This window comes from Desulfocurvibacter africanus subsp. africanus DSM 2603, from assembly GCF_000422545.1.
Lineage (GTDB): Bacteria > Desulfobacterota > Desulfovibrionia > Desulfovibrionales > Desulfovibrionaceae > Desulfocurvibacter > Desulfocurvibacter africanus.
This window is the reverse complement of sequence record NZ_AULZ01000022.1, coordinates 1-57,042: the sequence shown is the minus strand read 5'-3', so window position 1 is coordinate 57,042 and position 57,042 is coordinate 1. Positions and strand designations below refer to the sequence as shown.

General features: G+C 59.3%; 52 protein-coding genes and 3 pseudogenes (1 of these 55 only partly in view). 38 read left to right on the top strand and 17 right to left on the bottom strand.

The window, feature by feature from the left end; translation table 11 throughout:
* From wecB to H585_RS0114840, 4 genes are all read left to right on the top strand, one after another.
* Nucleotides 1–1,034: the 3' portion of a non-hydrolyzing UDP-N-acetylglucosamine 2-epimerase gene (gene wecB, locus H585_RS0114855; RefSeq protein ID WP_027368385.1), read on the top strand. 91 nt of this gene lie to the left of the window's left edge; the window shows 1,034 of its 1,125 coding nt (coding positions 92–1,125); its start codon lies beyond the left edge, outside the window; it ends in the stop codon at nt 1,032–1,034.
* A gap of 199 nt (nt 1,035–1,233) precedes the next feature.
* A complete protein-coding gene (locus tag H585_RS21615) occupies nt 1,234–2,526 on the top strand; it encodes a glycosyltransferase family 4 protein (protein WP_051183175.1) in 1,293 nt (430 codons plus the stop codon).
* 14 nt (nt 2,527–2,540) lie between these two features.
* On the top strand, nt 2,541–3,383 hold the full coding sequence (locus H585_RS0114845) for a glycosyltransferase family A protein (protein WP_027368384.1): 843 nt from the start codon (nt 2,541–2,543) through the stop codon (nt 3,381–3,383).
* Nucleotides 3,384–3,420: 37 nt separating this feature from the next.
* On the top strand, nt 3,421–4,443 hold the full coding sequence (locus H585_RS0114840; protein ID WP_027368383.1) for a glycosyltransferase family 2 protein: 1,023 nt from the start codon (nt 3,421–3,423) through the stop codon (nt 4,441–4,443).
* Here the strand turns inward: H585_RS0114840 and H585_RS21610 are convergent.
* The 3 genes and pseudogenes from H585_RS21610 to H585_RS23290 all read right to left on the bottom strand — a co-directional run.
* Nucleotides 4,412–5,503, bottom strand: a complete 1,092-nt coding sequence (locus H585_RS21610; protein WP_034628186.1) for a glycosyltransferase family 4 protein — start codon at nt 5,501–5,503, stop codon at nt 4,412–4,414. The genes H585_RS0114840 and H585_RS21610 overlap by 32 nt on opposite strands.
* 350 nt (nt 5,504–5,853) lie before the next feature.
* Nucleotides 5,854–6,196, bottom strand: a pseudogene (locus H585_RS23730) (transposase); the annotation flags it as partial.
* 38 nt (nt 6,197–6,234) lie between these two features.
* Nucleotides 6,235–6,365 (bottom strand): annotated as a pseudogene (locus H585_RS23290) (integrase core domain-containing protein); the annotation flags it as partial.
* Between the two features lie 160 nt (nt 6,366–6,525).
* Between H585_RS23290 and H585_RS0114825 the strand changes: the two are divergent.
* The 3 genes from H585_RS0114825 to H585_RS0114815 all read left to right on the top strand — a co-directional run bounded on the left by H585_RS0114825 (nt 6,526) and on the right by H585_RS0114815 (nt 9,713).
* Nucleotides 6,526–7,833, top strand: a complete 1,308-nt coding sequence (locus tag H585_RS0114825) for a nucleotide sugar dehydrogenase (protein ID WP_027368382.1) — start codon at nt 6,526–6,528, stop codon at nt 7,831–7,833.
* Nucleotides 7,834–8,325: 492 nt separating this feature from the next.
* On the top strand, nt 8,326–8,937 hold the full coding sequence (locus H585_RS0114820) for an ABC transporter ATP-binding protein (RefSeq protein WP_244432564.1): 612 nt from the start codon (nt 8,326–8,328) through the stop codon (nt 8,935–8,937).
* Nucleotides 8,934–9,713 carry an ABC transporter permease gene (locus tag H585_RS0114815; RefSeq protein WP_027368380.1) on the top strand — a complete coding sequence of 260 codons (780 nt, stop codon included), beginning with the start codon at nt 8,934–8,936 and terminating at the stop codon, nt 9,711–9,713. Before H585_RS0114820 ends, H585_RS0114815 begins: the two co-directional genes overlap by 4 nt.
* Before the next feature lie 44 nt (nt 9,714–9,757).
* Here the strand turns inward: H585_RS0114815 and H585_RS0114810 are convergent, their stop codons facing one another.
* Nucleotides 9,758–9,970, bottom strand: a complete 213-nt coding sequence (locus H585_RS0114810) for a hypothetical protein (RefSeq protein WP_027368379.1) — start codon at nt 9,968–9,970, stop codon at nt 9,758–9,760.
* Between the two features lie 904 nt (nt 9,971–10,874).
* Here H585_RS0114810 and H585_RS0114805 point away from each other — a divergent pair.
* From H585_RS0114805 to H585_RS0114770, 8 genes and pseudogenes are all read left to right on the top strand, one after another.
* The gene (locus tag H585_RS0114805) at nt 10,875–11,759 is read left to right on the top strand and encodes an FkbM family methyltransferase (protein ID WP_027368378.1); all 885 of its coding nucleotides are present in this window, start codon (nt 10,875–10,877) and stop codon (nt 11,757–11,759) included.
* A gap of 180 nt (nt 11,760–11,939) precedes the next feature.
* A pseudogene (locus H585_RS23725) lies at nt 11,940–12,434 on the top strand (helix-turn-helix domain-containing protein); the annotation flags it as partial.
* 67 nt (nt 12,435–12,501) lie between these two features.
* Nucleotides 12,502–13,011 carry a transposase gene (locus H585_RS22645; protein ID WP_081678686.1) on the top strand — a complete coding sequence of 170 codons (510 nt, stop codon included), beginning with the start codon at nt 12,502–12,504 and terminating at the stop codon, nt 13,009–13,011.
* 797 nt (nt 13,012–13,808) lie between these two features.
* The gene (locus H585_RS0114790; RefSeq protein WP_027368375.1) at nt 13,809–14,888 is read left to right on the top strand and encodes a glycosyltransferase family protein; all 1,080 of its coding nucleotides are present in this window, start codon (nt 13,809–13,811) and stop codon (nt 14,886–14,888) included.
* A gap of 47 nt (nt 14,889–14,935) precedes the next feature.
* Nucleotides 14,936–15,877: a class I SAM-dependent methyltransferase gene (locus tag H585_RS0114785; RefSeq protein ID WP_027368374.1), complete on the top strand. Its 942-nt coding sequence runs from the start codon at nt 14,936–14,938 to the stop codon at nt 15,875–15,877.
* A 62-nt stretch (nt 15,878–15,939) separates the two neighbouring features.
* Nucleotides 15,940–16,965, top strand: coding sequence for a TylF/MycF/NovP-related O-methyltransferase (locus tag H585_RS0114780; RefSeq protein WP_005984186.1), 1,026 nt, complete (start codon nt 15,940–15,942; stop codon nt 16,963–16,965).
* Entirely contained in the window at nt 16,947–19,061 is a 2,115-nt protein-coding gene (locus H585_RS0114775) for a glycosyltransferase (protein ID WP_027368373.1), read from the top strand. The genes H585_RS0114780 and H585_RS0114775 overlap by 19 nt, the downstream gene beginning before the upstream one ends.
* 809 nt (nt 19,062–19,870) lie before the next feature.
* Complete coding sequence (locus tag H585_RS0114770; RefSeq protein ID WP_014259195.1) at nt 19,871–20,083, top strand: DUF6538 domain-containing protein; 213 nt, start codon at nt 19,871–19,873, stop codon at nt 20,081–20,083.
* A gap of 291 nt (nt 20,084–20,374) precedes the next feature.
* Here the strand turns inward: H585_RS0114770 and lepB are convergent, their stop codons facing one another.
* The 3 genes from lepB to H585_RS0114750 all read right to left on the bottom strand — a co-directional run bounded on the left by lepB (nt 20,375) and on the right by H585_RS0114750 (nt 23,370).
* On the bottom strand, nt 20,375–20,974 hold the full coding sequence (gene lepB / locus H585_RS0114760) for a signal peptidase I (protein WP_027368372.1): 600 nt from the start codon (nt 20,972–20,974) through the stop codon (nt 20,375–20,377).
* Nucleotides 20,975–21,038: 64 nt separating this feature from the next.
* Entirely contained in the window at nt 21,039–22,835 is a 1,797-nt protein-coding gene (lepA, locus tag H585_RS0114755; RefSeq protein ID WP_027368371.1) for a translation elongation factor 4, read from the bottom strand.
* Between the two features lie 31 nt (nt 22,836–22,866).
* Nucleotides 22,867–23,370 (bottom strand): hydrogenase maturation protease, encoded by a 504-nt coding sequence (locus H585_RS0114750; RefSeq protein WP_005984191.1) that lies wholly within the window; start codon nt 23,368–23,370, stop codon nt 22,867–22,869.
* 293 nt (nt 23,371–23,663) lie between these two features.
* Between H585_RS0114750 and H585_RS0114745 the strand changes: the two genes are divergently transcribed.
* The gene (locus tag H585_RS0114745) at nt 23,664–26,546 is read left to right on the top strand and encodes a PAS domain S-box protein (RefSeq protein WP_027368370.1); all 2,883 of its coding nucleotides are present in this window, start codon (nt 23,664–23,666) and stop codon (nt 26,544–26,546) included.
* Between the two features lie 270 nt (nt 26,547–26,816).
* Here the strand turns inward: H585_RS0114745 and H585_RS0114740 are convergent, their stop codons facing one another.
* Both H585_RS0114740 and H585_RS0114735 read right to left on the bottom strand, forming a co-directional pair.
* Nucleotides 26,817–27,113 (bottom strand): hypothetical protein, encoded by a 297-nt coding sequence (locus tag H585_RS0114740; protein WP_027368369.1) that lies wholly within the window; start codon nt 27,111–27,113, stop codon nt 26,817–26,819.
* Nucleotides 27,114–27,253: 140 nt separating this feature from the next.
* Nucleotides 27,254–27,970: a superoxide dismutase gene (locus tag H585_RS0114735; RefSeq protein ID WP_027368368.1), complete on the bottom strand. Its 717-nt coding sequence runs from the start codon at nt 27,968–27,970 to the stop codon at nt 27,254–27,256.
* A 230-nt stretch (nt 27,971–28,200) separates the two neighbouring features.
* Between H585_RS0114735 and H585_RS0114730 the strand changes: the two genes are divergently transcribed.
* The 4 genes from H585_RS0114730 to H585_RS0114710 all read left to right on the top strand — a co-directional run bounded on the left by H585_RS0114730 (nt 28,201) and on the right by H585_RS0114710 (nt 32,425).
* The gene (locus H585_RS0114730; protein WP_027368367.1) at nt 28,201–29,700 is read left to right on the top strand and encodes an alkaline phosphatase; all 1,500 of its coding nucleotides are present in this window, start codon (nt 28,201–28,203) and stop codon (nt 29,698–29,700) included.
* Between the two features lie 189 nt (nt 29,701–29,889).
* Complete coding sequence (locus H585_RS0114720) at nt 29,890–31,059, top strand: YibE/F family protein (protein WP_027368365.1); 1,170 nt, start codon at nt 29,890–29,892, stop codon at nt 31,057–31,059.
* 114 nt (nt 31,060–31,173) lie between these two features.
* Nucleotides 31,174–31,479: a hypothetical protein gene (locus H585_RS0114715; RefSeq protein WP_027368364.1), complete on the top strand. Its 306-nt coding sequence runs from the start codon at nt 31,174–31,176 to the stop codon at nt 31,477–31,479.
* A 289-nt stretch (nt 31,480–31,768) separates the two neighbouring features.
* Nucleotides 31,769–32,425 carry a phosphoribosyltransferase gene (locus H585_RS0114710; protein WP_027368363.1) on the top strand — a complete coding sequence of 219 codons (657 nt, stop codon included), beginning with the start codon at nt 31,769–31,771 and terminating at the stop codon, nt 32,423–32,425.
* A 97-nt stretch (nt 32,426–32,522) separates the two neighbouring features.
* Here the strand turns inward: H585_RS0114710 and H585_RS0114705 are convergent, their stop codons facing one another.
* From H585_RS0114705 to H585_RS0114685, 5 genes are all read right to left on the bottom strand, one after another.
* Nucleotides 32,523–33,992, bottom strand: coding sequence for an ammonia-forming cytochrome c nitrite reductase subunit c552 (locus tag H585_RS0114705; RefSeq protein ID WP_027368362.1), 1,470 nt, complete (start codon nt 33,990–33,992; stop codon nt 32,523–32,525).
* Between the two features lie 44 nt (nt 33,993–34,036).
* Nucleotides 34,037–34,501: a cytochrome c nitrite reductase small subunit gene (nrfH, locus tag H585_RS0114700; RefSeq protein WP_027368361.1), complete on the bottom strand. Its 465-nt coding sequence runs from the start codon at nt 34,499–34,501 to the stop codon at nt 34,037–34,039.
* A gap of 219 nt (nt 34,502–34,720) precedes the next feature.
* The gene (locus H585_RS0114695; RefSeq protein WP_027368360.1) at nt 34,721–35,599 is read right to left on the bottom strand and encodes a transposase; all 879 of its coding nucleotides are present in this window, start codon (nt 35,597–35,599) and stop codon (nt 34,721–34,723) included.
* Nucleotides 35,600–35,891: 292 nt separating this feature from the next.
* Nucleotides 35,892–36,089, bottom strand: a complete 198-nt coding sequence (locus H585_RS0114690) for a ferredoxin (protein WP_014259208.1) — start codon at nt 36,087–36,089, stop codon at nt 35,892–35,894.
* A gap of 68 nt (nt 36,090–36,157) precedes the next feature.
* Nucleotides 36,158–37,105, bottom strand: a complete 948-nt coding sequence (locus tag H585_RS0114685; protein ID WP_027368359.1) for an ATP-binding protein — start codon at nt 37,103–37,105, stop codon at nt 36,158–36,160.
* Between the two features lie 718 nt (nt 37,106–37,823).
* On the opposite strand from H585_RS0114685, the gene H585_RS0114680 reads away from it, so the two are divergent.
* Both H585_RS0114680 and H585_RS0114675 read left to right on the top strand, forming a co-directional pair.
* Entirely contained in the window at nt 37,824–38,033 is a 210-nt protein-coding gene (locus H585_RS0114680; protein ID WP_027368358.1) for a hypothetical protein, read from the top strand.
* A 308-nt stretch (nt 38,034–38,341) separates the two neighbouring features.
* Nucleotides 38,342–38,653 (top strand): TRL-like family protein, encoded by a 312-nt coding sequence (locus H585_RS0114675; protein ID WP_034628174.1) that lies wholly within the window; start codon nt 38,342–38,344, stop codon nt 38,651–38,653.
* Nucleotides 38,654–39,013: 360 nt separating this feature from the next.
* Here H585_RS0114675 and H585_RS0114670 read toward each other — a convergent pair whose 3' ends face one another.
* Nucleotides 39,014–39,691 (bottom strand): DUF47 domain-containing protein, encoded by a 678-nt coding sequence (locus tag H585_RS0114670; RefSeq protein ID WP_014259211.1) that lies wholly within the window; start codon nt 39,689–39,691, stop codon nt 39,014–39,016.
* 53 nt (nt 39,692–39,744) lie between these two features.
* The gene (locus tag H585_RS0114665; RefSeq protein WP_027368356.1) at nt 39,745–40,980 is read right to left on the bottom strand and encodes an inorganic phosphate transporter; all 1,236 of its coding nucleotides are present in this window, start codon (nt 40,978–40,980) and stop codon (nt 39,745–39,747) included.
* A gap of 545 nt (nt 40,981–41,525) precedes the next feature.
* Here H585_RS0114665 and H585_RS0114660 point away from each other — a divergent pair.
* From H585_RS0114660 to panC, 15 genes are all read left to right on the top strand, one after another.
* The gene (locus tag H585_RS0114660; protein ID WP_027368355.1) at nt 41,526–42,698 is read left to right on the top strand and encodes a hypothetical protein; all 1,173 of its coding nucleotides are present in this window, start codon (nt 41,526–41,528) and stop codon (nt 42,696–42,698) included.
* Nucleotides 42,699–42,762: 64 nt separating this feature from the next.
* Complete coding sequence (locus H585_RS0114655; protein ID WP_027368354.1) at nt 42,763–43,050, top strand: amphi-Trp domain-containing protein; 288 nt, start codon at nt 42,763–42,765, stop codon at nt 43,048–43,050.
* Entirely contained in the window at nt 43,047–44,684 is a 1,638-nt protein-coding gene (locus tag H585_RS0114650) for a PhoU domain-containing protein (RefSeq protein WP_027368353.1), read from the top strand. Before H585_RS0114655 ends, H585_RS0114650 begins: the two co-directional genes overlap by 4 nt.
* A gap of 16 nt (nt 44,685–44,700) precedes the next feature.
* Nucleotides 44,701–45,576: a GAK system ATP-grasp enzyme gene (locus H585_RS0114645; RefSeq protein WP_027368352.1), complete on the top strand. Its 876-nt coding sequence runs from the start codon at nt 44,701–44,703 to the stop codon at nt 45,574–45,576.
* The gene (locus H585_RS0114640; RefSeq protein ID WP_027368351.1) at nt 45,573–46,679 is read left to right on the top strand and encodes an HprK-related kinase B; all 1,107 of its coding nucleotides are present in this window, start codon (nt 45,573–45,575) and stop codon (nt 46,677–46,679) included. Before H585_RS0114645 ends, H585_RS0114640 begins: the two co-directional genes overlap by 4 nt.
* A gap of 13 nt (nt 46,680–46,692) precedes the next feature.
* Nucleotides 46,693–47,889: a GAK system CofD-like protein gene (locus tag H585_RS0114635; RefSeq protein WP_027368350.1), complete on the top strand. Its 1,197-nt coding sequence runs from the start codon at nt 46,693–46,695 to the stop codon at nt 47,887–47,889.
* An 84-nt stretch (nt 47,890–47,973) separates the two neighbouring features.
* Nucleotides 47,974–48,780 carry a metal ABC transporter ATP-binding protein gene (locus H585_RS0114630; RefSeq protein ID WP_027368349.1) on the top strand — a complete coding sequence of 269 codons (807 nt, stop codon included), beginning with the start codon at nt 47,974–47,976 and terminating at the stop codon, nt 48,778–48,780.
* Entirely contained in the window at nt 48,773–49,585 is an 813-nt protein-coding gene (locus H585_RS0114625) for a metal ABC transporter permease (RefSeq protein ID WP_027368348.1), read from the top strand. The genes H585_RS0114630 and H585_RS0114625 overlap by 8 nt, the downstream gene beginning before the upstream one ends.
* A gap of 104 nt (nt 49,586–49,689) precedes the next feature.
* Nucleotides 49,690–50,544, top strand: a complete 855-nt coding sequence (locus H585_RS0114620; protein ID WP_027368347.1) for a hypothetical protein — start codon at nt 49,690–49,692, stop codon at nt 50,542–50,544.
* A 23-nt stretch (nt 50,545–50,567) separates the two neighbouring features.
* Entirely contained in the window at nt 50,568–51,416 is an 849-nt protein-coding gene (locus H585_RS0114615) for an SAM hydrolase/SAM-dependent halogenase family protein (RefSeq protein WP_027368346.1), read from the top strand.
* Between the two features lies 1 nt (nt 51,417).
* Nucleotides 51,418–52,146: an adenosylcobinamide-GDP ribazoletransferase gene (locus tag H585_RS0114610; RefSeq protein WP_027368345.1), complete on the top strand. Its 729-nt coding sequence runs from the start codon at nt 51,418–51,420 to the stop codon at nt 52,144–52,146.
* Between the two features lie 365 nt (nt 52,147–52,511).
* Nucleotides 52,512–53,027: a flagellar export protein FliJ gene (fliJ, locus tag H585_RS0114605; protein ID WP_244432563.1), complete on the top strand. Its 516-nt coding sequence runs from the start codon at nt 52,512–52,514 to the stop codon at nt 53,025–53,027.
* A complete protein-coding gene (locus H585_RS21595) occupies nt 52,948–53,697 on the top strand; it encodes a MotE family protein (RefSeq protein WP_244432562.1) in 750 nt (249 codons plus the stop codon). The genes fliJ and H585_RS21595 overlap by 80 nt, the downstream gene beginning before the upstream one ends.
* Before the next feature lie 257 nt (nt 53,698–53,954).
* Nucleotides 53,955–54,755, top strand: coding sequence for a tRNA pseudouridine(38-40) synthase TruA (truA, locus tag H585_RS0114595; RefSeq protein WP_027368342.1), 801 nt, complete (start codon nt 53,955–53,957; stop codon nt 54,753–54,755).
* A gap of 268 nt (nt 54,756–55,023) precedes the next feature.
* Complete coding sequence (gene panC / locus H585_RS0114590) at nt 55,024–55,881, top strand: pantoate--beta-alanine ligase (protein WP_027368341.1); 858 nt, start codon at nt 55,024–55,026, stop codon at nt 55,879–55,881.
* Nucleotides 55,882–56,011: 130 nt separating this feature from the next.
* Here the strand turns inward: panC and H585_RS0114585 are convergent, their stop codons facing one another.
* Complete coding sequence (locus H585_RS0114585; protein ID WP_005984225.1) at nt 56,012–56,314, bottom strand: RNA recognition motif domain-containing protein; 303 nt, start codon at nt 56,312–56,314, stop codon at nt 56,012–56,014.
* 424 nt (nt 56,315–56,738) lie between these two features.
* Between H585_RS0114585 and H585_RS22640 the strand changes: the two genes are divergently transcribed.
* On the top strand, nt 56,739–57,042 hold a 304-nt coding region (locus H585_RS22640), incomplete at its 3' end, for a transposase (RefSeq protein ID WP_081678692.1).

Here is a 57,042-nt window from a genome sequence, read left to right as displayed (position 1 = left end):
TCCGAGTACGACTATGCGTATCTGGACAGCATCGCGAGATGCTCGCTCAGATACTTGCGGACTTCTCTCTGGTGCCCGATGTCAATCTGGATGTTATGACTCAAGGTCAAAGCTTGGCAGGCCTGTCATCTCGACTGTTCGAGCGCATTGATTGCCTGCTAGGTGTCGAACAGCCAGATATACTCCTCATTCAAGGCGATACTACAACTGTGATGGTAGCCGCACTCTGCGCATTTTATCGCGGCATTTTGTGCGGCCATGTAGAAGCTGGACTGCGTAGCGGCGACATTCATGCCCCCTTTCCCGAGGAGGTCAATCGCCGCATTGCGGGTATGACAGCCGGCCTTCACTTTGCGCCAACCGCACGTGCTGCCGATACGCTTCAAGCTGAAGGCGTATCCGTGGAGCGCATCCACGTAACAGGTAACACTGTCATTGACGCCTTGCTTTGGACAGCAGATAAGGTTCGCGAGAATCCTCCGAGTTTGCCAGACAGTGTGGCCATCGCTCTCACAACAAGACGTCCGATAGTGCTCATTACCGGACACCGGCGCGAGAATTTCGGCTTAGGATTCCAAAACATCTGCCAAGCCCTAAGTCAGTTGGCTTACGATTTCCCTAATGTAATCTTCCTCTATCCGGTTCACCTCAATCCAAATGTACGGGGGCCGATCTTCTCCATACTGGGCGATCGAGAGAACCTGATCCTTACCGAACCACTTTCCTATCGTCAGTTTGTGCTTCTTATGCAGACAGCTCATTTTATCCTCACGGATTCAGGTGGAATCCAAGAAGAGGCACCATCCCTGAAGAAGCCGGTTCTTGTCATGCGTGGAGTAACGGAACGACCCGAAGGTGTCGAGGCCGGAGTCAGTAGACTGGTTGGTACCAAAGTTAATGACATTGTTGCTGGAGTGTCGCTTCTCCTTACTGACACAGTCGCTTATCGTGACATGTCATCGGGTACCAACCCCTATGGCGACGGCCAGGCGGCAAAACGAATTGCCCAAGTCTTGTTGACTTACTTCTATTGATAGTTCGTTAATAGCTTGCTGACTTCACTTTATTGAGGGCTTCGTTCACCATCAGGGCAGTCAAAGGGGATTCTTTGTCAGAAATTTGAAAACATGCGTCCTCATCATTTTGAATCAAAATTTTGACCACTTACGCTGATAGTCTCGCATCTTGGAATACACTGATCCACCGACTAATGACCACGCAGGGAGCGCTTCGATGCGTATAGGCATTGTAACCACCTGGTTTGAGCGCGGCGCAGCCTATGTGTCGCGACAGTATCGTGATGTGCTGCGGCATACCGGGCATGAGGTTTTCATCTACGCCCGCTCCGGTGAACGCTACGCCAAGGGCGACCCTACTTGGGACACGCCGGAGGTCACGTGGGGACTCCATTCCCCCTTGCCTTGGATAACATCCATGGTTCGGGAGGACTTTGACTCCTGGCTACTGCGAGAAGGAATAGAACTCGTCATCTTCAATGAACAGCAGTGGTTCCCGCCTGTGCTCTGGGCGCGTGAAGCTAACGTGCCTGCCGTAGCGTACGTTGACTACTACACCGAAGACTCGATGCCTTTATTTGCCCTATACGATGCCTTGATTTGCAACACAAAACGTCACGCCACCGCCTTTGACTGGCATCCTCATTGCTTATATATCCCATGGGGAACGAATACACGCCTCTTTCAGCCCAGCATGGAGGGCTGCACTGGAAAGGACGCTCCGGTTTTTTTTCACTCCGCCGGAGTCGACCCTCTCCGTAAGGGCACAGATTTGGTATTAGAAGCCTTCGCTAACATACAAGGAATGTCTAGGCTTGTAATCCATTCCCAATGGCCTCTCCATAAGACTCTGCCAAGCGCGTTACCTCGCATCCAAGAATTATCTCTTGCCGGCCGACTTATGCTTCATGAGGGCGAGGTGAGTGCACCTGGCCTCTATCATTTAGGTGATGTATATGTTTACCCATCACGGCTAGAAGGAATCGGCCTTACTCAAGTTGAGGCACTTGCCTGCGGCTTGCCCCTTATTGTACCGGATTGGCCGCCAATGAATGAGTTCGTCACCCCTGACAGCGGCCGTACCGTCCCCGTGGATCGGATATGGGCTCGCACCGATGGGTATTATTGGCCTCAATGCCGAGTTTCGGTTGATAATTTGACCGCAGCCATGCAGTTCTATGTGGATAACTTCGACAGCCTCCCCGAGGCTCGGTTTCGGGCCCGAGCCTTTGCCGAAGCGCATCACGACTGGTACTCCAATGCTGCACGTCTCGGAGATCTCTTAGCCCATGTCCGAGCCAGGCCAGTAACTGGGGCTCATTGGGCAGCCATATGGGCCTTCCACCGCAAGAACGAGACTTGCGCCTATAAGCTTGCGCGCGTGGCCCCAAGAACCTGGTGCTTCCTAGCCACGATTCGAAGGCTTCTGCGTCACATGAAAGGTACGTCACAAGAAGCAACTGGCACCAGCCAAGCTACTATGAAAGATGATTACCTGCTGCGCCTGTAAGTCAAGAGTTACATATGAGCCGTGTTTCCATTGTCACTCCTTGCCATAATGATGGGGTATACCTACGTGAAGCCGTAGAGAGCGCCCTCGCCCAGACCCATCAAGATAAAGAACTCATTATTGTCGATGATCATTCAACCGATACTAAGACATTGCTAACCCTTGAGGATCTACGCACTCAGGGAATAACAGTTCTGTCCACTCCCAATGGGAAGTATGGGCCTGCGGCAGCACGCAACATAGGCATCATCCATGCAACTGGTGATTACATACTACCACTTGATGCTGACGATATAATAGATCCAAGCTACTTAGCCAAGGCAGTCTCTGTCTTGGATATGCATCCAGAAGTAGCTGTGTGCTACTGTCGGGCGGACATGTTCGGTCTTAAAAGTGGCAGTTGGAATCTTCCTCCCTTCAGCTTCGAGGAACTGCTGCTGGATAATATGATCTTTGCTACGGCTCTTTTTCGTAAGCAGGAGTGGGTGTCCGTAGGCGGCTACGATGAATCGCTTGCACTGGGACTTGAAGATCATGCTTTCTGGCTGGCCCTGCTAAGCAATGGGGCGCAGGCACATAGAATCAATGAAGTGCTTTTTCATTACCGCGTGAAAGGAGCGTCGCGTACAGCGCGCATGGAAATTGATCAAACTAGAGATCAAGCCGCTCTGGCTGTATTCCGATCACATCGGCGATTATACGAGAAACATACTGAAGCGCTCTTCATAGATTGTCGTCGTCTGCGTGAAGATAGAGCCCAACGCGAATGCCTTTTATCCTGGAAGCTTCTCGCGCCGGTCCTCCGCCTTGAGTGGCGGTTGCGCCAGCGGATAAAGTATCATTTGGGGAGAGGCTGATTTGCATGAGCTAAATGCGAGTAGCAGTGCTGTCATCGTGCTCAACTACAAGGGCGCTGCCGATACCCTGATCTGCGTGGAGGCCCTTCAGCGGCTTGAGACCGCTCCTCGGCGCATCATTATTGTGGATAATGGCTCGGGCGAAGAAGAAGTCGCACGTCTAAAGGATGGCTGGACGACTCTTGCGCAGAAGCATGGGGGGTCTGCCCCCGTGCTATATTGCGAGGGAGATCCGTTGCCCGAAGCCAGCAAAATCCTACTGCCCCTGGGAGAGAACGGAGGTTTCTCCAGTGGCAACAACGTGGGCTTGCGCTTAGCCATGCAGGATGAGTGTTGCCGAGCGTTCTGGCTGCTCAACAATGACACCGAGCCTGCGCCCGATGCCCTGGACGCCCTGTGCGCACGGCTCAACCAGCGGCAGGATGCCGGTTTCTGCGGCTCCACCCTGTGCTATGCGCACGAGCCGGACATGGTCCAATGCGCGGGAGGCTGTACCCTTTCGCCTCTGACGGGCGTCACGGCCTTCCTGCTCGGCGGGAAGCCGCTCTCCGCCGTGATCTCCAGGGATCCCGAGCCCATCGAGAACGGCATGGCCTACGTATGCGGGGCCTCGCTTCTCGCAAGGCGCGGGACACTGGAAGGAATCGGCCTGCTGGCCGAAGAGTATTTCCTCTATTACGAGGACGCCGAATGGGGCATGCGCGCTCTCAGGGCCGGGTACGGACTCGCCTGGGCTCCAGCAAGCCGCGTGCTCCACAAGGAAGGCGGAAGCAGTGGGGCCGCCGGGGCGCGGGATGGCCGTACCCCCAGGCGCAGCCGGCTTGTGGATTATCTGTCGCTCCGCAACAGGGTTTGGCTCATGCGCAATTACTACCCCGCCGCGCTGCCCCTCACGCTGCTCAGCTACCTGGGCGTGATCCTGAACCGGATCAAGCGGGGGCAGATCGACAGGATCGGCCTCGTGCTGGTCGCAGCCTGGGATGGCTTGAAGGGAAACATTGGCAAGCCCCGCGCCCGACTGGCGGCCATCACGCTTTCAGAACCTCCTGGTAAACCTTGACGGTCTCTCGCGCCATCCGCTCCAGGCTAAAGCGCTCCCGGGCCATCTGATGCGCCGCCTTACTCATCGTCTGCCGTAAAGCCCCATCGCATTTCAGGACCATGATCTGCCGCGCTGCGGCCGAATGATCATCCAGCGGGAAAAGGAATCCCGTCATCCCGTGCTCCACGGCATCACGATTGCCCACCACGTCAGAGGCCACGACCGGAACCCCCTCGGCCATCGCCTCCAGCACTGCCAAGGGCATTCCCTCCCAGCGTGAGGTGGACAGGTAGCAGCCCGCCCCTTGCAGATAGCTCCTCGGGTTGGGCTGAAAGCCTTCGAAACGAAAATGTCTCTCCAGATTGGCGGCCCGTACCGCCTCCTTCAGCTTTGCAAGACGCTCGCCCTCGCCAATGAGGATGAACTCCACATCGTCGATGCCCGACAGCCTCCTGAGCGCCAAGGCGATCCCGGCCAAAGCCTCGCTGTTCTTTTGCACCGGATCAAAACGCGAAATATGGACCACGCGGAAAGCTCCCCGTGAGGCGTAAGGCTGGATGTCATCCGGAACCTTGACCCCGTTGGGCACCACATGGAGACGCCACAGTGGGCTAAACCTCAATTCACCCACCTGCTCGCCTTCACCCCTGGATACAGCGATCGCCCCGGACGTAACCCGTCCCAGCAGCTTTTCCAGAAGAATGTACATTTGCCTCAACGGTGCTTTATATTGGATATGAATCCCATGATATGTATGCACGCACGGAATTCCAGTCATGAGGGAAGCCAGTCTACCATACAAGCCCGCGCCCTTTCCGTGGGAATGTAAGATATCCACCCCTTTGCTGCGAGCATAGTCGACTAAGCGGAACAGAGCCATGCCTGACAACTTACGCTCCGGCATGCGCAGCATGTGCTGCTCTTTAACAGTATCCACAAAGCGAGCCCAGTATGGCCCCCCATGCGGAGCAGCAACCATAGGACACACACCAAACGTGATCAGTTGGCGAACCAACTGCCACACATGTTCAGGGCCTCCCCCTGGAGCTGACGATAGAGTAATATGAAGTACCTTCATAAATGCTAGTTCACTGCCGATTTGCCAGCATTGCCTTGGAAATTAATTAGCAGGTAAGAAATATACAGCCTAAAAAACTATCGAACTGCTCAATTCTCTATTCACAGTTATAGCTAATCTGCTGCATTTGCAAGAGTTGATCCACAGCAGGCGACCTGGACATGTCAAGCCGAGGTTAAGAAAGATGCCTTCGATAGAAAGGCATAGATACCTTATTCGTCACTTATAAGCTTGCCCCTTCTTCAGCCCTCCTCCACCTTGCCTCAGAGGTGGTCCCGATTGTTTGGACAGGTCGGCGGCGGAAATAGGGTGTAGCCGAGTTACAGTTTACGCCGCCAGGCGGGACGATGCTATGCCAGAGCATTTCCAGGTCCAGGCATCTTGGCTTCCACACATACTTCGTCGGGGGTCCTGCCGTCCAGACTGGGGTGGGGACGGCTTGCGTTGTAGTAGCCAAGCCATTTTTTTAGCCCTGGCGGACCTCGCTCCCTGTTTCAAAGGCGTGCAGGTAGACGCACTCGTACTTGAGCGAACGCCACAACCGCTCGACCATAACATTGTCCACCCACCGGCCCTTACTGTCCATGGAGATCCTGACTCCGGAAGCCCTGAGCGCCCTTGTGAACTCAAGGCTCGTAAACTGGCTCCCTGGTCGGTGTTGAAGATCTCAGGAGCGCCGTAATGCAAAAGCGCCTGCTCAAGGACCGCCACGCATGGAGTTGCCCACGCCAAACCGGACACCCCACGTTTGCCAGTGAACGGATGAACTGCCTGGGCGACTTCAACCGCAATCCCTGTGAGGATGGTTTTCGTTGTAGTCCTCAAACCAGGCCGAGAGCTGAGCCAGAACGGTTCTGGCGTCCAGCCGATTGTAGATATCCTCCCACTTTGAGCCAAACTTCAGAAGATAATTGGGTCTCTGTGAGATCGAAGGTAATAGTCAGAAGCTGTAATTTGTGCTATTATCCTCTATCTCTACCTTGATGTTAATTTTTATCTCATTCGCAATAAACCGAGACAGAATGAAAATTCAACTCCTCCGCAAGCTCCAAGCCAAATCCGCTTGCATCGGCATCGTCGGACTCGGCTACGTTGGCCTGCCGTTAGCCAAGCTTTACCTGCAGAAGGGCTTTACGGTATACGGCTTCGACATCGACGAGAAGAAGGTCACCGCCCTCATGGAGGGTCGCTCATACATTGAGCATGTCGATGCCAGGCAGTTCCAGGCAGCCGGTGCCCAGGGGGTATTCGTGCCCACCACCGACTACTCCCGCGCCTCTGAAGTTGACGCCCTCATCTTGTGCGTGCCCACTCCGCTCAATGAGCACCGGGAGCCTGACCTCTCTTTCGTGATCAACTCGCTCCTGTCCGTGCTCCCTCACCTGAAGACCGGCCAGGTTCTGTCGCTGGAGAGCACGACCTATCCGGGCACCACGCACGAGGAGCTGCGCCCGAGGATCGAAGAGCGCGGGTTTACCATTGGCCAAGACTTTTTCCTCGTATTCTCACCAGAGCGAGAAGATCCGAACAATCCAAAGTACAACACGAATACAATCCCAAAAGTTTGCGGCGGCGAGACCGACGCCTGCCTTGAGGTTGGGCTGGCGCTTTACCAGAGCGTCATTGAGACTATCGTGCCCGTTAGTTCGACCCAGGCTGCGGAAATGACCAAAATCCTTGAGAACACCTTCCGGGCCGTGAATATCGCGCTGGTCAATGAACTGAAGATCGTGGCCGAGCGCATGGGCTTGGATATCTTCGAAGTCATACGCGCCGCAGCCACCAAGCCGTTCGGTTTCATGCCTTTTTATCCTGGTCCAGGGCTTGGCGGGCACTGCATCCCTATCGACCCGTTCTACCTGACCTGGAAGGCCCGCGAGTATGGCGTGACCACCAGGTTCATTGAACTAGCCGGCGAAGTGAATACGGCCATGCCCGACTACGTGGTCGGCAAGATCATGGCTGCTCTCAACGAGCACAGAAAGGCCGTCAATGGCTCGCGCATCCTCGTGCTTGGGGCTGCCTACAAGAAGAACGTGGATGACACCCGCGAATCGCCAGGCTTGGCGCTTATTGCCAAGCTACAGGGACTTGGAGCCCAGGTCGATTACTCGGACCCACATGTGCCTGTCTTGCCCCAGGTGCGCAAGTACAGCTTCGACATGCGCAGCGTGACGCTCACCCCTGAAATTCTCGCAGGATACGACCTCGTGCTCGTGGCCACGGATCACGACAGGTTCGACTGGAAGCTCATCGAGGAGAATGCGCGGGTGATCGTCGACACCAGGGGAAGATATCCCCAGGCGGCAGGCAAGATATACAGGGCATGATGCCGTACGCTTCGCAGACCGAAGTCACCAAATTGCGAAGAGCACCTCGCATTACGCGTTTAAGCGCGACTACCCTCCAGCCTTATCTGCCTTCACATTAGGGCAAAGTGCTAGGACAAAGTGGTAGCAACTAGGGACTGCAGTGATGATGGCCAGTGTGCATAAATACACTTCTACAGGCTAGTTTGCTCTTATCGCCCTAGAAATGGGTTCTGAATCTCCCTCTAGGGATGGCATGAAGGAGATCGAGACCCGCTCCTCTCACCTCTTCCAACGCGGTAGCGTCTACTACTTCCGACTTGCGACTTCCCGGCCATTGCGCTTATTGGCGAGCTTTGCGGAAATCCGCTCTAGCTTGCGGACCGGCCATTGATGCGGCGAACCTCTTCGCGCATAAGGTACTGTTTTGGACCAGCTGAATACTAAGCTTTTTAAGGAATCCAAATGCCGGCGATGTTCACTTTGAGGCAGTTACATTTTGGACGTTCTAACATGGCTCCAATCTTCAGGGATCTGTCCCTTGAGATCGCCTCGGGCTCGTTCGTTCTCGTGCGCGGTCCATCCGGAGCTGGCAAATCGACGCTTCTGCGCCTGCTCTGTCGCCTGGAGGAGCCGACCTCCGGCGAGGTACTCTTCGACGGCAGGCCCATAACCGATCTTCCCCCGGAGCTTTTGCGGCGTCAGATCCCCTATACGCAGCAGCAGCCGGTGCTCCTGCCGGGCAGTGTGCGCGAGAACCTGCTCCTGCCCTTCACTTTCAAGGCCAACTGGGACCTGCCAAGGCCTGACGACGCCACCCTGGAGGCACACATCAGAAGCTTCCACCTGCGGGGAGTGAGCCTTGAACAGCAGGCTTTGGCCTTATCCGTGGGCCAGCGCCAGCGGCTCTGCCTCATCCGGGCCATGCTCCTCTCACCGCGAGCGCTGCTTTTGGACGAACCCACGGCGGCGCTGGACCCGGAAAGCGCGACCGCCGTGCATGAAGACCTTGTGCGGCTCCATTCCCAAGGGCTGACCGTTGTCATTGTCAGCCACGGCGAGTGGCGGCCAGCCATAAAGCATACGATCCTGGCCGTGTACGACGGCCGCGTGGAGGCAGTATGAATCCGGCGATTCCCGACATCGGCCCCTGGGAGCTGGCCCTGGGCCTTATCTTCATCCTCTTGGCCGGGCTGGCGTCGCTCGCCTTTGGGCTGCGTCTAGGTCGCGACCTGGCCATCGGCACGGCGCGCACCTTCATCCAACTGTTCATCATGGGTTACGTGCTGAGCATCGTCTTCGGTCTTGGCTCTCCCTGGCCCACGCTGGCCATTTTCCTCGTCATGATTGTTTCCGCTGCGCACATCGTGCGCGGCCGGGTGGGCAAGGTCTCGGCGGCCTACGGCATGCCGGTATTACTGTCCATGCTCGCGAGCTACTCGCTTGTCTCGGTGCTTGTGGTCGGGGTCATCGTTGGGGCCAAACCCTGGTGGGAGCCGCGCTACTTCCTGCCCATCGCGGGCATGGTCATCGGCAACTCAATGACCGCCCTGGCGGTATCCCTGGAGCGGCTCTTCTCGGAACTTCGCTCGGGCCGGGACGCCGTGGAGATGCGTCTGACGCTCGGGGCCGACGTAAACGAGGCCAGCCGCGACGTTGTGGCCGCCGCCGTGCGCGCAGGCATGATGCCGTCCATCGCCTCGCTCATGGGCGTGGGGCTTGTGTTCCTGCCCGGCATGATGACAGGCCAAATCCTAGCCGGAGCCGACCCCATGACGGCCATCCGTTATCAGATCGTGGTCATGCTCATGCTCGTCGGCTCCACGGCCCTGTGCTCGGTGGCTGCAGTACTTTGGGTCCGCCGCCGCTGCTTCGGCTCGGGTCATAGATTAATTATCTGACAGATAAGACAATCCAGTCCAGATTGCCGCAGTTCCAGCTACAATCAGAGCAGGATCGGGTATTGGCGCGAATTCATTGACGGACGCCATGCCCTCAGGAAGCGTATGCTTTGATACCCCCCTTTGAATTTGGCTTTCATCATGTCGATAGTGACCATACCTCGCTTGGTATCCCACGGATAAACTGGTGACTGCTTCTTCCACTGCGCCATCTGGTTCGAATGCACGCTAAAGCTCGCTGCCAGATGGGCGAGCATATCATCCCCCTTGATGGCCTCTTTAGCTACCTTGGCCTTGAACTCAGCCGAACACCATGTCCGCTTGCTCTCCTAAAGTAGGAGCATCCGCACGACTATCGTCATCGTCATGACGATCCGAACTGCGGCTACCACGCCGCACTCGAAGGAGGTCTATCGTAACCAAAAGCTCTTACGACGTAATGCCCTTGCGAGACTCCGTCGTCTTGACCCCTAAGGACTCCCACGCTCGCGGATGTCACCAGGCACTCCAATCCAAAACGAGTGACGGACTAATCGCCCTGTTGCTCTGTTCGGATAGACCTGCACATGTCAAAAGATTAGCGGATGCAAACAGGGCGCTCGACATTGCGAAGCAGGTTCCTATCGAAAACGTACAGCCACGCAGGAGGATGCGCCACTGGGTTGCAAATCTCAAATGCACGTATATGGCCCGCCCCGGAGTCATGTGCAGATATTCCGGGTTATTACTAGCGCTGGAATCCGTATCTCAGTCTTGGCCGCGGCGGATTCATGTGAGCAGTCATGTCTGACATCGTAAATGCTGCATCCTGCCTTACGAGCAAATTAAATAATCATTGGACTCGGTGGTATAAAAATTGAAAGCGCTTTAAACGCTGGCCTCAAATTTAAAATTAAATAAACCAACAGCCATCTCGAATAAGATGTTTGCTCGCTGAATGTGTGTGACACCTCTTGATTCTTTTATACAAAGATTTCGATGTGGATCTGAGTAGAAATATTATAAGCAGTAGTTTGCACTGCCTCTAGGCTTGCATTCATGATTTAACCGCAAAGATACACAAGTTTTGATTATTAAGATGAGCACCAAATAAATCTGACAAGAATGCTCTAATTTATTTCTTTTTCGAAGAAACCACCGTAATACGTTAGCGAGTGAAGCATGGGAAACAGCACTACTGAGGGATTTCGGGCCATAAATGGTGACCCTGAACAGCTCTGCAAGGACTTTTTGGAATTCTACGGGAACAATCTGAGCAAGTTGCTAAGCGTCGATAACTATGCCTTTCATCGGCACCTGTTTAATCTCTCCGTGCACGGTCTGGGCATCCTGAACTATCAAAACGAGTATATTTCTGGCGAGCGCCATTTTCTCCAGGCAGTCCTCGGATTGTCCGAATCCCCTGTGGTCCTCGATGTCGGTGCAAATGTGGGCAAGTATTCTAGGCTGGTCAAGAAGTGTAAGCCGAACGCAGCGGTATACGCCTTCGAGCCGCACCCGGAGTCCTACGCGACCTTGAGCGCCAGCGCGGCCGAAATGGACTTCGAAGCCTTCAACCTCGGCATGTCCGACGCTGAGGGTGCTTTGCCTATATTCGACTATGCCGACGCGCACGGCTCCTCGCACGCCACGCTATACAAGGACGTCATCGAGAAGAACTTCGGCAAGCCCTCGGCTTCCAGGCAGGTTCGACTGACAACCCTAGATTCTTTCCTTGCTGAGAAGCGTCTGGAATGCGCAACTCTGCTGAAGATCGACACGGAAGGCCATGAGTTGCAGGTGCTCAGGGGCGCAAGGGAATCGATCCTCGCAGGGCGCTTCGGAGTTGTTCAGATAGAGTTCAATGAGATGAACGTCTACTCAAGCACATTCTTCAAAGACATCATTGACATTTTTCCTGGGCACTACTTCTTCCGGCTTCTCCCTGATGGCTTGGCTCATTTGGGCGATTACCGGCCTCTGACCCATGAGCTGTTCGCCTTCCAGAACATCGCCATTTTGCCTAAGGGAAGTCCTCTGCTCGGGAAGATCAAAATTGCGAGTTGAGTGCGGGACCTCAAACTCGCCGGAGGTTTCAACCTTCTACTGGCACTAAGCGAGGGAGGTTTACAGACAAGCTCGGCATTTCAGCCGACACCCCCCCTCGTGAATGTTGGGTTCCAGATATGCAGTTATAATGACACCCGCTTGAAAGCTGGCGGATGAGGGTTAGCTGGATGCTATCCCATGCGAGGAGGCGTCCGGATTATCCGGTTAGACCCAAGGTGGGGAGAGACCCCGGAATCGCTACTGAAAAGAGCCATTGCGGCTCCTGACAGGCATCTTCGAGAATGGCTCATGGCGCTGTCGCTTGTGGCCGGTGGACAGTCCAGGACGAGCGTGGCCAGGAAACTCGGCAGGAATAGAAACGCCGTCACCACTTGGATACGGCGTTTCAACGACAGCGGCGTGGAGGGGCTTGTCTCGGGCTGGAAGGGCAATCCAGGCAGAATCCTAAGCCAGCAGGAGCTTGAAATCCTGGACAAAGCCGTGTCACCACATCCTCGGGAGGCGAGGTTTAAGACCGGACGCTGGACCGCGCCCTTGGTCCTGGCCTTCGCTCTGCAGGTTTTTGGAAAGAAAACCGCCGGGGAAACGGCTCGGCAGTACCTGCATCTTTTGGACTATCGGCACAAGGTTCCGGCAAAACGGTTCATCAAGGCCGACCCGCAAAAGCAAAGAGAGTTCGCGCAAGACCTTGAAGCCGTGGAGCGGCAGCGCTCTGCCAACTCGGTGACGGCCTACGTGGATCAGGGGCAGATCTGGCAGGAGGCGCTGCCGAGGAAAGGCTGGTTCAGAAAAGGAGTGCCTGCCGAGGTCGACTCTTCATCGCCAGGGAAAAAAGACACTGTTCTATACAGCGGTAATCAGGCCCAGAGGCAAGGTGGTGACCATGCAGGTCAAGCGTTTCGACCAGAATACCACGGCCAGGTTCCTGAAGAAACTCAGGCGCAGTCTGCCGAGCTACCGGATTGATATGGTTTGGGACAATGCGCCTTGGCATCGGAGTCAAGCTGTCAGGGATGAACTCCAGGCAAGCAGGATTCGAGAGCACCGCTTGCCGGCCTACTCCCCACAGATGAACGCCTGCGAGTACTTCATCAGGTGGGCCAAGGAGACCTTGTCCTACAACTACTGCTGGCAGAGCGTCGAGGCACTCAAGATCGCCCTTAGAGGCTTTGCCGTCTCCATCGCGAGCAAGCCAGACGAGGTCCTCAGCAGGTGCAGGCCTCAAATGCGCGGCTTCTGCGTCGCCTGACTAAGCATGTCCTTTACTAAGATGAACCTCTATTGCTGTTTATCCCGTGGTGGCTCACTGGGTGCTGTAAGGGGCTGCGGACTGGCATCGAACTATCCTGCGTCAATTGGTGTGGCATTGGGCGAAACGCTCTACCACATGCTTAATAAATGGGATGCGCCTGGAAAAAGTAAGCTCTTGTGCAGTTCAGCCAGTCCGTGCTTGCCACTACGGAAATTATGAAGGCTGTCCTCGGCAAGATTATTGCAAAAACGTACCATGACGAAATCGGTCCCATAGGCCTTGAGCAGGCAGCGGGCTGGCCAATTTCTAAAACTTGTTAGGTGGCTAGAGCTTGGATAATGGTCGTCAAGGGAAGACCAAAGGCTGCACCTCCTGAACTTGTGACATAAAGTCCAACGTCATGCTTTGAAGAGCGACAGTTGAGGCGGCAGTAGGTGGACTAAATTAACGCCTTTGATGTAGCCCGCCATTGCGAGCAGCGTTTACGAGCCCAAATTTTTGATTCTTGCCGGAAATACCGACGGACACAAGCGGATTGTGGCCACCGGGAGCCACATGATGTTCATCTGGCAACTCATCAAACTGGAGTTGGGGCTGCGTTGACTGTGGGAATGAACTCCTGCCTAGCCGGAGGACTCTTTGCTAACGAGCAGCATGGTTTCAAAGGGAGTGCCGATAATGCTCGACAGGAACGCTGATACTGGCAGGAGATCTGATCCCAGGATTGGCGCACTCAACTTAAGCATGGGCGAGTCGGCCAGGTCTTACCGCAACGGATTCCGGAGCGTAGGTCGATGAAGTTCCTACAAGTACTGACGTTCTATCCGGCATATTCCGAGGCCCTCTACGCGCGCCACCCCGCGTTGGCCCACCTGCCTTATGAAAAGCAGCTGAACGTAATCCTCAGAGACGGTTTCGGGGCCCTACATTATTTCGGGTTGCCCATGCGGGACCTGGGCTGGGATTCGCGCATTGTGCTGGCCAACGTCCCTCAACTGCAAGCCGCGTGGATGGCTCAGAATAACCCAGCGAGACTCGCCGCGGGCGCAAGCATAATTGATGTGCTGCGCCTGCAGATCGAGTCCTTTGCACCCGATGTGCTTTTTGTTTCGGATAGTGTCGCATTTCAATCACAATTCGTCAGAACTCTGGCCGTCAGACCGAGGATCGTCTCCGGATGGCGGGCTGCGAACATTCCGCCGGACACCGACTGGCAAGAATTCGATCTTATCCTTTCGCATCTCTCCGGGTGCAGAAAGAAGGCCCTAGAGCATGGGGCGCGGGAAGCCGAATTCTTCTATCCGGGCTTTCCTGGCTTTGTCCACGATGCGGTAAAGGATCAGACAGCCGATCTCGACCTGATTTTCTGTGGGCAGTGGACCCCGGAGCACGCTGCACGAAATCGGATGCTATTCCGCGCTGCCATGCAAGCCAGGAGCAAAGGCTGGAAGCTTGAATACCACCTGCACGTCAACAGCTCAGGCAAGATGTCCAGCGCTCTTGAATCCGTCATGCACTCTGCCAAATGGGGGCTCGACATGTTCAGAACCCTGCGCCGTGGCCGCATCTCCTTCAATGCCGAGATTGACCTAGCGGGAGGCGAGGCCGGGAACATGAGGCTTTTCGAAACAACAGGCGTGGGAGCCTTCCTGATGACCCAGCACCACGCGAATATCAGTCGATATTTTGAGCCTGACCGCGAAATCGTGACATTCGGCAGTGAAGAGGAGTTCCTTGAGAAAGCCGCCTATTACATCGAGCATGATGCAGAGCGGGAGGCGATCGCCGAACGGGGCATGCGGCGTTGCCAGACGGAGCATTCCCTAGAGAGCCGAGCGGCGGAACTCGATGCGATTCTGCGTAAGCGCTTATAATAGAATGCTTTATGTCAGGAAAATGAGTGGTGGAATGAGGAATGAAAATGCTTGAGAAGCAGTGCCCCTTATGCGCGAGCAAGGTGCGCAACCTTGTGGAGGTGTTCCAGTCCTCCGAGATCGTGGCGCTCTACAAGACGATACACGGCCTCGACGTCTCGGAGGATTTCGTTGGCGCTCCAGTGATACGCCTTTATCGCTGCCCTGTGTGCGACCTGTCATTCTTCTCGCCGCCTGTGGCCGGCTCCGCCGCTTTCTATGAAGCTCTGCAGCAGTTCCCGTGGTACTACATGGATGCCAAAGAGGAATTCGCGTTCGCCGCCAATCACGTATCTTCAGGCGACACACTCCTGGAGGTCGGCTGCGGCCGTGGAGCTTTCGGCCAGCGCCTCACGTGCAAGGAGTACGTGGGCCTGGAGTTCAATCCCAAGGCCGTGCAGGAGGCAGTCGCGCAAGGGCTGCACGTTCGCCGGCAGTCTGTGGAGGAACACGCCGCCGAGAGGCCGGGGCACTACGATGTCGCCTGCTCCTTTCAGGTCCTTGAGCACGTGACGGCCCCGCGCCCGTTCCTGGAAGCGCTCCATGCCTGCGTTAAGCCAGGCGGTCTGCTCCTGCTCTCGGTGCCTAGCGAGGACTCGTACCTCTCCATGATCGTAAACGAGGTCCTCAACATGCCTCCGCATCATCTCACGCTCTGGAGCGACGATTCGTTGCGTCGTCTGCCGGGTCTGTTTGGCATGTCGCTAGTGGAATTGCGACACGAGAAACTCCAGCCCTACCACACGAGGATGTTCTGCAAGGCGCTTCTGGTGGAGACCCTGCGCAGTGTCGAAGCCAAGGCGAAGCGCAAGATGCTCGATATATCTCCGGAGTACATGCGCCTTGAGGCGGCTGCCGCCGGATTGGCGCAGCACATGGCCGGCGTGCTGGACAGGTATCCCGTGCGTCCCGACGGCCATACCGTCATAGCTGTGTACCGCAAGAATTGAACGTAACGCAGCCGCCGGATTCGTGCGGATTCCAGTGTGCATGCTGCTAGGAGGTTCAGAGGGTGTCCAGGGAAATAGTACATAATGTGGATCGGCTATTAGTGGCAGGTCGGCGCTTGTTAAGCGCAGCTGGCGAGAGCAAAGAGGCGCGCAATTCCATTTGCGGTTTGCTTCATGATATCTGCGGCCATTGCCAAGAGCTCCTTCAGACGGGAATGGCCCGAGAATGCCTGCAACTGGTCATCAAAGCCAAAGCCTTCCGCCTACCTGTGCAGAATCTGGATCTGATACGGGCCATGGCCTTGTTGCTCCTTGGGCAGGCACCCTCCGCCGTAGAGGCTCTTAAGGAAGAGTTGCGTTATTTCCCCGAAAACGCCTCAGCAAATGCTCTCCTGATGGAATTAACTCAGATGGCGAGTTCTGGCCCATGTATAGTCGATGGGTCGGGCGAGTTCGAAGAACTCCATGCTATCGTGAAGCCATATACAATGGTTGGCGAGCAGCGACTCCGGGCGATATATACCCATGCGAAACGGGTATGTCGCGAGGGGCCTGAGGGCGCTTTCGTGGAGTGCGGCGTAGCTGCGGGCGGCAGTTCGGCGCTCATAGCCGCCGTGCTCAAGCGTCACGGCAAGAGCACAGCGCGGCTGTTCAGCTTCGATACTTTTGATGGCCTGCCGAGTCCTGGCGTGGAGGATCGCCACGGCGGCATGCACGCTGAGGAGGCAGGCTGGGGTGGTGGCACATGCGCCGCGCCATTGGAAAGCCTCCTCTCCGCGACTTCGTCACTTGGCGCGGCGGAGTTCGTCACGCCCGTCCAGGGTTTCTTTGAAGACACCCTCCCTCGCATGCGCGGAGTCATTGGCCCCATCGCCTTCCTGCACATGGATGGAGACTGGTACAAGTCAACACTGGATATCCTTACCAATCTTTATGACCAGGTCGTGCCCGGCGGATACGTGCAGGTTGATGACTACGGGTATTGGGAAGGCTGCCGGAAGGCTCTCCACGAGTTCACGAGCGGGCGTTGCATCGATCTTGCACTACACTCCATCGACGGAATAGGTGTATGGTTCACAAAGCGTTAAGTCAAAGCGTGGAAAGAAAGCTCCTCAACCTTGGTTGCGGCAGACGCTTCCACCCGGATTGGACCAACGTGGACTTCCAGGCCACCGGCCCCGGAGTCATTGCCTGTGATCTCAACAAGGGTATTCCTTTTCCTTCCGCCTCTTTCGACGTGGTGTATCATTCCCATCTCCTTGAGCATTTTCCCCGGCGCAAAGCGCCAGGGTTTCTGAGCGAATGCTTTCGCGTACTCAAGCCCGGTGGAGTCTTGCGTGTCGTTGTGCCTGACCTGGAGGACATAGTCAGAAACTATCTCCAGGCGCTGGAGCAGGCTGCTGACAGCGACCCTGAGGGTGAAGACCGCCACGAATGGATGACCATCGAGCTTCTGGACCAACTCGTCCGACATGAGCCGGGCGGGCAGATGCTCAAGCACTGGAAACGTGTGCCCATGCCGGCCGAGGAGTTCGTGATCGAGCGCATGGGCGCTGAAGTTCGCGGCGGTCTCGCGGGCTTGCGCCGAACTCCCGCAGTGCTCGATGACACGGGCGGCCGTCAAGAACCATCGGCTCTGGGCGCTTTCCGCCTCTCGGGTGAAGTACACCAATGGATGTATGACCGGATTTCCCTGACCAGGCTTCTGCAGGATGCGGGATTTGTGGATGTTGTCCGTCTGGGCGCAGGTGATTCGGCCATTTCTGGCTTCCAGGCCTATGGCTTGGACCTGGAGCCGGACGGTTCGGTGCGCAAGCCCGACTCGCTGTTCATGGAGGCTGTTAAGCCCATGCCCAAGCCCAGGAGGGCTCCACAGACACTCCGCTCGAAACCCCTCAAGGTCGCGCATTTCGCCCTCTGGGGCCATGGCGGAGCAGGTATCGCGGCTGCTCGTCTGCACGATGGTCTGCGCGCCACAGGCGTCGACAGCCGAATGTATGTCCTTTCCAAGCAGGGAGATGATCCCAGTATCGAAGTCGTTCCCTCGCGGCAGGGCGAACTTCTCCAGAAAAATGGGAAGATCGTCTCCCCCTCTCTCGCGCGACACTCCGCGCGCTGGCATGCCATATTGGCGCGGTATCCTAACCGCTCCCAGTATCTGGAAGCCTTCACAGATATCCTTTCGGACACGCGTTTGGCATCTCTGAAGGGCTTCCAGGATGCGGACATCATCAACCTTCACTGGGTCGGCGGCATCATCGATTTTGAGCACGAAGTGGAGGCCCTGGCAAGTAAGCCCGTGGTTTGGACCATGCATGACATGAATCCGCTGACTGGGGGCTGCCACTACAGCGGCGGGTGTGAGAGGTACGCCTTGAGTTGCGGAAGCTGCCCGCTTCTGGGCTCACTGGACAAACGCGATGCTTCCGAACGCATCTGGGCCAAGAAGAGGGCTACCTTCGACCTGCTGGACCTGACCTGTGTGACTCCCAGCAAGTGGCTTGGCGACTGCGCCGGCAAAAGTTCCCTGTGGCGAGGTAGGGCGAGGCATGTCATCCCTTACGGCTTGAACACCGACGTGTTCAAGCTCGGCAACCAAGAAGACCTGCGCAAGCAACTTGGGATTCCCAGGGACAGCTTTCTGGTCTTTTTCGGCGCTGAGAGCGTGGCCAACCAACGCAAGGGTTTCATGCACTCATTCAATGCCCTGCGTAGCCTCCGGGAACGCCTTGGCTCCGAGGGCATCGCCCTTGCCATCATCGGCCACTGCCCGAGCGAGCTTGCTGCGGCGTTGCCATTCCAGGCATACCAGTTCGGCTATGTGAACAGCCCCGAAGACATGGCCAAGGCTTACAGCTTGGCGGATGTGTGCATCCTGCCCTCCTTGGAGGACAACCTGCCGAACGTGGGCATCGAGTCACTGGCTTGCGGCACGCCAGTGGTTGGTTTCCGCATTGGTGGAGTTCCTGACATCGTGACGCACATGGAAACCGGCTACCTTGCCGGGGCAGGCGATGTGGGCGGCCTGTGCGACGGCTTGGTCTGGGCTCTTGAGCAGAAGAGAGCCGCGAACCCTGTGCGTCTGCATTGCAGAAAGCGGGCACTTGAGGAGTTCAACCTTCTCAAACAGGCAAAGGCATATACAGAGTTATACGAGAGCATTCTTGCGGAGAAGAAAAGATAGAGGTTATTAAGGACCCTTTCTAATGAAGGCCCTGGCATCACCTTGCGGTGGAATCTACGCTGGAGCGCAGACACCTTAGATTGCCGGCCAAGACAGAGGGCTGCGAATGAAGTCGCCCAGGGAATTCGACCATTCACTGACAAGCGTGGGGCTGTCCGGTCAATCGGGGCTACTCCAGTATACGACTTTGATAACGACGAGAAGAAGATCACCGCCCTTAAAGCTGATCGCGCATACATAGGCATGTAGATGCCAGCTTCTTCCAGGCGGCCAGCACCCAGGGGACATTTTGTGCCCACTAATCCCGTGTCTCTAAGGTGGACGCCTTTATCTTCTGCGTGCCCACGCCACTCAATGAGCATCGGGAGCCGGATTTCTCTTCGAGGAAAATGAGCTGGTGATCGTCGATACCAGGGGAAGATATTCCCAGGCGACAGACAAGGTATACAGAGCATAATTGACGTGTACTTGATAGGTCGAAGACGTCAGGTTGCGATACGCACCTCGACTGTTACATGGAAGTGTAACTACTCTTCTGCTTTTATCTGCCTTGCCTCCCTTAGGGCAAAGTGCTAGTACAAAATTCAGGCGTTAAGGGACTGCATGATGATGGCTTTTCTTGAAAGGTGCAGTTCTTAAAGTCGGTTATAGCTTCCCCCTACAGAAGTAGTGCCGAGTCTCCTCTTCGGCAACATAAAGGGACCAAAAGGCTGTAATCTCAAATGAGAGATACAGCCTTTTACTCTTTTGTAGCCACCAAAACGGCTCACTGGTGTGCAAGTCGAGGGTCCGAGTCCACGGTGCCCTGGATGACAATAGCCATCAGCAAGCCCCCCTCGCACCTGTTTCTCAAGCGCGACATCTATAACTTCCGTCTGAAGGTTCCGCCAGATCTCCTGCGCCTTGATGGCCGCTCGGAGTTGCGCTACCAACTCCGCACAGGCTTTGCTTCGGAAGCCCGCCGGCTGGCCATGCAGCTTGCCGCCGGGATCAAGAGCATCTTCGCCGACCTCCGCAGCTAGAAGAACACCATGGCCCGTTTGACTGAGCAGCCCCCCCCGCCCTGATCCGGCGATACATCAAGCGCTGTCTCGAATTGGACGAGCCCGCCCGCATTGAGCGGCACATGAACCGGAAGCCCGCAAAGACCATTGAAGACGTTGAGCGTGAGTTTGCGAACCTGGGCAGGTCAACGACCCAGGAACCGCTCGACCTCGCTGGCATTAGGCCGAGGATTGCGTACGGCGAAGACCGCTAAAAAACAAAAGGCCGCCTTGCGGCGGCCTCTTCTCGTTATCTCTTCCTAACTTCGGCTAATTCACACCACTGCCCATGCGGCCCCAGCGGATGTCGTTCATTCCGCCCCAGGACCAGTAGATGATCCAGGCCTTGCCCAGGATGGCACTACGGTCCACGGTGCCCCAGAAACGGGAATCCAGGGATTCGTCGCGGTTGTCGCCCATGACAAAATAACTGCCGCTGGGCACCGTGATTTCCGGCATGTTGTCGCGGGGGCCGGGCAGCGAACGCGGGTCGGTGTGCTGCACATAGGGCTCGTCGATCTTCTGGCCGTTGCGGTAGACCGCCTTGTCGCGGATCTCGATGGTATCGCCGGGCAGGCCGATGACGCGCTTGATGAAGTCCTTGGACGGATCCTGCGGGTACTCGAAGACGATGATGTCCTGGAACTTGGGATCGGCCAGAGGCAGGACGGTCATGTCCGTGAAGGGCAGCCGCACGCCGTATTTGAACTTGTTGACCAGCAGATGGTCGCCGATGAGCAGGGTATCGAGCATGGAGCCCGAGGGGATCTTGAAGGCCTGGACCACAAAGGTGCGGATGAAGAAGGCTAGGATCAGGGCGATGATGAGCGCTTCGACGTATTCCTTGAAAACTTTGGCTCTGGGATTCATTGAGTGTCCTTTCTCGCTTGTGCGGCGCGACGCGCTGCCGAAGAGGCGACGCGCGGATTAGGGATTAGTCCTCGTCGGCCTTCAGGGCGGCAAGGAACGCTTCCTGGGGGATTTCGATGTTCCCCATCTTCTTCATGCGTTTCTTGCCTTCCTTCTGCTTCTCCAGGAGCTTGCGCTTGCGGGAGATGTCGCCGCCGTAACACTTGGCGGTGACGTTCTTGCGCAAGGGCGCGTTGCGTTCCCGTGCGATAATCTTGTTGCCGATGGCTGCCTGTACGACGACCTCGAAGAGCTGACGCGGGATGGCGCGCTTGAGGCGCAAGGCCAGCTGGCGACCGATACGTGCGGTGTTTTCCCTATGTACGATGGTGGCCATGGCGTCGACCGGATCACCATTGATGAGGATGTCCAGCTTGACCATGTCCGAGGCCCGATAGTCGATGACCTCGTAGTCCATGGAGGCATAGCCGCGCGTCAGCGACTTGAGCTTGTCGAAGAAGTCGAAGACGATCTCGGCAAATGGCAGTTCATAGGTGATGATGACCCTGTTTGTAGACAGGTACCTCATGTCCTTCTGGATGCCGCGCTTCTCCTCGCAGAGCTTGAGCACGCCGCCCACGTAGTCGCCCGGCACATGGACGTCCATGCGCACGTAGGGCTCGAAGAAGGTCTTGATCTTGGTCGGGTCGGGCAGCTTGCTCGGGTTGTCGATATAGACTTCCTCGCCCTTGACGGTTTCGAGCTTGTAGACCACCGACGGCGCCGTGGCGATGAGGTTGGCCTCGAATTCCCGCTCCAGGCGCTCCTGGATGATCTCCATGTGCAGCAGCCCAAGGAAGCCGCAACGGAAACCGAAGCCCAGGGCCTGGGAGGTCTCGGGCTCGAAGGTAAAGGCCGAATCATTGAGCTGGAGCTTTTCCAGAGAGGCCTTGAGCGGCTCGTACTCGGACGGCTCCGTGGGATACAGACCGCAGAAGACCATGGGCTTGATCTTCTTGAAACCGGGGAACGGTTGGGGCGTGGGCCTGTCCGCCGTGGTGATGGTGTCACCCACGCGCGCGTCGGTCAGATCCTTGATGGAAGCGGTCATGAAACCCACATCGCCCGCACCCAAGCTCTTGACGGCCAGAGCCTCGGGCGAGAACACGCCCAGGCTCTGAACCTCGAAAGCCCGCTTGTTAGAGAACATCATGACCTTCTGCCCCTGGCGTATGGAGCCCTCCAGGATGCGGAAGAGCACGACGACGCCTTGATACGTGTCGTACCAGGAGTCGAAGATGAGCGCTTTGAGCGGCGCGTTGTCATCGCCCTGCGGCGGCGGCACGAGCTCCACGATGCGTTCCAGGACCTGATCCACATTCTGACCGGTCTTGGCGCTGACTTCCAAGGCATTGCTGCAGTCCAGCCCGATGATCTCCTCGATCTCCTTCTTGATGCGCGAGACGTCCGAGCTGGGCAGGTCGATCTTGTTCAGAACCGGGATGATCTCCAGGTTGTTTTCCAGGGCCAGGTAGACGTTGGCCAAGGTCTGGGCTTCCACGCCCTGGGTGGCGTCCACCACGAGCAGCGCACCCTCGCAGGCGGACAGGCTGCGCGAGACCTCGTAGCTGAAGTCCACATGGCCGGGCGTGTCGATGAGATTGAGGATGTAATCCTTACCGTCCGCGGCCTTGTATGGAATGCGCACGGACTGGGCCTTGATGGTGATGCCGCGCTCGCGCTCCAGCTCCAGTTTGTCCAGGAACTGCTCGCGGCGTTCGCGCACGCTGACCAGGCCCGTGATGTCCAGGATGCGGTCGGCCAACGTAGATTTGCCGTGGTCGATATGCGCAATGATGCTGAAATTTCGGATGTTCTTCATATGCCTCGCGCCCGAAGGTCGGGCGGGACTTTTAGCTTTTCGCCGGTTCCAGGCACAGCGCCTTGACTCGCGACGCGATGTGCGGAACGGCTGCGCTCACCTCGGGGCTCATGCGCTCGTCAAAGACTTCGGGGATATAGCCGGTCTGAATCACAACCACCTTCACCTCGATGGCCGTGTTCAGCGTGAGTTCCTTGAGCAGGTTCACGGTAGGGAACATATGCAGGGAGAAGTCGTTGACCTTCTTGGGATCCATGTGATCCACGTCGATCTCGAAAATCTCCCCCGGCTCGCGGCCGTGGGCCGTGGTGGCGTCGATAATGATAATCCGCTGGGGCTTGGGGTCAATGTTGATGAGGTCGAAGAGCATGGAGCGGATGGATGTGCCCACATCGAGCAGGGCTACGTCATCCGGCATATCCGGGTCTTTTTCCAGGAGTTCGATGACACGCGGCCCGACAGCGTCGTCGCCGATAAGAGTATTGCCGCAACCAAAGACAACCACCCGCGAGGTGAACATTTTGGACCAATCCATATCCGCGTCTCCCATAGGAAAATGCACCCCTCGGGGGCGTTGAACCCACACTTTCTACGGCATTTGCCAATGGGAGTCCAATCCTAATGGAGACCCAGGAGCCCAGGATCGCACAGCGCTAAACTGCCATCAACCGACTGTCAGCGGCCGTTAGGCAGGCACCTGCCCGCGCTTGGCAACCAAAAATGCAACACGGGCAGTCACGTTCCCACTAGCCAACCCAGACGCCATGCATTAGTTTTTCTAATCGCATAATCTCTCACGTGCGGCGCAATGCCGCTATTATGCCATATATGCAGACTTTGCCCCGCAAGACTTTGTTCTTGGCCCTGCTGGTCGGCATAGGCTACTTCCTGGGTGGCCTGTTCGGCACCGCCCTGAGCTTCCAGCCCGATCACATCGCGACCTTCTGGCCGCCTAACGCCGTTGTGCTCACAGCCCTGCTCCTCACGCCGCCGCGCACGTGGTGGCTCTATCTGGCCGTGGTATTCCCGGCGGAACTCGCCGCGGACGCCCTGGCCGGCATCGGGCCGGCCACTGCGCTCGGGTTCGCTGTCGCCAACATCATAGAGGTTCTCACCGCCGCGTTCCTGTTGCGCCGTTTCGCCGGGTTGCCCTTCCGCTTCGAAAGCCAACGCAATATCGCCCTGTTCCTCCTGTGCGCAGTGGGCCTCGCCCCACTGGTGGCGTCACCGGTCGGGGCCGCCACGGCCACGCTTGGGCTGGGCGGAGCGTTCCTGACCAACTGGGTGCGCTTCATCATGGGCGATGCCCTGGCGCAACTGGTCATCACGCCGGCGCTTATGTCTTGGATCGGCCTGGTTCGGAACGAGCGCACGTTGGCGCCCGCCCGTGCGGCCGAATTCGCCTTGGCCATGACTCTGCTCGCGTCTGTTTCCTGGATCGCATTCGACGGCCCAGGCGGGGCAGGAACCGGGGGCGTTCCCTTCCTGTTCCTGCCCCTGCCGATCCTGCTGTGGATCGCCATGCGCATGGGCGTCTGGGACACCTCAACGGCCACGGCGCTCGTCTCCATCATGGCCATCTGTTTTGCCGTGAGCGGCTCTGGACCTTTCAACGCGCCGGAGCCGGCACAGAATGTCTTCGGCCTGCAAATCTATATCGTTTGTGTTTTCCTGCCGCTCCTGTTCCTCTCCGCACTTGTCGAGGAGCAACGCCGCACGCGCGCCATGCTGCAGGCCTCGCGCGACGGGCTGGAGGAGACCGTGGCCCACCGGACAGGCGAGCTCGCCCAGGCAAACGCAGCTCTACAGAAGGAAATCAAGGAGCACAGGGAAAGCGAAGAACTCTTTCGCATGACGTTCGAACAGTCGCCCTTCGCCGCAGTCATGGTGAGTCTGGATTACCATATCTTGCGAGCGAACAGGGAGTTCTGCCGCATCACCGGGTACAGCGAGCAGGAACTTAGCAAGCTCACCATCAAGGATATCACTCAACCCGAGGATCTCCCGTCAAGCATCGCCAATGCGGATGCACTCCGCCGTGGCGATTTCGATCGATATCAGATGGACAAGCGATACATCCGCAAGGATGGCACGACCATATGGGTGCGCATCACCCCCCAGATCGTGCGCGACGCCGGCGGCAAGCCGCTCTATTCCCTGGGCATGGCCGAGGACATCACCGAGCGTAAGGCCACCGCCGAAGCCTTGCAGGCCAAGACCCAGGAACTCGACCGCTATTTCACGCTCAGCCTCGATCTCCTTTGTATCGCGGACACGGACGGCTATTTCCGCCGACTGAATCCCGAGTGGGAAAATACGCTCGGGTACTCGCTCGCAGAGCTTGAAGGCAAGCGCTTCCTTGACTTCGTTCATCCCGACGATATTGCCGCCACCGTAGAGGCGGCAACCTTGCTGGCCGCGCAGACGCAAGTCTCGAAGTTCGTCAATCGTTACCGCACCAAGAGCGGCGACTACCGCTGGATCGAGTGGAAATCCTATCCCGCGGGCAGCCTTGTTTACGCCGCGGCCAGGGACATCACCGAGCGCAAGGACCTGGAGGACGCGCTACGCGAAGCCAAGAGTCAAGCCGAGGCGGCCAACCAGGCAAAAGGCGAGTTTCTGGCCAATATGAGCCATGAAATCCGCACACCCATGTCCGGCATCATGGGCCTCACGGACATGCTCCTGGACGGCGAAGCCACGCACGCACAACGCAGGAGCCTGGAGCTCATACGTGGCTCGGCGCGTACGCTCATGTCAATTGTCAACGACATACTCGACTTCTCAAAGGTCGAGGCCGGGCAACTGACTATCGACCGCGAGGCCTTCGCCCCCCGCACGCTCATCGAGGAGGTCTGCGGCAGATTCGAGTATATGGCCGAGCAGAAGGAGCTGCGGCTCACCTGCGCCGTTGACGAGGCCGTACCGGCGAATCTCGTGTCCGACCCGAGGCGTCTATCACAGATAATGACCAATCTTGTGGGCAACGCCCTCAAGTTCACGCAGCAGGGCGAAGTATCCGTGCGCCTGCGTGCGGACACGGCGGACAAGCTCCTAACTTTGTCGGTGAGCGATAGTGGATCCGGCATCCCCAAGGATAAGCTGACCAGTCTCTTTCAGCGTTTCAGCCAGCTCGACAGCTCGCCAGCCAAGAAGGCCGCCGGCACCGGCCTCGGCTTGGCCATCTGCAAGGGCTTGGTCCAGGCTCTGGGTGGCGATATTCGCGTGGAGAGCGAATTGGGAGCAGGCAGCGTCTTCACCGTGCGCATTCCCATGGAAATCGCGCCACAGACGACCGTCGCAGGGTCTGTGAGTCTACCTTTTGCGCCTCAGTCCGGTTTGCGCGTCCTGCTGATCGAGGACGACCTCATAAACCAAGTCTACATGGATCACTTCCTGCGCAGGGAGGGCCACGCGCCTGCTCTCGCGGTCGATGGTTCAAGCGCCCTGACCGCCCTGGCTCGCGAGCGCTTCGACGTGGTGCTGACGGACATCGAAATGCCCGACATGGACGGCGTCGAGATCTTGCGGCGCATCCGCAAGGGAGAGGGAGGCCAGAACTCCAGCGTGCCGATCATCGCGCTGACCGCCCATGCCATGAAGGGTGACCGCGAACGCTTCCTGGCCATGGGCCTCGACGGCTACGTGTCCAAGCCCGTGGAGCTAGAGGAATTCAAGGCCGAGTTACGCCGGGTGCTGAATCTGGCCTGAGACTCCAGACCTGATCGCGCGGTTTTTCAGGCATCTGTCCTAACGCACATGGCATTCGAACTGGGAGAGGGCGCTGCCCTCTCCCATACCCACTCCCGGCAGGGAAATGGTTTCCCTGCACCCTCATTTCATTTGCATGTCGCCCTAGTGCGGATTGCTTTTAAGACGCCCGCTCCGGCGTTGACGGCGCAAGTGAATTGCGCCTACGCCTACGCGGCGGCAAGCCATGCCGAAGCATGGCTCGCAGAGCATTTTCAAAAGCAAAATGCTCTAATCGGCGTTGAAGCGGCTTTGCGGATAGGACTTCACCAGCCGGCCCTTGGCATCGAAGAGCATGACCCGGTGGTATTCCCAGTTGACGTTCGGATTGCTCTCCACGATCCAAGAACAGTAGGTGCGGCCGTCGGATTTTTCGTCGCAGGCAGCGGGCGGGCCCAACTCGGCTACGACCTCGTCGTAGGTCCTGCCCCTGATGGGCTGCATGCAGCCTGCCGCCCCGAGCAATAATGCCAGTGCGACGATGATGGCGGGCACCAAGGCCATGTGCGGGCAAGGCGTCGCAGCCATTTTGTGATCCTGCTTAAAGCGCATCAACCCAGCCAGCATCCGCAGGGCACGCTGCATTGTTATGGAGAATATGGCCGCCGCCCTAAGTCCAAGGCGGCCTGGGAGGGCGACCCCTCCCCAGGTTGCCTTGACGATGAAGCCTAAGCCATGTTCTGGGCGACGACCTGCCAGTTGATCAGCTTGTCCAGCACGGTCTTGACGTGCTCGCCGCGCTTGTTCTGGTAGTCCAGGTAGTAGGCGTGCTCCCAGACGTCCACCGTGAGCACGGGCTTTTGCTGCTTCACCAGCGGGTTCACGGCATTGGGGGTGGTGACGATCTCCAGCTTGCCCTTGTTGTCCACGAGCCAGGCGTAGCCGCTGCCGAACTGTCCCTCGGCTTCCTTGACGAACTTGTCGCGGAACTCCTCGTACCCGCCGAAGGAGGCCTTGATCGCGTCGGCGGCCCGGCCCGAGAACTCGCGGCCGCCCGGCTTGAACTGATTCCAATAGAAAGTATGGTTCCAGGCTTGGGCCGCATTGTTGAAGAGCTTCTTGTTCTTCTCCTGGTGGGCGGCGCGGAACACTTCTTCCAGGGGCATGCCGGCGTACTTGCCCCCGGCCACCATTTCGTTGGTGGTGTCGTAGTATTTTTTGGTATGCTTGCCGTAATGGAACGACACGGTACGGGCCGAGATGGTCGGCTCCAAGGCATTCTCGGGGTATGGCAGTGGCTGCATGGGGAAAGCCTCCTTCTTTTGCTGTCCCTGGGCCATGACCAAGGGCGTCCAGCCGGCCATGGCCGCACCCACCAACGCCGCGGCCGCCGCCGTGGTCTGGAGGAAGCGCCTGCGGTTCAAGCGTGCTGACTGCGTGTGCATGTTCACCTCCGCTCTCATGGGTTCCTGGTTTTCCCAGCATACGAAACTCGCACGGCCATGCCGGGCTGTCAAACCAACAACGCAGTTGGACAGCACACTATCGCCTTGGTCGGTTCTAATTCACAAATCCGCTGCAAATCTGTCATATTATCGAAACGCTTCTCGGGGAAAAGGAGACAAGACCCAAGCTGGACCTTGGTTTCACTCAATTCTCATAAGGAGAAGCCAACATGGATTGCCGCAACCGCAAACAATTTCTGGCGCGCCTGCTCCTGGCCCTGGCCGTGGCCGGCGGCGTGCTTGTGCTCGGCTCGACCGAGGCCATGGCCAAGGCCAAGTACGTATTCCTGTTCATCGGCGACGGCATGGGCTTGCCCCAGAGCAACGCCGCCGAGATGTACAAGGCCTCGCTGGCCGGCTTCGAAAAGCCTGGCATCGTCAAGCTGAACTTCAATGAGTTCCCGGCCCAGGGCATGACCACGACCTACTCCATCGACTCACTCATCACCGACTCGGCCGCGGCCGGCACGGCCATGGCCTCGGGCGTAAAGACCACCAACGCAGGCGTGGGCGTGGACGGCAGGAACAAGCCGGTCAAGACCATCGCCGAGATGGCCCGCGACGCCGGCTACAAGGTCGGCATCGTGTCCAGCGTGTCCCTGGATCACGCCACCCCGGCCGCTTTCTACGCCCACCAACCCACCCGCAAGAACATGTACGAAATCTCCATGCAGCTTTCGAAGAGCGGCTTCGACTACTTCGCCGGCGGCGGCCTCGTGGACCCCGAGGGCAAGAAGTCAAAAATACAGGGCGAAAAGGTCAACGCCATCGAAGCGGCCCGGAAGGCCGGCTATGCGGTAGTGAACGACGTGGCAGGATTCAAGGCCCTCAAGCCCGGCCAGAAGGCTATGTTCATCAATCCCCGCCTGCAGGACTCCCAGGCCATGGCCTACGCCATGGACAACGCTCATGGCGACGTGACCCTGGCCGACCTGACCGCCAAGGGCATCGAGTTGCTGAACAACAAGAAAGGCTTCTTCATGATGGTCGAGGGCGGCAAGATCGACTGGGCCTGTCATGCCAACGACGCCCTGGCCTCCATCAAGGACACCCTGGCCTTCGAGGACGCCGTGGCCAAGGCCATCGCGTTCTATAAGAAGCATCCCAAGGATACGCTTATCATCGTGACCGGCGACCATGAGACTGGCGGCCTTACCCTGGGCTTCGCCGGCACCAAGTACGAGTCCCATTTCTCCCGCCTGAACGGCCAAAAGATCTCCTACGTGGCCTTCGACGAGAAATTCGAGGCTCTTAAAAAGACCAACCCGCGCTTCGAGCAGGCCATGGCCATGGTCGAACAGGATTTTGGCCTCAAGGCCACGGGCGACGCCAAGGACCCCATGGTGCTCAAGGACTACGAAATGGCCTCCCTCAAGGACGCCTTCGCCCGCACCCTGGCTGGCGATTACGAGAAGTCCAAGAACGAGCAGGAGTACCTGCTCTACGGCGGCTACAACCCCTTCAGCGTGACCGTCACGCATATCCTGAACCAGAAGGCCGGCCTGGCCTGGACCTCCTACTCGCACACCGGCGTGCCCGTGCTGACCACGGCCATCGGCGCCGGGTCCGAGAAATTCAACGGCTTCTACGACAACACCGACTTGTTCCTGAAGATGACCGAGAACATGGGCCTCAAGTCCAAGATCATCTACCTGTCCCAGGCCAACTAGTCGAAGCGCCCCTGCATTTCGACGGCGCTGATAAAGATGCCTCCATCCCAACCGATCCGGCCGGTTCCTCCGGCCGGATCGGAACACGGGGTCCAGGGGATCGCACCCCCTGGCGGGAGGAGCTTGAGGAGGGCGGCGCCCTCCTCAATGCTTTGCAGTCTTACAAACAGCAGCACAGGAAGTTGAACGATGCTTTTCCCCAAAGCCGACCGCAAGCGCGACATGTGTTTGGCGCTTGCTTTCCTGATCCTCACCACGGTCATGCTCCTGCTGCCTTCGGGTTTCGAGGGCCGTCAACAGGGACCGTCCGAGCGCTGCAGGGGCGAGGTGCTGACCGTGGACAACAGCCACATGCAGCAGTTTGGCATCGTCAAGGCAGGCTTCCAGACCGTGGACCTTCGCCTGCTTGGCGGGCCCCACGCCGGCGCCATCGTTGAGGCCCATAACGAGCTGCTGGGCAAGATGGACATGGACAAGATTTTCCAGGTGGGCGACACGGCCCTGGTGGTCCTCTCCCTCTCCGAGGACGGAGCGATCGTGCGCGCCGTGGCCCAGGACCACTACCGTCTGGATACCGAACTGCTCCTGCTTGGCCTGTTCGCCCTGCTGCTGGTGGCCTTCGGCGGCTGGACCGGGCTCAAGGCCCTGCTGTCCTTCGTCTTCGCCGCCGTGGCCATCTGGAAGCTGCTCATCCCGGCCCTGCTCCTGGGTCACGACCCGGTCCTGGTCAGCCTGGGGCTCACGGCCCTGCTCACGGCGGTCATTATCTTCCTCGTGGCCGGAATAACGCGCATGGGCCTGGCCGCTTTCCTTGGGGCGTTTCTGGGCATAGCCACCTCCTGCGTCCTGGCCTTTTTGTTCACGGCCAAGCTCAAGGTCCATGGCGCGGTCATGCTCTTTTCCGAAACCCTGCTCTACTCGGGCTTCGGGCACTTGAACCTTACGCGCATCTACATCGCCGCCGTGTTCCTGGCCGCCTCGGGCGCGGTCATGGACCTGGCCATGGACGTGGCCGCCAGCCAGAACGAACTCGCCCGCAGGCGGCCGAACCTGACCCGCCGCGAGATACTCGCCTCGGGCCTGACCGTAGGCCGCGCCGTGGTCGGCACCATGACCACCACGCTCTTGTTCGCCTATTCCGGAGGCTACATCACCTTGCTCATGGCCTTTATGGCCCAGGGCATCCCGCTGGAGAACATCTTCAACCTCGTGTTCGTGTCCGCCGAAGTGCTCAAGACCCTGGTGGGCTCCTTCGGCCTGGTCGCCGTGGCGCCCTTCACGGCCCTGGCCGGCGCTCTGCTTCACGCACGCCAGACGCCACATTTGCGTTCCGTGGAGGTTGTCAGCCATAACATCTAACGATCGTACGTCAGGTTCAACAGTTTTGGGTCCGGCCATGGCGGAACGTCTGAATATGCCTTACACTTCAACATGCCCAAAACATCCCGACCAACCCGCGACCATGCGCACGCCATGACCCCAGGAGCAGAGGCGCGGCTCATCCTGGCGGAAAAGCGCACTTGGCTGGCAGTCATGCGCACGGGCATCGCTCTGTTGGCCCTGCCCATGTCCGTGCTCGGCCTGCTCGTGGCTTTCTCGAATTACTATAACCCACGCGGCGTGGTCTGGCTGCTCGTTCCTGTTTTGGTTCTGTGTACCCTGCTCATATCGGCAGGCGTCTATCTCGTGGCGCGATCCTTCATTCACCTGCATCGCGACGATGCCAGACTGCAGGATCTCAAGCGCAGACGCCCGGAGATTTCCAAACTCGTGGATTAATGAGCTGGGGCCGACGCAGCCTTGGACCCGGCAATTCGTTCGCGCGCTGTTCCAGGCATCTGTTTTCAGGGTGAATTGCCGAGCGCTCCGCCATCTCCTGCAAACTTATATGGGCAGAACTGTCCATCCTGGCAGTTGCCGAATCTATAATTCGCGGTGAGATAAACCCTTGATTTGGCCGTGCGACCGGCAAGCTGCTCGCGAGCCTGTTGCACGGCCAATCGGCTGTGCTATGGTGGCGCGAAAATACGTGCCGGCCGGGCCTGGTCGGCTGGAAAGGGGAGGCAGCATGGCCATGGTTTTCGACGACAGGACAGACGCTGGACGGAAGCTGGCCGAACGGCTGGGCGAGTACAGGAACAAGCAGGACGTGCTTGTGCTGGGCCTACCTCGAGGTGGAGTGCCCGTGGCCTACGAAGTGGCCGAGCACCTTGGCGCGCCCCTGGACGTATTTCTGGTGCGCAAGCTGGGTGCGCCCGGCAACGAGGAGTTCGCCCTAGGCGCGATCGCCACGGGTGGGGTGCGGGTCATCAATGATTACGCGCTACGGCAGATGGGCGTGTCCACCGAGGCCTTGGCCGCGGTTGCCGCCCGCGAGCAGCGCGAGCTGGAGCGCCGCGAGTCGTTGTACAGGGGCGACGAGGCGGAGCCGGACATCGCCGGCAAGGTTGTTATCCTGGTGGACGACGGCCTGGCCACGGGCGCGACCATGCGCGCGGCGGTGCTGGCGGTCAAGGTCAAGAAACCCCAAAAAGTTGTCGTGGCCGTGCCCACGGGCTCGGCTGAAGCCTGTCACATCCTGAACGCCGAGGCCGACGAGGTGCTCTGCCTGGACGTGCCGACGCACTTCGGCGGCGTGGGGGCCTGGTACCGCGACTTTGCCCAGACCAGCGACGAGGAGGTTCTGAACCTGCTGAACAGGGCCAGGCAGCGCATGGCGGCCTGAACTGCGCTGGAAGACAATCGAAGGACTCTCACCAATAAAAGAGCCTCCGGCCCGAAGGCCGGAGGCTCTGGCGTGAGTGACAGCTCCCGATTGCGGCTTAATGGAAGGCGGACTGGATGCCGAAGGGATCCTTGATCTCCTGCTCGGGTTTGCCCATGAGCTTCTTCTCGCCGCGTTCATCCACGTACTTGGCCAGCTCCAGGTCGATGGTCGCGGGCACCTGCACGCCGCCCTGGGCGAGCATCTGGCGCAACAGACCTTCGGACTTGCCAGCGAAGGCCACGGAGTCGCCCAGGATGCGCAGAGTCTCGGCGGGGTTGTGGAAGCCCACGGAGTTCTCGGCGCCGATGAAAAGCTGGCGATAGAAGGCCTGCTCGTAGAACTCCTTGGCCTGGTCATAGAGCGCCTGGTCGAACTTCGTGCCCTGCTTCTGGGCATTGTGGGCCGCTTCGAAGAGCTTGGCCGCCGTGGCCGTGCCGTAGCCGGCGCGGAGCATTAGCGAGATTGTGCGGTCCTGGATGTTGATGACGCGCTGCTTGAGCCAATCGGTGCTCTCCGCGTGGCACTGGCCGCAAGCACGTAGGTCAGCCTTGAGCGGGCTCATGACGCGGTGGTCCGAGACCTTGTACACGCCGACCTTGGTGTAGGGCATGTGGCAGTCGGCGCAGGAAGCGCCGGCCTGCCAGTGAGTGCTCTGGTTGGAGAAGAGCTCGAACTCGGGGTGGCGCATGAAGGCCATCTTGAAGCCCGTGACCTTCTGGGTCCACTCCTTGTTGTTCGGGTCGCTGCGAATCTTCTGGATGATGTTCTCGACGCTGATATTGCCCCATTTGCTCGTCTGCCAGGGGAAGTAGATGCCGTCGGACTTGCCCTCGGGCGTCTTGGTGATGTTGTAAGTCACATGGCACTGGGCGCACACGGCCGAGCGCATCTCCTGGTGCGAGAGCTTCTGCGGGCTCGTGCCCATGGCATCCATGGCCTTGACCAGGGTGAAGCCCCGCGAGATCTGCAACGTCATGTCCTGGTTGTTGTGGCAGTCGATACATGCCACGCCCAGTTCACGGTTCTTCTCGGGGATCTGGGCCACGACCTCCTTGAAGGGCTTCATGTAGTAATCAAGGCCCATTTCCTGCTCCAGCTTGGGCGCGTAGGGCGTCTTGCAGGTCAGGCATACGCCGCCAGCTCCGACACGCTTGGCGTCGATCTCCAGCTGGTCCTTGAGCATATTGGCGTGGCCGCGGGGTTCGTTATATTCGATGCCGAAGCCCCAGCCGTTGAACAGCAGGGCCATGTACGGGTACATGGACAGCTTGTCGTAGGTGATGTTGTCGGCGTCGAAGCCCATCTTGTACTTGCTCTTGCCCGGAGGCGTGGGCTCCTCGGTCTGCTTCCAGAGGTTGTACTCCACCGGATAGGCCTTGCCCCAGACCTCGGGGTCGACCGTGCCGTCGGGTATCTGCACGGGCTGCACCATTTGCGGCTCATCCGGCGCGCAGGCCCAGAACGCCGCGAGCACGACGAACAGAGCGCCAAGCCCAAGCAATTCCCTCTTCTTCCTGACTATCATGATGATCCTCCCTGGCTATTATCCCTGCCCTCTCGCGAGGTTTTCTACAACGTCATCCTGGGACCGGTCAGCTTGTGTTGCAGCTGACGATGGCAATCCCAGCACTTGCGGTCCTTGTTCATCATCCTGTCCACGGTCGCGGCATGGCAGCGGATGCAGTTGTCCTGCACGAATTCCTGGCCGTGTTCGGAAATCTCGATGCGCTCCGGGACATTTCCGGAATAGAAGAACAGCACGTCCTTCATGCCGTCGATGGATTTCCAGGTGTAGTACCAGGCCACATTGTCGTGCGGCAGATGACAGCTCACGCACTGCTCGCGGCGGTGCGCGCCCTGATGCGACCAGGCCTCGTACTCCGACTGCATGACGTGGCATGACGCGCAGAACTCCGGCGTCTCGGTCTTGGCCATTAAATGCGGCGGCCCGAAAGCCAGGAACAGTCCCAAGGCGGCCAGGACCACGCCTGCGACGAGCAGATACTTCAGCTTCAAGAAACCCTTCAATGCCATAGCAGCCTCCCTTCCCATCCCAGGCCTGTCGGAGCAGGCCCAGGCACAGCATGCGGCCCGCCGCGCCCCGGCGGGCGCGCAGGGCCAGGCGAGGGAATTAGCATTTCTCTCATCCTGCCCTCCTATCGATCTTGACTCGCGTGCCTATCCACGCGGCGACTAGGTTCCTCACGTTAGAAACTAATGTAGACCAAGGCGGAAGAGAGACGCAGCTTTTTTTCAGTCTCTAGAATTTGACACCGGAGCCATAAGCATGCGCGCCAGGATGGACAGCAGGCCCTGGTCCCGGCAGTTGCAGCGCAGCTCGATCTCCTTGAGGTAAAGATAGTAGGTCTGTGGCGATAGGCAGTGGTAACGGGCCATCCAGGTTTCGGCGATTTCCATGAATCCGCCGGCACGATCAAGGGGCAAGGCTTGGCCTACGAACCTGTGCCCGAAAGCGCCCCGAGCACGCTTGCAGCAGGAAAAGATCAGGCCCTCATGGCCGCGAAAAGGTCCGGTATAGAGCAGTGTCCGCCAGCACTTGAGGGGCAGGTCCATGCTGAAAACGTCCCTGGCCTTGGCCAGGGCGAACAGACGCACGCGCACTTGGCCGTTGTCCCGGGTGACATGGAATACGGGCGAACGGCACTGCACGCAGTGCATCTGCACGTCCTCGGTACTCACGTTGGGACAGAAGGAGATGGCCTCGCCGCGCTCGTCCAGAAGCAGCGCCGCCTCATCGGAATTTGCGGCGAGAATGGCCAGGCGCACGGTGTGGCAGGCCTTGTAAGCCGTGGCGTAGCTCAGGCCCAGGCGTTGGGCCATGTCCTCCACGGGCAGGCCCTCGGCGAAGTAGCGTAATAGCGTGAGCCAGTACTCGGGCGGCAGCTTGACCCGGTCCAGCCAGGTTCCGGCGTACTCATGGAAGGTGTAGCGGCAGCCCCGGCAACGAAAGCGGCCGTCGCGCAGCGCGTACGCGCCCGACTGGCCGCAACGCGGGCAAGATACGGCATCTATCCCGCGCAGGGCGCGAAAGAAGGACGTTGCCGATGCTCTCGTGATGCGTTCCGGGGCGCATTTCGCCTCGGATGCATTTGCGTGTAGGACTGCCTCCATTTCTCCGATCCCGACTGCTGAATAAAGCGTCCGGCAGGACACATGTATTATTAGCATGGAACGCAGGCAGGAGGAAAGCTCGACGTGCGGGTTGGAGGAACTATAGGAAAGCAATGGGCATGTCTTATGCGGCTTGCTGACGCGGGTGCGGAAAAGATCACAAGTTTTCTGGTCCGACGGATCGGTCCTGGTGCATCGGCACCAAAGCCGCCGAGCTCCCAGAACACAGAAAAACGGGCCGGGGAGTTATCCCCAACCCGTTCCGGTTCAGTCTTGCCCGTGACGGCGCAGCCTACTCGTCCTCCCAATGGATGCACTGCACAGGGCAGGTATCCATGGCCTCCTCGACTTCTTCCTGGCTGGCGCCCTCCACGTCCTTGACATAGGCCTTCTCAATCTCCGGGTCCATGGCAAAGGCGCCCGGTGCGATCTCCACGCAGGATTCGCAGGCAATGCATTCGTCCTGGTCTACATAGAACTTGCGAGCCATTGATGCCTCCTTGGCCTCGGACGCCCTGGCGGCGCCGATTTCGGGATTACGCCTCGTGCGCCCTGGTTCTAAAACTTCGCCGCGAGCCTGTCCTGCTCCACGGCTTTACCTTGCCTCGTAATAACCATTTCTTTCACCGGAACGTCAACACCCGACACACGCAAGGCGGCATCCACGATCTGAGTCAGCGTGCCGCAGCAAGGCACCTCCATGCGCGCGATGGTCAGGCTGCGGGGCCGGGCCTCGCGGAAGATGGCGGCCAGACGCTGCACGTAATCCTGGGCATCGTCAAACTTGGGGCAGCCGATAAGCACCTTGCGGCCCTTGAGCAACTCCTCGTGGAAGCTCGGGTAGGCGGCCGGCACGCAGTCGGCGGCCATGAGCAGATCCGCGCCCTTGAGGAACGGAGCGTGGGGCGGGATGAGCCGCAACTGCACGGGCCAGTGGGTCAGCTCCGACTGAGCCGGCTCTTGGCGCGGCTCGGCCTTGGCGACCGGCTTGCGCGCGAACTTTCCGCCGCTGCACGGGCAGCCGCCGGACTGCTCGCCGGGCTCGACCGGAACCGGCTTCTCACGGCTGAAGTCCTGGATCATGCTGCCGGAGCAGCCGCAACCCATGGTCTTTGGCATAGCTTGGGGCATAGCTTGGGGCGTGGCTTGGGCCATGGTCTGGAGTTCAGGCTTGGCCGCGGGCTTCTCGAAGACCTCGACCTTGCCGCCGGGGCAACCCTGGGCGACCGTCCTGGCCCCGGCCTTCTCGGCCTCGGCCGTGCGGCGCACGTGCTCCATGGCGGCCTCCTCGTCGAACTCCTCGGCCTCGCGCTCGATTACCTTGAGGGCATCCTGCGGGCAATGCCCCAGGCAGGCACCCAGGCCGTCGCAGTACAAATCCTTCACGATGCGGGCCTTGCCGTCCACGATGGCCAGCGCGCCCTCGGCGCAGGACGGGATGCAGTTGCCGCAGCCATCGCACTTTTCCTCGTCGATCTGGATTATCTTGCGCAGCACCTTGTTCATGGCTTTCTCCTTCCGGCTTGGAAATATTTGGTCGGAACCTATGTTCCGCTCCCTGTCGTGACTCCTATCTAACTCCTTATCGGCGCGCGTGAAGTGACGCAGGTCACGCTCAGGCAAGATTTTTCCTGTTCGGGAAAGCGAATCCATAAAAAATAGATATTCGGCTGCGAATACGAGTCCGATAATCCAAGAACAATACATTTCAATGAAATCACACAAAGCGGGCCAGGGGGACAGACCACTGGGGCCGGTAAGCGCCCTGTCTGGAAATGGTCCTTTGCAGGTGAGCATGGTGAAGGAGCCGCCCACTTCCAGCGCGCCATGCAATGATCGGCTTACCCCGCGGCTTGCAATTATCTGTTTGAAGTAATTCAGCCCAACCACTGTGTCACTGCGAGCACCACACTGTCTCCACTTTGCCAAGCTGCCGACAGGCAATGTGACGGCGCTTGAACTCATTCCAGACTGCCAAAGTCGTTATCGCGTCAGCCCAGATGATTGCTCTTTCATCAACGGCATGGAAAACGCATATAATCTTGTAGTAAACCTATTATCTTTTTGAAACTTGTAGTTGAACGTCGTTTTGGCTTAGTGTACTGAGCATCATCGTGAACCGACAATTCACTAAATGCACGTTCAGAGCTATCGCATGAATTTGAGCATCCATTTCTCGGGGATAGACATGCTGCTTAGTTGATTTCCATGTTAGGGGGAACGTATGGGATTGGTCCTCAAGTTGAGCAAGGATACCGTCATTCAGGTTGGAGACAGGATCCAGGTCCTGTACAGGGGCAATCGGAAAACTATCGTCGTGGATGGCCAGATCGAAGTCTCGTTCAACGAGAAGAAGGTCTGGATCGAAGCGCCCGAGAGCGTGCAGATCGTTCGGGAGTCCCTGAATCCCGATCCGCGACAGTCCGTCGATTAATCCATCCCGCCTTTCGCGTTGGTTGAGCCGAGTTCATCCAATGCGCGAATAATCCGTCTCTTGCGGAAGCTAGCCGACCTGGCCACGCTGCCCGTTCGCACTAGACTGACAAACCGGTCGGTTTTGCCAATCTTCAGCGTTTTTCCAGCACCTTGAAGAGCACTGTTGGGTGGCGAAGCAGTTTATTCTTATTCTGCGCTGGGTCGATGCCCTCAACGTTTCATTTCGCTGCTGTAGCCTTTGCCGCTTTATTCGTGCTACCTTGGTTCGGTATAGGTTGCATCCATATCGAACCAAGGAGTCCACACATGAGAACATTCCCCATCCTGCTTTCCACTGTTGCTCTAGCCGCCATGCTCTCCGGATGCGCGACCCCACTGCCCACAGGGGCCATATACACCGGAGTCACCATGCCTTCGGCGGCCACGGCTGAACTCAGCACGGACAAGAAGGGCACTGCCCAGTGCATCTCCGTGCTCGGCCTAGTCGCCGTCGGGGATTGCAGCATAGACACCGCGGTACGCGACGGCGGCATCACGAAGATCAGCCACGTCGACTTCAGGGCGAAGAACATCCTGGGCGTATACGGACAATATACGACCACCGTATACGGAGAATAAGCAGCCGGACCTGTTTTTCGTCCGCCCAAGGTTCCTGTCGAAGCAATCCGTTTCGCCTGGAGGCAGCGCATCCAAGTCAGGAGACAGGTCTCCGAAGGCGCGCAATTGTCAATTGTAGCAATGCGCACATGAAATGCGCGGTCCAGGGGGCCGTGGTCCCTGGTGGTAGGGTCTGGGGAGGGCAAAACCTTCTCCGGTTCCTAGAAGAAATGCTTCAATCAACGCCAAGCGGCCGGGAACCCTATTCAAGCAGGGTTCCCGGCCGCCGAAAACAGTCACGTCGTCCCGCACTCAGCACGACCCCAAGCGGTGGGCCAAGCGCAGCACCTTACGAAAAGAGCTTTGAAGGAGCGCTCTCGGCTACTTGGCGATCATGGCGCGCAGTATCTCGGCGCAGTTGCCTGCACTGTGGCTCATGTCGTCCATGCGCTGGATGAAATGGATGAGCTGGTAGATGTCCTTGAAGTCGCGGTCCTGGTTGTAGATGGCCGAGATGAGCGGACCCTTGGCCTTGAAGACCTTGTCCTTCTGGCGGCGCACGGTACGCAGCTTGTCCTTGACCGCGGAGCGGTCCAGCTCCTCGACGTAGATGAAGCGGATGGTGGACTCCAGGGCCGGCCCGAGCATAGTCACGGTGGTCATGACCTCGTCGATGAAGAGCACCATGGGCTTCTGAAGCTCCGCCGGCACATCCACGGCGCGCATGGCCAGCCAGGACACAGCCTCCTGGGCCGCGTCGAGGATGTTGTCCTGGGCGCTCGTGTAGTTGAGGAAGAGCGTCTTGTCCACGGGCATGAGCAACCGGCGCGGCATTTTGTTGCGGATGGAGCGCTTGATCTTGTCCGCTTCATTCTCGAGCTTGTCCACCTGTTCCACCAGTTCCTGGAACTCCCGGCATGTGCCGCCTGAGAGGTAGCACTCCAGTGACTCGCGGATGAGGTCCACGCAGGCGTGGATCTTCTGGTAGTGGTCGATGAGCCCGTCCAGTGGCGACGTGGGGGTCAGCAGCCCGAACATGGGCAGACGCAGAAAACGCATGAGAACCTCCGGGTAGGCGGCAAAAAGGCCGTCCGCCTCGAATATATTTCTTCTTAGCTCACGATCCAGTCAAGAATGCGATAAATGAGCACGCTGGTGAAGGCCGCCGCCGGCACGGTCAAAACCCAGTAGATTACGATGCGGCCCAGCACGCCGAAATCCACGGCCTTGAAGCCGCGAGCCAGGCCCACGCCCGTGACCGCGCCAACGGCCGCGTGGGTGGTGGACACGGGCAGGCCCAGGTTGGAGGCCAAAAGCACCGTAGTCGCCGCGCCGATATCAACGGCAAAGCCGCGGGTGTTGGTCAGGGTGGTGATTTTTTCGCCCACCGTGGCCATGACCTTGTGTCCCAGCAAGCCGATGCCCAGGGCGATGCCCAGGCCGCCGATCACGAGCATGAAGATAGGCACCTCGGCCTTGGTCGCCAGCATGCCGGTCTTGGCCAGCACATACACCGCGGCCACGGGACCGATGGCGTTGGCCACATCGTTGGCGCCCTGGGACAGGGCCACATAGCACGAGGTGAATATCTGCATCTTGCGGAAGACCTGCTCCACGCCTTCGGCGCCTGCGGCCGGGTCGGGCACGAGCTTCTCCAGACCGCGGCGGGTGACTATCCAGGCCGCGGCCATGACGACAAGGCACACGGCCGCGGCGGCGCCCAGGCTCAAATCCAACCGCTCGCCGAAAGGAGTCTTGTAGAAAAAGGAGATCATGATGAGCCCGCAGGTCAGGGCCATCCAAATAGCTCCCCATTTCTTGGACTGGCGGATAAAGTCGTGGCTGACAAAGATGGTCTTGCGGATGTGCGAAAAGACAAGGAATCCTATTATGGCCGCGAAGAAGGGCGAGATGATCCAGGACATGACGATGCCGCCCATCTTGAGCCAGTTCACCACCTCCGGCCCTCCGACCAGGAAGCCGAAACCCAGGATGGCCCCCACGATGGAATGCGTGGAGGACACGGGCAGCGAGGTGAGCGTGGCCACGAGCACCCAAACCCCGGCAGCCAGCAGGGAGGAGAACATGCCCAGCGTCATCACGCGCGGGTCGGTGATGGCCGTCGGATCGATGATGCCCTTGCTGATGGTGGCTGTAACTTGCGAGCCGAGCAAAACCGCGCCGACGAAGTTGAGCAGGGCGGCGATGAGCACTGCCTGTCGTACGGTAATGGCCCGGGCGCCCACGGCCGAAGCCATGGAGTTGGCCACGTCGTTGGCGCCAAGGGCGAAGGCCATAAGCAAGCCGCCGCCCATGGACAGATAGAAAAACAGATCATAGAAATCCATTTCCACTCCCGAGAGGAAACGCGGCACGGTTCTCCGCAGCCGCGCGAATCTGGCAAGACAAGGAAAAAGCTCCCACCCGGGAGCCATGGAGCTCGCTGGCCTTGATGCCAGCCTAGTCTGTCACCATTTCGAGATCTGCTCGTAACATTCTTGATCGCGCCTCGTCCATTCCTTTCCAGTATCTGTCAGGGCTCACGGGCTAAACCGCGTATGCACGAGAATGCTTTTCCTCTCGTGGCGAGGGACCATGCTGCCGAGTAGCCATAGCTGGGCAGAAATGCAGGCGCTTTGTCTTGGTCCTCGATCAGGCAAAGGCCCTTTAAAGGTTTTGGGCGACAAGCTGGCCTTTGGCGGCAGGCGAGGGCTGCATCGTCGCCGTGTCCAGGCGGCCGTGGAACTTGACAGCCTCGGGAAGGAGTGCCACTCCCGCTACAGGCGGGCACGGACCAGCCAGTAAGGTTATGCCCTGGCTGGCGGGCTCAAGACAGCAGATCCGTGCTCAATGATATTGTGACATGGACCGTTTGTCTGCACATTCTCATACCATGGGACTCCTCAGCGTGAACAAAAACCGGGACGGCCGCTGCCAAAGCCTGGAACTGGACGCCATCCCCCGGGAGGTCACCTCCTGGGATCAGGAGGCCTTCTTGCGCTGTACCAGCAGCGAACTGACCGAGGTGGAGCGCCAGCGCGTGCTCGTCCCCGAGCGCAGCTTCCCCCAGCAGGAAGAGATCCTGGCCGTGCACTGGCACCCGGAACACGTGCCAATGGATCTCATCGTGGGCCGGATGCAGAAGCTCTATCCCAACCGGGGCGACCAGCTCATCATCCCCACGCAGCACAACACGCTCCTGAGCCTGGGCGGCTTCGCCGGTGTGGAGGTGGACTGCTACTCCCGCGGCTTCAAGCGCAAGGTGCAGCTTCTTCTGCACTTCGAGGAGGCCAAGGTGCGCGAGGCCACGGTGCTCAGGAACATGCTGGCGCACACCTTCAAGTACCGCTCCTCGCAACTGTTCGAATACATTCAAACTGTGCTGGACCCTATCTTCGAGGACCGCGTTCAGCGAGCCGCCGGCAAGACGAACTCCGACGAGGATATCGTCGCCTTCACGCGCATCCACGTGGCCAAGCTCCAGCAGCTCATCGAGAACAACTGGGCGACGACTCCCAAGGAATCCATCAAGAACAAGCTCGTGAGCAACTTCTTCGAGGAGCTGCGCGCTTTATACGACGACCGTATCGTAAACAAGGCCCAGGTTTTCCTCAAGGCGGCCAAGGAAGTGGTCAAGGAGCATTTCTCCCTGACCTACTTCTACAGAGCCTCGGAGATCATCGAGGAGGCCCGCTCCCTGGGCGCGGGCATCGTCATCCCGCACCCCGAGCAGTTCTGGCCCATCCTGCTGGCCGACTATGACGTGGACGGCATCGAGGTCTGGAACCCGCAGTCGCGCGAGTACACCGAGTTCCTCATCACCGCGGTGCAGCGCCAGAACAGGTTGCGCGGACGCACTGACCGGCCCGTGCTCGTGTTCATGGGCGATGACTGCCACATGGGTGAAAAGCTCAAGGCCCCGGAACTGCGCGACCCCGAAAAAGGAGGCCGCGAGGTTGGCCTGCAGCCTGCTTGGGAGGATCTGTCCATCAGCAAGCACCTCATCGTTCAAGGCGTCAGCCGAGCCTCCATCATCGAGGAATATCGCGCCCGACTGACCTCATAGGGCAGGCCAGACGCATCGCGGTCCATACGGCCGCACCACCACCGAACCCGCTAAGGAAGCGTGCATGTCCAACCGGTTCCGTTACGACGCCCTGCAGGACAGGGAGGCCATAGTGGCCTACCTGGAAAGCCTCACCGAGGGCATCCGCCAAGGCCATATCGAAATCAGCCACAAGGGCGAGACGCTCGTGCTTTCGCCCCAGGGGCTCATCGACTTTATCTTCGAGGCCAAGGTCAGCGAGGACGAACGCAAATTGGCCATCAAGCTGCGCTGGAAGGAGTGCCCTCAAGAGGGGCAGAACACACAGGACCCCCTGGTGCTCAAGCCCGGCAAAAGGGCGAATGATGTATGAAGGTTCTGGAAGAAAATTTCCGCTTCATGATCCTGGAGGTAATGAAGCAGGTGGAGAGCACTCTGCGACTTCTCGACACTCCAGGAACCGTGTCCATCGAGTCCATCGAGAGTCGTGACGATTACATCGACAATCTGAAGAGCGTCATCGAGAACGACTGCTTCTCGCACATCCACAGGCAGCCCCTCGGCAAGCGCAACGTGGACCGCATCAGGGCCCTCAATGTTGTCACTTCCAACCTTGAACGGCTAGCCGACCACTGCGTGAACGTGGCGCGCCAGACGCCGCACCTTTCCGAGCCGGCGTTCTTTCAGAAGTACGATTACCGGCCATTCTTCCAGGAGGTGCTGACCGCCCTGGATCGGGTGCACTCGGCCCTGACCAGGCAGGACATGTCCCTGGCCTTCAAGATCTGCCGCGCGGAATTCACCCTGGATTCCATGTACAAGCAGCAGTTCGACCGCATTCTGGGCGAGCTGCGCTCGGGCAGCGAGACTGGCAACCTGGTCACCACCCTGTTCATCTTCCGCTATCTGGAGCGCATGGGCGACGCGCTGTTGAATGTGGGCGAGGCCATCATCTTTTCCATTACCGGCGACAAGTTCAAGATCCACCAGTACAACGCCCTGCGCGAGACCCTGGGATCCAGGGGCGAGGACGCGGTGCCGGCTCACGTGGAATTCGAGTCCATCTGGGGCACGCGCTCGGGCTGTCGCATCGGCAAGGTCAACAAGCCCCAGGACGACGAAAAAGGCGTCAAGCAGAGCCTCATCTTCAAGGAAGGCAACCGCAAGAAGCTGCTGCAGGAAAAGGCCAGCATCGAGCGCTGGGAAGCCATCATGCCCGGTTTGCCGCCAAAGGTGCAGGCCCTGCAGGAAGAGGGCGCTTCGGTCAGCCTGCTCATCGAATACCTGGGCGGCTGCACCTTCCAGGACCTGGTGCTCACGGCCGAGCACGACGTCTTGGAGAACGCTCTGTTCCTGGTCACCCAGACCGTGAGCGAACTATGGGAGGCCACCCTCAAAAACCAGCCCGCGCCGGCCTCGTTCATGCGTCAGGCGCTGGCGCGCATGACCGACGTCTACCATCTGCATCCCGATTTTCAGACCGGACGACGCGCCTTCTGCGGCATAGTCGCGCCCTCCACCGATGCGCTCATGGAGCGGGCCAGCGAGCTTTGCAGCCGTGTGGCCTCGCCCTTCACCGTTTTCATCCACGGCGACTTCAACATCAACAACATCGTGTACAGCCACGAAACGCAACGCATTCACTACATCGATCTGCACCGTTCCACGGATTCGGACTATCTGCAGGACGTCTCGGTGTTCCTGGTCTCCAACTACCGGCTGCCCATCTTCAGCCGAGACGCCCGCGAGCGCATCGACTACGTGAGCGCCGAGTTCCTCAAGTTCGCGCGCGCCTTTGCCAAGCGCCACGGCGACACGACCTTCGAGGCCCGACTCTGCCTTGGCTTGGCCAGGTCGTTCATCACCTCCACGCGCTTCGAGCTCAACAAACGCTTCGCCAAGAGCATGCTGCTGCGCGGCGTATACCTGCTGGAGAAGGTCCTGGCCCACGCGGAAGAATGTCCCCTTGAGGAGTTCCGGCTGCCTGACGCCGTGCTGTCCTATTGATATGCAAGGAAGGATCATGAAAAAGATAGCAGTCATCGGCGATCCGCGCGGCTGGTCTTCCCAGCGGCTCGTGGAGGCCGTGGCCCGGCGCACTGGCTTCGCGCTTTTGGTGGATATGGCCGAGGCGCGCCTGGATCTGACCAGGGGCACGGTGTTCTTTCGCGGCCACGACCTGTCCAAGCTCGACGGCTTGATCATCAAAAAGATCGCTCCGGCCTACTCTCCGGACATCCTGGACCGCCTTGAGATGCTGCGTTTCCTGTACGGACGGGGCTTGCCCGTGTTCTCGAAGCCCTGCAGCATCATCAAGCTGGTTGACCGCCTGTCCTGTACCGTGGGCCTGCGCCTGGGCGACATTCCCATGCCCGAGACCACGGCCACCGAAAGCGTGGCCGAAGCAGTGGCCATGGTGGAAACCTACGGCAAGGCCGTGTTCAAGCCGCTGTTCAGCACCAAGGCACGGGGCATGACCGTCATCGAGGCCGGACCGGGCGCCTGGACCGAGGTAGAGGTCTTCAAGGCGCGCGGCAACCAGGTCATGTACATTCAGAAGTTTGTTAACCACGCGGGCCGCGACCTGGGCGTGACCTTCCTGGGCGGCGAATACGTGGCCACCTACGCCCGCCAGGGCAGCGAAGACAGTTGGAACACCACCACACGCTCGGGCGGTAAGTACGCTGCCTGCGAGCCAGGCCCCGAAATAATCGCGCTGGCCGGACGCGCCCAAGCCCTGTTCGACCTGGACTTCACCTGCGTGGATGTGGTCGAGACTCCGGACGGACCCAAGGTCTATGAAGTCTCGGCTTTCGGCGGCTTCCGGGGCCTGCTCGAGGCCAACGACATCGACGCCGCAGGTCTGTTCGTGGAACACGTGTTGCGGAAACTGGCTTGAACACGGCCTTCCTGCGCGGTTTGGCCGCGCCCCTACTGGACGCTCATCCCGCTGCACACGCATTGGCCTTGAACTTCGGCCAGGTGCTCGTGCGCGTACATACCAACAGCTCGGCCCTGCGCGAAAAGCTCGCCGTCTATTTCCGCGACTTCCTGGCCGCACCAGGGCTGAGCAGCGCATCAGGCCAAGCCGACATCGCGATCATGGCCATCGAATCCGCGAGCCCCGAGTTGGGCCTGGTCTACATGCCCAAACAGCCCGAGCCCGGCAAGGCCTGGATCAAGGAAGAGTACATCGATCTCGCGGACGGCCGCATAGTGCGCAAGCGGCTGACAAACATGCTCTTTCTCTTCGGCGGCGGTTTCAACCTGGCGGTGGGTCCCTGCCTGGCCAACGAAAACCAGGTGGTCAACTTCATCAACAACCGCTTCATCGAATGGAAGGTCAATCGCGGCTGTCTGCTGTTCCATGCGGCAGGCGTCTCGGTCGGCGACACGGGACTGGCTATCGCCGGTTTCGCGGGCATGGGCAAGTCCACCCTGGCCCTGCACGTCATGCGCCTGGGCACGGATTTCGTGAGCAACGACCGCGTCATTGCCCGCCGCGAGGCTGATGGATTAGCCATGTACGGCTTGGCCAAGATGCCGCGCATAAACCCCGGCACCATTGTGCACAACGAATCCTTGCGCACGGTTGTCACGCCCAGGGAGCGTGAGGAATTCCTTTCCATGGACGCGGACGCTCTGTGGAGCTTGGAGCGCAAGTACGATGCCTTCATCGACGAATGCTTCGGACCCGGCCGTTACAGGCTCAAGGCGCGCCTGGCCGGTCTTGCGCTGCTCAATTGGCGGCGCGGCGGCGGGCCGCTGTCCGTGCGCGAGGTGGATCTTGCGAAGCGGCCTGACCTGCACCCGGCCTTCATGAAGCAGGTGGGCCTGTTTTATGAGGCCGACGGTCCCGCGCTGGAGCCCGGCTTCACGTCCGAGTCCTACCTCGATCTGCTGCGAGGCTGCCCCGTGCTTGAGTTGTCGGGCGGAGTGGATTTCGAGGCCGCGGCCAAGTACTTGCGTGATTTCCTGGACGCCTCGGCAGCCCGGACCTAGAATTGCAAGCACCATGACTATGCGCATCCTCGTCAGCCGCACGACCACCCTTCCCGACCCCATCAAGCTGGCCCGCTTTCTGCGCGCGCCGGAGCTGGGGCCCAAGGTGCTCTTCTTCACCGGCGGCACGGCCCTCAAGGCCCTTTCGCGCAGGATCATCGACTACACGCACAATTCCATCCACCTCATCACGCCCTTCGATTCCGGCGGCTCCTCGGCCAAGCTGCGCGCCGCCTTCGACATGCCGGCCGTGGGCGACCTACGCAACCGGCTCATGGCCCTGGCCGACCGCACGGTCATGGGCGCTCCCGAGACCTACGAGCTGTTCGCCTGTCGCCTGCCTCGTGACGCCGCTCCACAGGCCCTGCGCGAGCGCCTGGAGTCCATGCTGCGCGGCGATGACGAGTTGGTGGCCCGCGTGCCCGACCCCATGCGCAAGATCATCCGCACGCACCTGCGCTTCTTCGTCGAGCGCATGCCCGAGGGGTTCGACCTGCGCGGAGCCAGCATCGGCAACCTCATCCTCACGGGCGGCTACTTCAACTACGACCGGAACATCGACCCGGTCATCTATCTGTTCTCCAAGCTGGTCGAGGCGCGCGGCCAAGTGCGGCCCGTGGTCAACAACCCCCTGCACCTGGTGGCCGAGCTGGAGGACGGTTCCGTCCTGATGGGACAGCATCTGCTCACCGGCAAGGAAACCCAGCCCATCAGCGTTCCTGTCAAACGCATATTCCTCACGGAGCACGCTGACGATCCGCAGCCTACGGAAGTTGCGATCCCGGACAAGACGGCCTCGCTTATCGCCGGGGCAGACCTCATCTGCTATCCCATGGGCAGCTTCTACACGAGTCTGGTAGCCAACCTGCTGCCGCGCGGTGTCGGCGAGTCCGTGGCCGCCAACCGCTGCCCCAAGGTCTACATCCCCAATCTGGGCACGGACCCGGAGCAGTGCGGCATGACCCTGCCGGACCAAGTGCGGACCCTGCTAGACTACCTGGAGCGCGGCTGCGCCAAGCCCCCTTCGCACGAGAGCCTGCTCAATTTCCTGCTCGTGGACACCAGGCACGGCAGCTACGGTCCGGCCTCGGACCTGGACCAGATCAGGAGCTATGGTCTGACGGTCATCGATGCCCCTCTGGTTACCGATCGCAGCGCGCCCTACCTGGACGAGGAGCGCGTGCTCGAATACCTGCTCTCGCTGGTCTGATACGCCCCTAGCCTCCCTCCTTGACAGCTTATGCAACTCGGTTGCATACAATGCCCGCATGTCAGCGACGCGGGGTACACAAGCATGGTGACGGCAGGCAAGGACAGGGGCGAAATCATCGCCCAGCTGCAGGGCGTGGACTTCTCCTACGGGGCCAACAAGGTCCTGGAAGGGGTGGACCTGACCGTGCGCCGCGGTGACTACTTGGCCGTGCTCGGCCCCAACGGCGGCGGCAAGACCACTCTCGTCAAGCTCATCCTGGGACTCATTCGGCCCGACGCAGGCCAGGTGCGCGTATTCAATGCTCCGCCTGCCCAGACCAGTGGCTCCATCGGCTACGTTCCGCAGTACACGAACATCCGTCCCGATTTTCCCGTATCGGCGCTCGACGTCGTGCTCATGGGCCTGGCCACGGCCCGCAGCTTCGGCCTGCGCGTCTCCTCCGCCGAGCGCGACAGAGCCATGGAGGCCCTGACCCTAGTGGACATGACCGACTGCGCGGACCGGCGCATCGGAGCCCTATCCGGCGGCCAGCGCCAGCGTGTGTTCATCGCGCGCGCTTTGGCCTCTGGGCCCGACCTTCTGCTCATGGACGAGCCCACGGCCAGCGTGGACGCCCATGCGCGTTTCTGCTTCTACGAACTGCTGGCTGAACTGAGCGACAGGGTCAGCGTGGTCGTGGTCAGCCACGACCTGTCCATCGTTGCCTCGCGCGTCACGGCCATCGCCTGCGTGAACAAGCGGCTGCACTACCACCCCGGACCGGAGCTGACCACGGCTATGCTCGAACTCATGTACGGCGGCCATGACGGCCACAAATGCCCTGTCATGGCCTTTGCTCACGGCCTGCCCGGCATCATGGTTCCGCCCCACGGGAAGCGCCATGTTTGAAGCCCTGTCCTTCGGCTTCATGCAGAACGCCCTGCTGGCCGCCGCGCTGGCCTCGGTGGCCTGCGGCATCATCGGCGCGCTGGTGGTGGTCAACCGCGTGGTTTTCCTTTCGGGCGGCGTGGCCCATGCGGCCTACGGCGGCGTCGGCCTGGCTTTTTTCATGGGCTGGCCAGTGTTGCCCACCACCCTGGGCTTCACTCTGATGACCTCCGGGCTAATGGCCGCTGCCACCCTGCGCCGCAGCGAGCGGGCCGATACGGTCATCGGCGTGACCTGGGCCGCGGGCATGGCCCTGGGCATCATCCTGCTGGACCTTACGCCCGGCTACAACGTGGAGCTCATGTCCTTCCTGTTCGGCTCCATCCTCACCGTGCCGCACTCCGAACTGCTGCTCATGGCCGGCCTGGACATTGTCGTGACCGGTCTCGTGCTGCTCCTGTACCGCCACTTGCTGGCCCTGTCCTTCGACCCGGAGTTCGCGCGCACCCGCGGCGTGCCCGTGACCGTGCTGCACTACCTGCTGCTGGCCATGATCGCTGTCAGCGTGGTTATGATCATCCGCGTGGTGGGGCTCATCCTGGTCATCGCCCTGCTGACCATCCCGCCCTACCTGGCCGAGCGCAAGGCCGGCTCCCTGGCAGGCATGATGCTTCGCTCCGTGGTGCTGAGCCTGGCCTTTTGCCTTGGCGGCCTGGCCCTGTCCTACCATTTCAACCTTTCCTCGGGCGCATCCATCATCGCCGTGGCTTCTGTATTCTTCTTCCTGGCGGCGGGCAGGGACATGCTGGCCTCCAAGGGCCGCTGAAGCCGTTCGCCTGCTAGAGTTGGTGGACCACACCGTGCCTTACTGCTAAAAGGTGGCTTTGATTCGAGCCACCCTTGCATGTCGACGGACGGAGCATAAGGCGCATGTTCATATACGACTGGGCGAACACTCTTTTCGACGGCATTCGCCGCCTATGGGACCACAAGGCCACGCAAGGCGCGCTCAATTCCGCCATGATCGTGGCCTTTCTACTGGCCGTGGCCGCTGCGGGCAGCAGGCGCTTGGACCTCATTTCCCAGGCCTACATCCATCTTGCGCCCGAAAGCGTGTTCAACTCGGTGGACGTGGTGTTGACCTTCATGCTCGTCATGGGCGTGTTCAGGCTCATTCTCATAATGCCTTGCTCCTTTTCCAAGGCCATGGGCGAGCAGTTCCAGCTCATGTCCCTGCTGCTTTTGCGTAGCGCCTTTAAAGCCTTGAGCGACTTCCCGGATCCCATCCAGGTCGAGGCCGCGCAGATAGGCAGTCTGGGGCTTATCATGGCCGACGGCGTCGGGTCCCTGCTCGTGTTCGTGCTGCTGGGGCTGTTCCGCCGCTACCGCGAACCGAGCGGCGAATTGCAGGACGGCGCGTCGCTGTATTCCTTCGTGAGCGTCAAGAAGCTCCTGGCCTTGGTGCTGCTGGCTCTGTTCCTGGCAATGGCCGTCCGCTCGCTCTGGAACCTGGCCGCCACGGGCACACCCGGCCGTCTGTTCGAGTCGTTCTATACGCTGCTCATCCTGGGCAACATCCTGCTCATGCTCGTCTCGCAACGGCACATGCCCAGTTACAGAAGCACCTTCCGCAACACAGGCTTCTCCCTGGCCACGCTCTTTCTGCTGCTGGCCCTGGCCTCGCCACCGCTCTACAAGCCGGCCCTCGGCGTGGCTGCCGCGCTCTTCGCACTGCTCGTCACCCTGGCCCACAGGGCCTTTCGCGGCAGTCCGGGAGCCGGTTAATCGTATAAATTTCTGGAGATTTCATGGACCAAGCTGTTCCCGTCATCGTCCTGCTCACGGATTTTGGCCTGGGCGATCCTTACGTTGGCCAGATGAAGGGCGTATTGGCGAATAGCGCGTCAAGGGCCCACGTAGTGGATCTGAGCCACGGCGTGGAGCCCTACCGCGTGGCCCAGGCGGCCTTCTTTCTGCGGGCCAGCGCCGCGTACTTTCCGCCAGGCTCGATCTTCGTATGCGTGGTCGATCCGGGCGTGGGCTCGGAGCGCAAGATGGTCCTGGCGCAATGCGGGCAGAGCTTCTTCCTGGCTCCGGACAACGGTCTGCTGAGTCTGCTGTTGAGCACTACAACGGAAGATTCACGTCTGTTCGATGTCAGCCCCGCCGTCGCGCCGGCCTCGGCTACTTTTCACGGCCGCGATCTGTTCACTCCCCTGGCCGCGCGACTTGCAGCCGGCGAGAAGCCCGAAGAGCTTGGCCATAAGCTTGACCCGGCAGCGCTCGTGCGCGGAAGCTGGGCCGAGCCGCGTACAGAAGGCGGCTCAATAATAGCTTCGGTGCTGCACGCCGACCGCTTCGGCAACCTCGTGCTCAATCTGTCCGCGGCCTCTTGGTCGCCGCGCCTGCCAGTCGGAGGACAGGTCCGGGTTCAGTCCGGCGCGGGCCGGTCCATGGGCTTTGGTAAGCCTGGGCCGTCGCGTCACGCAGCGCGTGTCGTAACACACTATGCCGAGCTTGCTCCGAACGAGCTGGGCATTCTTGTCGGCAGCCAGGGCTACATGGAACTGGCCCTGAACCAGGCTTCGGCCGCCAAGAGCCTAGGCCTTGGGCTTGAGGCCGAGGTCACACTCGAACTTCCAGCCGGGAGCCGCTGACATGCGCGGGTTTTTCACAGCCTTGGCCTTCCTGACCCGTCTGGTTCCAGCCAGGCTGGGCAAGCCCGAGGATCTGGCCGCGGCAATGGCCTGGCTGCCAGCCGTGGGGCTGGTCCTTGGCGGGCTGCTAGTAGTGCCTCTGGCGCTTGGTCTGTTCTCCGCAACCCCTTGGGTTCAGGCCTGGCTGCTCGTGATTGCCAACCTCTGGGCCACACGCGGCCTGCACCTGGACGGATTGGCCGACGTAGCCGACGGCTGGGGCTCGGGTGCTGACGGCCAGCGATTCTGGGAGATCGTCAAGGACTCGCGCCTGGGCGCTTTCGGGGCCATGGGCCTGCTGCTGACCCTGACCGGCCAGATCGTGCTGCTGCACGAGATTTTAGCACGTCAGGCCTTCGCCGCCGCTGCCTTTATCTTTGTGGCCGGCAGGCTGGCGGCCGTGCTGCTGGCCATGAGCGAGCGCGAATTGGCCAGGCCCGGCCTGGGTCAACTCTTCGTCGCCGGCGCGACTCCGCGTGGGGTGTTGCTGGCCATGGGCATGACCCTGGTCCCTGGGCTGGCCCTTGTCAGTCCTCTGACGCTTCTGGCCATGCTGGCAACGGCCCTGGTTCCTTCCGTGGCCCTGCGCGGGTTGGCCCGGCGTCAATCCGGCCTCAATGGTGATTTTCTAGGCGCTGCCATCGTGCTGGGAGAGACCGGGGCCTGCCTGGGCTGGCTGCTGGTCAACTAAGAGCTTAAGAGCTGAGAAGGGCGTTGCCCTCCCCAGCCCCCCACCCACCAGGGAGCACGGCCCCCTGGACTCCTTTTTAAGCCAGCCGGATTCCGGCGGAAGAACCGCTGGAATCCGGCTGGCTTTGGCTTACAGTCCTTTAATTAAATTAGAGCATTTTGCTTTTGAAAATGCTCTGCAAGCCATGCGTCGGCATGGCTTGTCGCCCCGCAGGCGTAGGCGGAATGTAATTCCGCCGTCAACGCCGAAGGGAGCGTCTGAAATGCAAAATGCTTTAGTCCTATGCCCTCTTTCCTGGAGCGGATTTCCGACGCTTCCGCGTCGGAAATCCGCTCCAGGAAACATCGGGGGGTCTGGGGGAGCCGTTGCTCCCCCAGCCGCCGGAGGCTATTCCCGTCTTTATCCCATCTCGGCAGGGTTATTGCTTAATGCCCTGCATGCCCACGCAGCATCATTTCAAGCTTGAGAAAGTCCTGGATTTTCGACGCCAGCGCGAAGAGCAGGCCATGCTGGTCATGGCCGAAGCGCAGCGCCGCTATCGGGACCAAGCCGAGTTTCTTGATGGGCTCAAGTCACGCCTAGGACGGGCCGAGGCCGAATTCTTCAGTCGCAAGGCTTATACGCCTCCGGACCTGTGGCTCTGGAATACCTATAAAAAGGCTGCGGACTTCGACATCAAGCTGGCCGATGCGGCACTCCAACGCCTGGCAAAGGAATTGCAAAGAGCTCGGCTGGAAGTGATAGCACGCGCCAAAGACCGGAAACTTTTGGAAAAACTCAAAGAGAACCAGGCGAAGCGCTATGAGCAGGAAGAACGACTTGCGGAACAGAAGGAGTTCGACGAAAGTTCGACACTCCGCTTCAAGCACCAAGATTTCTAAGGTCCTCAAGACCCTGACTCTGCTCGCGGCCATTAAGCTGACCCTGGCTGCGGCAATCTCGCTGAATATGCTGCCTTTGGGTGGTGCTGATGGCGAAGAAAGCCTGGCTGTGATTCAGGTTCCAGCGCCCGTTGTTGCCGCGCACGCTACCGTAGCGGCTGGCGCCAAGATGGTCATGGCCGTATCCGAGGCACAGGCCGCGGTGGAGCCCGCCCCGGCAAAGCCCAATACCGACCAGCAGCCGCAAGCCCAAGCTGCCGAGGAATCCTCGCGCAAACCCCTGGACTGGCAAAGCCTGCGCCGCAAGGAAGAAGAGCTTTCTCGCAAGGAGCAGGCCCTTAAGGAACTTGAGCGCGAGCTGGACTTTCGACTCAAGAAAATGAACCAGATGGAAGCGAACCTGAAGCTCATGCTCGACAAGGCCGACACGGTCAAAGACGAGAAGCTGCGCCATCTGGTCGACGTGTACGCCAACATGAAGGCCAAGCAGGCCGCCGCGGCTCTCGAGCAGTTGCAGGAAGACATCGCCGTCAGAATCCTCTCCGGCATGCGCGGCCGTCAGGCAGGCGAAGTCATGTCCAACATGAGTGCCGAAAAGGCCGCCACCCTGTCCGAAGCTCTGACCAGGCTGCAGATTCCTTTTGCCGAGAACCAGGCGCAAGCCAATTGATATCTCCTTGAAAGTCTGATTCTGGCTTCTCCATGGCTGGGCCGGAGGGAACGTGGGACGTTTCCTCCGGCCTTTGTTTTTGCTAGGGCTCACCCGAGTGGTTACCTACCCTCCGATTCCGGCCGATTCCGCAAGTCGCCTTTGCCACTTGGAGTCGCCCTCGGCTCGGTAATCCAGCGGACTGGTATGGAAATCGATCCCTGGCTTCGCACGGCAGGGCAATCCGCCAGCGTACACACTTCTAACAGTGAAATGCCATGCCCCGACTCAAATTGACCTTGGCCTACACAGGCACGCGCTTTGCCGGCTTGCAGATCCAACCCGGCTGCCGCACGGTACAGGGCGAAGTGGAGGCAGTACTAGCACGCATGCTTAACGGCCCCGTGCGAATTGATATGGCCGCTCGCACTGACTCGGGCGTGCACGCCCTAGGGCAGGTAGTGCACTTGGACGTGCCCGAAAGCAAGATGCGCATACCCTGGCGCAAGGCGATTAACGCACTCCTTCCCGATGATGTGTGCGTGACCGAAGTCGAGGTGGTGCCGCCGGAGTTTCACTCGCGTTTCTCGGCGACTTCCAAGGTCTACGCCTACACCATATGGTCGGAATTGGAGTTCATCCTGCCGCAACGCAAGCCCTTCGTCTGGCGCATGTCTGGCCTGAGCCAATCGGCCATGGACAAGGCCATGCAGCATTTCGTCGGCCGTCACGATTTCAAGAGCTTTCAGAACGTGGGCACGCCCATTCGGGACACCCGGCGCACAGTCACGCGTTTCTGGCGCGAGCCTGGCCAGACCCAATGGGAGACCGTCTACCGCATCCAGGCCGACGGATTTCTCAAGCAGATGGTGCGCAACATCATCGGCTGCCTGGTGGCCGTAGGCCGGGGCAAGCTGTGTCCCAATGACATCCCGGCTCTGATCGCTGCACGCGACCGTTCGCTGGCGCCTCCGACCGCGCCAAGCCGCGGACTGTGTCTGGAGCGTATATTCTTTGATGTAAAAGCCAATTCCACTGGAAGCCGGCCAGTCGAGGAGGATTTGGACGAAGGGGATTAGTTTTTCCCGGACTTGGTTAAGCCCGTTAGGGCATTTTGCTTTTGAAAATGCTCTGCAAGCCATGCATCGGCATGGCTTGCCGCTAGCTTCGGCGTAGGCGTAATTCACTTGCGCCGTCATCGCCGGAGCGGGCGTCTTAAAAGCAACCTGCTCTAGCTGGAATGCCATCTCAATCAACAGCCGACATGGATTGGACAAGCGGGTTGGGATGGGCTAGCAGGGCGGCCTCGATTCACTTTACGAGCGCATATCGTCTAGGAGGGTATCCATGGACATCATACGCAATCCCAAAGAGTTCCAGGAACGTTGCTGGAACTGGCGCTGTGCAGGCCTGAACACAGTGCTCGTGCCCAGCATGGGCTTTTTTCATGAAGGTCACCTGCGGCTTATGGACGCCGCCCGGCAACGGGCCGGCTCCGCAGGCAAGGCCATTGTCAGTTTGTTCGTCAATCCCACGCAATTCGGGCCCAGCGAGGATTTGGCGGCCTACCCGCGCGACTTCGAGCGCGACAGAGATTTGGCTGAATCGCGTGGCGTGGATGTGCTCTTCGCGCCTGAACCCGAGGCCATGTACGCTCCCGATGCGGGCACCTGGGTTGAAGTGCCGTCGCTGTCCACGGGATTATGCGGCGTGTCGCGGCCCATCCATTTCCGCGGCGTGGCCACGGTAGTCAGCAAGCTGCTCTTGCTGGCAATGCCAAGCGCGGCCATCTTCGGTCAGAAAGATTGGCAGCAGTTGGCGGTCATCCGGCGCATGGTCCGCGACCTGAACATACCGGTGGAAATCGTGGGGCATCCCATTGTGCGCGAGGCCGACGGCTTGGCCCTGAGTTCTCGCAACGTCTATTTAACGCCCGAGGAACGCAGACTAGCTCCGGAGATTCATGCGGACTTGGAGCAGGCTCGCGAGGCGGTCCAGGCAGGTGAAGCATCGGCCGAACGTATCGTAGCCGCTTTCGCTACAAACCTGGCCAAGAAGATCCCGGCAGCACGCATCGACTATGCCCAGATAGTTCACCCCGACAGCCTGGCCCCACTGGAATGCGTGGATGGCCCGGCGCTAATGGCCGTGGCTGTGTTCCTGGGCAAGGCTCGGCTCATCGACAACATGCTTCTGCGCACATAGCAAAAATCTCCAAACACCTGAAGATAGGCCTTTGGAGACGGCTCGCCGCATGCGGGCGAGTCAATTCGCGTGAGCCAACTATCGAAGAGCCGAGCGCCCCTGCGGGGTGCTCGGCTCTTCGATAAACTTGCTACCAGCGCCGGGGACCGCGTCCGCCGCCGCCTCCGCCGCCTCCGCCAGAGCGCTGCGGCTTTTCCTGGGCCTCGTTGACCTTCAGGTTACGGCCTTGGAAATCCTTGCCATCAAGGGACTGGATTGCCTCGCGGGCACCCTCGTCATCCATCTCGACAAAGCCGAAGCCACGCAGGCGTCCGGTCTCCCTATCTGTGATGAGGCTAACCGAGTTCACTTCTCCGTAGGTGGAGAACAGGTCCCGGATATCGTCCTCAGAGGCCGAGAAAGGCAGATTGCCGACGTACAGTTTCTTCGCCATGAACTCTAGCTCCCAGGTTTCGGCAAGTCGTCCTCTCGTGTTTGATCCAGGCGCCCGCCTTGGCCAAGTTCACGAAAAGTCGCATGCCGCTTCTCATGCTGATAGCCCGAATAAGCTTGTTCGCTTTCCATGGCAATGAAAAACTGAGCATGACATCTTGAATGCCCCAGATCGATTAGGCTTAAGACATTGATATGATAGTGGAAATAGCTATTAAGCAAATTTTTTATTCAAGATCCCAGCTGGTTACCGCTCGAGCATTGGTACAACGTGAAAGAAGCGGAATTCTTGGCGACCAGTACAGAAGTTAAGGAAGTAGAAGCCTGTAGAATGAATACATCTCAACGGTGGCAACTGTGGCCCTCTAGCATTAGGGCCTGTTAACTCTACTTGTCATTGTCTAATCTCTGGCTAGCTTGTTGGTATGCAAATAACCAGAGAGCAGTATCAACGCATCGCGGATAGCTTCCCTCGGCAGCGGGGCAATGTCTCTCTAGATAACCTGCAAGTTATTAACGCCATTTTGTATGTTCTAGAACAAGGTTGCAAGTGGCGCGGATTGCCTAAGCACTTTGGAAACTGGCATTCCATATATACTCGCATGAACCGTTGGAGCAAAAGCGGTGTTCTAGATAGAATATTTACGCGGCTCCAGGAAGAGCAGATGATCTCAATCAAAGTCACTACGGCATCCCTGGACAGCACAAGCGTCAAAGTGCACCCAGATG

Bases quoted from the DNA above. Each gene is read 5' to 3' on its own strand.
- H585_RS21615 (WP_051183175.1), top strand. From the start codon at position 1,234: ATGCGTATAGGCATTGTAACCACCTGGTTTGAGCGCGGCGCAGCCTAT.
- H585_RS0114845 (WP_027368384.1), top strand. From the start codon at position 2,541: ATGAGCCGTGTTTCCATTGTCACTCCTTGCCATAATGATGGGGTATAC.
- H585_RS21610 (WP_034628186.1), bottom strand. From the start codon at position 5,503: ATGAAGGTACTTCATATTACTCTATCGTCAGCTCCAGGGGGAGGCCCT.
- H585_RS0114825 (WP_027368382.1), top strand. From the start codon at position 6,526: ATGAAAATTCAACTCCTCCGCAAGCTCCAAGCCAAATCCGCTTGCATC.
- H585_RS0114820 (WP_244432564.1), top strand. From the start codon at position 8,326: ATGGCTCCAATCTTCAGGGATCTGTCCCTTGAGATCGCCTCGGGCTCG.
- H585_RS0114815 (WP_027368380.1), top strand. From the start codon at position 8,934: ATGAATCCGGCGATTCCCGACATCGGCCCCTGGGAGCTGGCCCTGGGC.
- H585_RS0114810 (WP_027368379.1), bottom strand. From the start codon at position 9,970: ATGCTCGCCCATCTGGCAGCGAGCTTTAGCGTGCATTCGAACCAGATG.
- H585_RS0114805 (WP_027368378.1), top strand. From the start codon at position 10,875: ATGGGAAACAGCACTACTGAGGGATTTCGGGCCATAAATGGTGACCCT.
- H585_RS0114790 (WP_027368375.1), top strand. From the start codon at position 13,809: ATGAAGTTCCTACAAGTACTGACGTTCTATCCGGCATATTCCGAGGCC.
- H585_RS0114785 (WP_027368374.1), top strand. From the start codon at position 14,936: ATGCTTGAGAAGCAGTGCCCCTTATGCGCGAGCAAGGTGCGCAACCTT.
- H585_RS0114775 (WP_027368373.1), top strand. From the start codon at position 16,947: ATGGTTCACAAAGCGTTAAGTCAAAGCGTGGAAAGAAAGCTCCTCAAC.
- H585_RS0114770 (WP_014259195.1), top strand. From the start codon at position 19,871: ATGACAATAGCCATCAGCAAGCCCCCCTCGCACCTGTTTCTCAAGCGC.
- lepB (WP_027368372.1), bottom strand. From the start codon at position 20,974: ATGAATCCCAGAGCCAAAGTTTTCAAGGAATACGTCGAAGCGCTCATC.
- lepA (WP_027368371.1), bottom strand. From the start codon at position 22,835: ATGAAGAACATCCGAAATTTCAGCATCATTGCGCATATCGACCACGGC.
- H585_RS0114750 (WP_005984191.1), bottom strand. From the start codon at position 23,370: ATGGATTGGTCCAAAATGTTCACCTCGCGGGTGGTTGTCTTTGGTTGC.
- H585_RS0114745 (WP_027368370.1), top strand. From the start codon at position 23,664: ATGCAGACTTTGCCCCGCAAGACTTTGTTCTTGGCCCTGCTGGTCGGC.
- H585_RS0114740 (WP_027368369.1), bottom strand. From the start codon at position 27,113: ATGGCTGCGACGCCTTGCCCGCACATGGCCTTGGTGCCCGCCATCATC.
- H585_RS0114735 (WP_027368368.1), bottom strand. From the start codon at position 27,970: ATGCACACGCAGTCAGCACGCTTGAACCGCAGGCGCTTCCTCCAGACC.
- H585_RS0114730 (WP_027368367.1), top strand. From the start codon at position 28,201: ATGGATTGCCGCAACCGCAAACAATTTCTGGCGCGCCTGCTCCTGGCC.
- H585_RS0114720 (WP_027368365.1), top strand. From the start codon at position 29,890: ATGCTTTTCCCCAAAGCCGACCGCAAGCGCGACATGTGTTTGGCGCTT.
- H585_RS0114715 (WP_027368364.1), top strand. From the start codon at position 31,174: ATGACCCCAGGAGCAGAGGCGCGGCTCATCCTGGCGGAAAAGCGCACT.
- H585_RS0114710 (WP_027368363.1), top strand. From the start codon at position 31,769: ATGGCCATGGTTTTCGACGACAGGACAGACGCTGGACGGAAGCTGGCC.
- H585_RS0114705 (WP_027368362.1), bottom strand. From the start codon at position 33,992: ATGATAGTCAGGAAGAAGAGGGAATTGCTTGGGCTTGGCGCTCTGTTC.
- nrfH (WP_027368361.1), bottom strand. From the start codon at position 34,501: ATGGCATTGAAGGGTTTCTTGAAGCTGAAGTATCTGCTCGTCGCAGGC.
- H585_RS0114695 (WP_027368360.1), bottom strand. From the start codon at position 35,599: ATGGAGGCAGTCCTACACGCAAATGCATCCGAGGCGAAATGCGCCCCG.
- H585_RS0114690 (WP_014259208.1), bottom strand. From the start codon at position 36,089: ATGGCTCGCAAGTTCTATGTAGACCAGGACGAATGCATTGCCTGCGAA.
- H585_RS0114685 (WP_027368359.1), bottom strand. From the start codon at position 37,105: ATGAACAAGGTGCTGCGCAAGATAATCCAGATCGACGAGGAAAAGTGC.
- H585_RS0114680 (WP_027368358.1), top strand. From the start codon at position 37,824: ATGGGATTGGTCCTCAAGTTGAGCAAGGATACCGTCATTCAGGTTGGA.
- H585_RS0114675 (WP_034628174.1), top strand. From the start codon at position 38,342: ATGAGAACATTCCCCATCCTGCTTTCCACTGTTGCTCTAGCCGCCATG.
- H585_RS0114670 (WP_014259211.1), bottom strand. From the start codon at position 39,691: ATGCGTTTTCTGCGTCTGCCCATGTTCGGGCTGCTGACCCCCACGTCG.
- H585_RS0114665 (WP_027368356.1), bottom strand. From the start codon at position 40,980: ATGGATTTCTATGATCTGTTTTTCTATCTGTCCATGGGCGGCGGCTTG.
- H585_RS0114660 (WP_027368355.1), top strand. From the start codon at position 41,526: ATGGGACTCCTCAGCGTGAACAAAAACCGGGACGGCCGCTGCCAAAGC.
- H585_RS0114655 (WP_027368354.1), top strand. From the start codon at position 42,763: ATGTCCAACCGGTTCCGTTACGACGCCCTGCAGGACAGGGAGGCCATA.
- H585_RS0114650 (WP_027368353.1), top strand. From the start codon at position 43,047: ATGAAGGTTCTGGAAGAAAATTTCCGCTTCATGATCCTGGAGGTAATG.
- H585_RS0114645 (WP_027368352.1), top strand. From the start codon at position 44,701: ATGAAAAAGATAGCAGTCATCGGCGATCCGCGCGGCTGGTCTTCCCAG.
- H585_RS0114635 (WP_027368350.1), top strand. From the start codon at position 46,693: ATGACTATGCGCATCCTCGTCAGCCGCACGACCACCCTTCCCGACCCC.
- H585_RS0114630 (WP_027368349.1), top strand. From the start codon at position 47,974: ATGGTGACGGCAGGCAAGGACAGGGGCGAAATCATCGCCCAGCTGCAG.
- H585_RS0114625 (WP_027368348.1), top strand. From the start codon at position 48,773: ATGTTTGAAGCCCTGTCCTTCGGCTTCATGCAGAACGCCCTGCTGGCC.
- H585_RS0114620 (WP_027368347.1), top strand. From the start codon at position 49,690: ATGTTCATATACGACTGGGCGAACACTCTTTTCGACGGCATTCGCCGC.
- H585_RS0114615 (WP_027368346.1), top strand. From the start codon at position 50,568: ATGGACCAAGCTGTTCCCGTCATCGTCCTGCTCACGGATTTTGGCCTG.
- H585_RS0114610 (WP_027368345.1), top strand. From the start codon at position 51,418: ATGCGCGGGTTTTTCACAGCCTTGGCCTTCCTGACCCGTCTGGTTCCA.
- H585_RS21595 (WP_244432562.1), top strand. From the start codon at position 52,948: ATGAGCAGGAAGAACGACTTGCGGAACAGAAGGAGTTCGACGAAAGTT.
- truA (WP_027368342.1), top strand. From the start codon at position 53,955: ATGCCCCGACTCAAATTGACCTTGGCCTACACAGGCACGCGCTTTGCC.
- panC (WP_027368341.1), top strand. From the start codon at position 55,024: ATGGACATCATACGCAATCCCAAAGAGTTCCAGGAACGTTGCTGGAAC.
- H585_RS0114585 (WP_005984225.1), bottom strand. From the start codon at position 56,314: ATGGCGAAGAAACTGTACGTCGGCAATCTGCCTTTCTCGGCCTCTGAG.